Genomic DNA, 47,500 nt, shown 5'->3' on the forward strand with positions numbered 1-47,500 from the left:
TTTGGCGGCGTCAACGGGTTTGTTGTTTGTTTTTGTTAACAGTGACCGAAGGTGCAGCAAACGCTGAAGGTTTGGCTTTTGAGTGGACACGGTGGACCCAATGGACAAGGTGGACAAAAGTGGACCGGGCAAGAGAGATAAAGAAAAAGGGCGATGCTTGCGCATCGCCCTTCTGGTTTTTACAAGTGCCGCTGAGTTAGGCTTGGGCGGCGTTGAGCGCTTGCTCTATGTCGGCGATGATGTCCTTCACGTCTTCTATGCCAACAGACAACCTGATGAAGTCAGGGCTGACACCGGTCTCCAATTGCTCTGCCGCACTCAACTGCTGGTGGGTAGTGGACGCCGGATGAATAACGAGACTCTTGGCGTCACCGATGTTGGCCAGGTGCGATAACAGCTTCACGCTGTCGATGAACTTTTTGCCGGCCTCGAGTCCCCCCTTGATACCGAAACCGATGATGGCTCCGGCACCGTTAAGATACTTCTTGGCGTTGCCGTGATCCTTGTGGCTCGGCAGACCCGGGTAGTTCACCCAGGTTACCAGCGGGTTCTGCTCCAACCACTCCGCAACCTTCTGCGCATTCTCGACGTGACGCTGCATCCTGACATGCAGGGTCTCAATGCCCTGCAGGATCTGGAACGCGTTGAACGGCGAGATGCAGGCGCCCATGTCGCGCAACAACTCCACCCTCATCTTGATGATGTAGGAAATGTTGCCCAGAGCATCCCAGAACTTGAGGCCATGGTAGGACGGATCGGGCTCGGTGAACTCCGGGAACTTGCCGTTGTTCCACGGGAAGGTACCGCCGTCGACCACGCATCCACCGATACTGGTGCCATGCCCGCCGAGGAACTTGGTCAGAGAGTACACGACTATGTCGGCACCGTGCTTGAGCGGCTGGAACACGAACGGTGTGGCCGCGGTGTTGTCCACGATGTACGGGATGCCTGCATCATGCGCGACCTTGGCAATCGCCTCGAAGTCATCAACATTGTTCTTGGGATTGCCGATGGCCTCGCTATATACCAGGCGGGTGTTCTCGTCAATGGCTTTGCGGATATTCTCCGGGTCAGAGGAATCGACGAACTTCACGGTAATGCCAAGCTTCGGCAGGGTGTAGTGGAACAGGTTGTAGGTACCGCCGTACAGATAGCTCGTGGAGATGATGTTCTGGCCGGCACTGGCGATATTGAGAACCGCATAGGTCGTGGCAGCCTGCCCGGAAGCGACGGCAAGGGCGGCGACACCACCGTCCAACTCGGCCACCCTCTTCTCGAGCACGTCTGTGGTGGGGTTCATCAAGCGGGTGTAGATGTTGCCGAACTCCTTCAGGCCAAAGAGATTGGCTGCATGTTCCGAACTTTTGAAGACATAGGACGAGGTCTGATAGATAGGGACGGCACGGGACAGAGTGGTGGGATCTACAGTCTGGCCGGCATGAAGTGCAAGGGTGTCAAATCCAAACGATTTTTCTGACATAGTTCTCTCCCGTCCTTTTTCCGAAGCTTTTTTATAAAGAATACACGATGTATCCTCTATACAAAAACCGTAGCCAACGTGTCAACAAATTTGCCATTAAAAACTCTACCGATTTAGTCCGGCAGCCTTCCGTAAAGTTCGGTTGCCCGCGCGAGTTTTGCGGCCAGCCTTCCAGAGAAAGCATCCGGAGGGCAGCGCCAACTCCAGTTGCCTCCCGCGACGCCCGGCACGTTCATCCTGCCACTACTGGGCAGCTCCAGAAGATCCTGCATCGGGATGATGGCATAATCCGCCACCGAGGCGAGCGCACATTTAACCATCTGCCACACGATGTCGTTGCCGTCCCGGTCGAAGTAGGCCAGCACGTTCTTCTGCTCTTTCGCCTTCAGCGAACTGAACCAACCGACGGTTGTGTCGTTGTCGTGAGTCCCCGTATAGACTACGCACGACCTGACGTGGTTGTGCGGCAGGTACGGGTTGTCCGGTCCTGAACCGAAGGCGAACTGGAGAATCTTCATGCCCGGGAATTTGAACTGATCCCTCAGCGCTTCCACCTCAGGCGTTATGATTCCCAGGTCCTCGGCGATGATCGGCAGGTTCCCCAAGGCGTTACGCAGGGCGTGGAAGAGCGCCTCACCCGGTCCCTTGACCCAGCGACCGTTGATGGCCGTCTTCTCCCACATCGGCACCTCCCAAAAGGCCTCGAATCCTCGGAAGTGGTCGATACGAACCATATCGTAGAGGGAGAGATCGTTGCGCAGCCGGGCAATCCACCAGCCGTACCCTTCCTGGGCCATCTTGTCCCAGTTGTAAAGCGGATTGCCCCACAACTGTCCCGTCTTGCTGAAGTAGTCCGGAGGAACGCCGGCAACGACGATGGGGACGCCCTTCTCGTCCAAGTGGAACAGATGCGGGTTTGCCCAGACGTCGGCGGAATCGTAGGCGACGAAAATAGGCAGGTCCCCCACGATGGAAATGCCAAGTACGTTGGCGTAGGTTTTCAGTTGCTTCCACTGGCGGGAGAATTGCCACTGCATGTACTTCTGCTCGCCAATCGCCGTCCCCAGCTTTTCGCTCCAGGAGGAGAGAGCCTCCGGCTCCCGGTTCGCCAGGGCATCCGGCCACTCCTTCCAACTGACCTCCTTGAACTGTTCCTTGAGCGCCATGAAAAGCGCGTAGTCGTGCAGCCAAAAGGTGGTGTCGCAGAAATGCCAGAACTCCTCCTTGCGCTTTTGCGGCGATTCCATGAAGAAGCGGGCGGCGGCTTCCTTCAGCCTGGCCATCTTATAGATCTCGGCGGCGCCGTAGTCGACACGTTCCGGCTCGAGCTCCGGCTTGGCCTCATCAGGCAGCAGGTCGCCCTCGTCCTGCAGCATCTCCAGGTTGATCAACAACGGATTGCCGGCAAAAGCCGAGTAACAGGAGTATGGCGAATTGCCGTAGGCTGTCGGGCCAAGGGGAAGGATCTGCCACAGGGACTGTCCTGACTTGTGCAGAAAATCTACGAATCTCTTTGCTTCTTCACCGAAGGAACCGATCCCTCCCGGGCCAGGCAAAGAGGTAGGATGCAACAGTATCCCACTCTTTCTCTTTCTCAGCATGTAGACCTCGATAACATAGAAATGGACGACAATAAGGTGGGGCCGAAAATGAGCAGACATCACTATGACATAAAACAGTTGTAATGCAATAACGCAAAGCCTTTACGCCCCGGGCCGCAGATGGTATAGTGCGCTCCATGGAAACCATAAAGACTGCATCTTTCGAATCTCTGATCGAGCTCGCGGTACCTGATGAAGATGGGTACATTTTCACCCTGGATGGTGAGACTTTCCGTATCAAGGACACGCTTGAAATAACGGGGATCGCCAGCAGGAAAGGGTACATTATCATCTACTAGCCACGATGGACTTGTGTCGGACGTTTGTGACGGTCTGGCTGGTCTGACCTGGAGGACTTCTCTGAACGGTCGGCTTTTCCGGCTCTCAGACGGTGACCCGGCGGAGCCGTTTTTGTGGATGACTCACGCGGCGGCCAGGATCTCGTCCACGCGCACGCCATCCAGGGTTTCCTCCTCGAGCAGGGCTACCGCTAGCGCGTCCAGTTTGCTGCGGTTGCCACTGACCAACTCCATCGCCTTCCCCTCCGCAGAACGAATCAGTGTGGCTATCTCCTGATCTATCAGCCACGCCATCTCTTCCGAGAAGGTCTTTTCCTCAGCAAGCTTCATCCCCAAAAACGGGTGTTCCTCTCCGCGCGGAAAGGTCATGGGGCCTATCTTCTCGCTCATCCCCCATTGGCAGACCATCTTCTCGGCCAACTCCGTCACATGCTTCAGATCGCTCTGCGCGCCTGAAGAAACGTCGTTGAAAATGACCCTCTCTGCAACCCGCCCCCCCAAGGCAACGCAGAGGCGATTGACCAGGTAGGCACGCGGATAATGGTAGCGGTCGTCCTCGGGCAACTGCTGGGTCACGCCCAAGGCACGCCCCCTGGGGAGGATGGTCACCTTGTGCACCGGGTCGGTGCTGGGCAGCAGTCGCGCCACCAGCGCGTGGCCGGCCTCGTGATATGCGGTGATCCGCTTCTCCTCGTCCGAGATCACCATGTGCCGCTCCCCCCCCATGAGGATCTTGTCCTTCGCCCGTTCCAGTTCCTCCAGCCCTACGACAACCTTGTTGTCGCGAGCTGCCAGAATGGCACCCTCGTTGACCAGCCCTTCCAGGTCGGCCCCGGTCATCCCGGGGGTCCCTTTGGCGATGACGGCGAGATCAACTTCCGGTGCAAGGGGAATCCTCCTGGTGTGCACCTTGAGGATCTTCTCGCGATCGCGCCAGTCGGGGCGCTCGATGACGACGTTGCGATCAAAGCGGCCGGGGCGTAGCAGGGCCGGGTCGAGCACGTCGGGGCGGTTGGTCGCCGCGATGACTACCACTTCGGTATGCGGATCGAAGCCGTCCATTTCGGAAAGCAGCTGGTTAAGGGTCTGCTCCCGCTCGTCATGGCCGCCGCCGAAACCGGCACCGCGGCTGCGCCCGACGGCATCCAACTCGTCGATGAAGATGATGCTGGGGAGCACCTTGCGGGCACTGGCGAACAGGTCGCGCACCCGGCTGGCGCCGACGCCGACGAACATCTCGATGAAGGCCGAGGCGGAAATGGAGAAAAAGGGAACGCCGGACTCGCCGGCCACCGCCCTTGCCAGCAGTGTCTTGCCGGTTCCCGGAGGACCGACCAGAAGCACCCCCTTCGGCACCTTCCCCCCGATCTGCTGGAACTTCCTCGGCTCCTTCAGGTATTCCACCACCTCGCGCAGTTCCTGTTTGGCCTCTTCCATCCCGGCCACGTCCGCGAAGGTGACGTCTATCCGTTCCGAGGTGTAGGCCTTGGCCCCGGAGCGTGCGAAGCCTCCCATCATGCCGCTTGGTCCCTGCTTGCGCATCCCTCTCATCACGAAAAACCAGACACCGATGATGATAAGCCACGGCAGCAGGTACAAAAAGATGGAACCCATCGGGGAACCTTCGGTGGAAACGACGTTGACGTCGACACGCCGGGCGGTCAACTCCGGCAACAGGCTAGGATCTTCCAGCGCGGGGAGGGTGGTGCTGAAGTTGGTGACGTCGATGTTCTGCCCTTTTTGTTTGACGGTCGCCGCCGGCACCTTGATGGCATTCCGGAACTGCCCTTTGACGCTTTTTCCCCTGAGGGTGACTTTGGTGATGTTATCAGCGGCAAGTTCGGCGCGGAAACGGCTGTAGGTTATTTCAGCCCCACGCTCCGCCGTCTGCTTCACCATCGTCCCGTAGAAGAGGTCGAGCAGCAAAACGAACAAGGCGGTGATCAGCAACGGCCTCCAAAAGGTGTGCGCCATGACCCTGCTCCTTCAACTCGGGCTGAAAAAGACACTTCGGTATTCTAACCAAGTTGAAAGGTATTACAAGATTCTAATTATTTTGAAAAAGAGGGGACGCTTATCCTTCTACCCGGTAGGAACCGAAGCCGAACGAAGCGCTTTTGCCGAGATGGGTCGCTTGCCCCAACTGCAGCAACAGGTGGAACGGCTCCAGGTCACCGGCAAAACGTGCAACACCGAGGATACCGGCCGGGCGACCGTTCCAGGAAACGAAGCGACAGTCCGACTCCGCAGTACGCACCGACTCGCTGTGCTGGGACAGCCAGCGGTAATCCAGGGCGGGTTCGGCGCCTTCATAATGGTAGGCAAGCGAGGATACCCTGCGCATCAGGGTGCGGGCGAAGTTGGCAAAGGTGAAGGTCTTGAGCAGGCGGCCGTCTTGCACCAGCTTCAGGGGGGTAAACAGACGGATCGCCACGTTCCCCGTCGGCAGCGGTCCCGTGTGCGCCGGATCCAGGGATCCCAGCAGCGGCAGGGGATGCGAGCCGTCGCCGGCGTACGCGGTACGCGCTCCCCCGGGGGATTCGGCTGCCACGCCGACAACGGCACCCCCCTTGCTCTCAATGAGGATTCCGACTGCGGCGAGGTACGCCGGGAGGAGCTGAACGGCGCTGCCAACGATGGTAAGGGCGAGCTCGCAGAGCAAGCCGCGGTTGGGGGACGAAGGGAGCACCGGGAAATCGAAGATGAAAGGAAGCGGTGGCTTCTGGTGGCGTCGGACGGCTTCCGGGTCCCCCGCTATCTGCTGGCCGAAGGTTGCCGGAAAAGCGCATGCCGCATTACGGCAGCCGGCGCAGTCGCCCCTTTTACAGGAGAGGGCCGCGCGGAATGCCGATTCGAATTCCGCACGGGTGGCATAGAAGGCATAGGGGTCGCTGAGTTCCTGCTTGAGGGTGAAGCTGAACCACAGCCTCGCGTAATGCAGTTCCACGGGTATTTCCTTTTGCTGCGGGGATCAGTGTGCCGACTGTTCGAGCCTGCCATCGAGGTACCTGCCCACCTGCGCGAGGACGTCCGGGACCTCGCCATCCCGGGGAAGCATGGCCTGGAAGCGCTCCAGCACCGACCGTTCCCGGATCAAGCGCAGGGTGGCGGCGTAGTTGATGTCGTAGATCCAGGAAACCTGCAGCAGCTTGAAATCGTTGAGGCTCTTCAGGGTGGAGAGTTGAACCATCTTCCCGGCGGTCACTGCGGCGAGGGGTCCTGCGGAGCACCCGGGGAGATCGGGGAAACCAAGCCCCGCACCGGAGGCGCGCTGCTCTTCCGGCGTGTTGAAATACTCGATGAAGACACGCCAGATGTCGAGCTTGTCGGCATCGCGCAGCAGTCGGAGCAAATCGGTGGTAACCGTGGCAAGTCCTTCTGGCACCTGGAAGGCGTTATGCATCCGCACCGCGATTTCGATGCAGGCGCGCTCATCCTCGGGCAGAAAATCGAGCAGGTGGTGCTGTTTCATGACGTGCGCGGAGAGGTGGGCGTGGTTCAGCGAATCGCTGTCCTTGAAGGTGTGGTAGTCCCTGAATTGCGGAAAGCGGCCGAGGTCGTGGCACAGCGCGGCGATCTCGGCCAGCATCTCGAAGCGCGCCCCCATCCCCTGTGCTATGAGCAGGGCGTCGCGGCAGACGTTGCGGGTATGTTCTTCCTTCAGGTCGAAGTTGCGTTGCACGTCCCGATCCGAAGTGCGGAAGGAACTGCAGTAGGAGGTGAACCAGTCACGCAGCGGCGCCAGGTCCGGCAGAGATGCCGCATCACTCATCGTGCATCTTCTTGACCACGTACTCCGAAAACTCCGCCATCACCTTGGACTCGTCGCCCCCCTGGTAGGAGATGATGCTGCGCAGGTGAGCGAAGGACTCGACGTCCATCTTGTCGAAGGCGCAGCCGAGGCCGCCCTCGACCAGACGCGCCACCGTCCCCTTCACGTTGATGACGATCGGATCGGGAGCCGCGGAGAGGTAGATGGTCACTTCGACCGGGGTTCCGACCGGAATCTGCTCGGCAGTTTCCATGTAGAGGCCGTGCAGGCTGACGTCCGTCACCTCTCCCTTGATGGCCACGCCCTCCGCCTGCAACAGCGCGGAGACCCTGAAATCGACGCGTGAAAAGTTACGTCTTTCTGTCGTCATCGTGTTCCCCCTTCAAAAAGCCAGCTACAAAAGGGGGCACGGGGCCCCCTCTTGATGTTTCTCAGCTTGATGGTGATGCTAGTCCTCGAAGTTGCCTTCGGGCCCCTTGTCACGGGAAAGTCCCTGGGCCTGCTTGGGGAGCTGCTCCTTGGTCCACTCCGCCGGGTTCTCGATCCGCTTACCTTTGGGGCCGAGGTCGTAGGAACCGGCCTTGAGGATGGCCTCAATGGCAAGCGGCGCGGTGTCGGCGGCGTTGAAGACGTTGGCGATGAGGTTGTAGGCAAATTCCTCGACCCTCTTGCTCATGCGCTCGCGCACTTCCTTGGTCTGTGCCAGCAGCTTGTTCTCGAACGGGAGATTGAGGTTCTTGTAGTCCCCCTTCTTCCACCCCTTGGAGTCGGCGAAGGCCACCATCTCGGCCCAGAGCTCCTCGCTCATCCCCTCGCCCTTCACCTTGATGAAGTTGCCATTCTCGTCGAGCTTGGCGTTGCCGTAGTCGTTGACCTCGAGCCCCCAGGAGACGAACTGCAGCGCGGTCGCTACGTTGGCCTTGGTGGTACGGGTGTTCTGGGCGATCTGGCGCAGCCTGTCGTAGCTGTTGCCGGAAGTGCCGTGCTGTGCGCCGTTGACGCCGTATTGCTTGATCGCCTCGTGAATCTCGGCGGTCAGCTCTACCTGGATGCCGGCGTCGGAAGCCTCGATGCCGTGGGTGGTGCCGTTGTTCAGGGCGATCCAGTCCGGGAAGATGTCGTGGGCGTTGAGGCCGCGGATCAGGAAGAGCGCCTCGGGAACGGTGGAAAGCCCCTCCTTCCCTTTGATCTCGCCCACCTCGGTCTCGAGACCGGCCCAGGCCGGGATGATGCTGTTGAGCTCGATATTGGCGAGGAGGTTTTCCTCGTCGGGAAGGTGGGAGGCGTCGATGGCGATGGAGGTGATACCGGCATCGAACATGCTCGGGATCTCGATCTTGGCCGACTTGACGTCCGCGTCACCCTTGATGCCGTAGTGGTCGGCGTGGATGGCAACCGGTATGGTGATGCCGAGCTCGTTGGCGACGGCGTCCACCTGGCGGGCCATGTTCCAGTAGTTGACCGGGCAGTACGCCTTCTGCCCCCCCTCGCTCTTGGCGATCTCGATGATGACGGCGGCGTTGGCCCTCTGGGCAGCGGCGAGCACCCCGCGGATGACGAAGTGGTTGCGGCCGTTGGCGGCCAGGGCCAGTGCATGTCCCTTGGCGTTCATGGCGCGGTCGATGACCTTGCCGCTGACCAGCAGTGCTTTGGAATTGGGGAAGAGTTTCGCTACGTTGGGGGGACGCCCTACTTCAAGCGCTTTGACGAAATCTGAAGATGTTGCTGTCATATCTCCTCCTTTGGGTGGGAATATCAAATCACATGGGAAAAGCCGCTTCCTTATAACATCTTAATCATACAAAGGCAAGGGCCTTCGCTACTGTCCCAGGGTGAACCCGGTGCTGCCTCCCCCGGAGAACGGGGCGCTGCCGAGGTATTCTCCCTTCCAGTAGAGCGCGGCGTCCCCGGGGGGAAGACCGGCCTCTACCGGGGCGAATGCGAATCGTTCGGGAGGATCGGCGCCGGCGGCCCGGGTGGCGGTGAGCGGATAACGGGCGAGTACGGGAAAATCGTCCCGCACCGGCTCGGCCGTTGCCTGCTTTGCCGTCGTCCCCCGCGCCACCTGGTACTGCACACCCTTCTCGCGCTGCGGCAGCTTCGCGTGCAGCAGCAATTCGGCGCCCCCCTCCCCCGAGAACCTCAGGTCGTAACTGGGGATCCAGCGCGCGTTCCCTACCAGGTAGGAGACGCGGGCCTTCGCGCCGCTAATCCAGATGCGCGCCGACGCGACCCCCTTGGCGGCCGCCGTCAGCTCCCGCTCCACGCTGTCGAGGGCGAGCCGGCACTTGCGCTTGCTGCGATAAACCGCCTCCATCTGGTTCAGCGCGAATTCGGTCCCCTGCTGCAACGTGACCACCGGGTCAGGATTGGCCTTGGTCTTTCTGGGGGCCTTGCCGCTTTGCGACCTGGCGGCGGCGGAGAAGATCTCCTCGCGCCGGGCCAGTGCATCCATGCGGTCCTGCAATTCGCCGCGACGTTCCCTGAGTCGGGCGATCTCCCCCGCCCGGCGCCGGTCCTGTTCAGCCGGGACCAGCTCTACCCGCAGCACGGTCCCCCCCGGTGCCTTCACCCGGAGCGAGCCGGGTGCGAAGCCGTCCGGCAAGGGGAGCTCGAGGTAGCCGCCGGAGACGGAGAGTTCCTGCTCCACCCGCGCCCCGTCCAGGTACAAGGTGACGCTTTTTTGCCCGGCGACGGCCTGCTGACAGACCAGGACCGGAAACAGAAACAAGGCCAGCGGCAACAGGCGCATGGGGCACCTCGCAACAGAAAGCCTGGGGATGAAAAGCGCAAAGGGAAACTCTACAGCACCCAGGGACCATTGCAAGCAGCCGGTATGATTACTTCTCTACGTCGAGAAGCTCCACTTCAAAGATCAGGGTAGCGTTCGGGGGGATCACCCCGCCGGCGCCGTTGGCCCCATAGCCCAACTGCGGCGGGACCACCAGCTTACGCTTGCCCCCCACCTTCATGGACATGACGCCCTCGTCCCAACCCGGGATCACCTCGCCGGCACCGATCCTGAAGATGAAAGGCTGGCCGCGATCGAGCGAGCTGTCGAACTTGGTGCCGTTTTCCAGGGTGCCGGTGTAGTGCACCTTGACCCCTTTGCCCGAGGTCGGGGAGGGGCCGGTCCCGACCACGAGGTCGGTATAGGAAAGGCCGGACGGGGTGGTCACCGCCCCTGCTGCGGCCTTGGCTGCGGTTTTCTCGGTCGCCGGCTGCTTGGTGGCATCCTTCTGGGAGCAGGCGGGTATGGCTACCGCCGCCATGAGCAGCAGCAGCACGAGGAACTTCTCTACGTTACGCATCAATTTTCCTCCGTCAGGTTTTGGTATGCGGTTAATCCAGCAAATGGATGAAAAGGCCACTTCTGAGCTTGGGCTCGAACCAGGTCGACTTGGGCGGCATGATCTTGTCCTCGTCGGCCAGCGACATCAACTCCTCGATCGAGGTCGGGAACAGCGAGAAAGCGACCATGTACTCGCCCGAGTTGACCACCCGCTCCAGTTCCTCGACACCGCGGATGCCGCCGACGAAGTGGATGCGCTGGTCGGTGCGCGGGTTGCGCACACCGAGGACCGGGCTGAGCAGGTTATCCTGCAGGATGGAGACGTCCATGGAGGCGACCGGGTCGTTCTCGGGGAAGGAATCCTCGCGCGGAGTCAGCTCGTACCACTTGCCACCCAGGTACATGCCGAACTGGTGGCGCTCCCCCGGGTTGACCGCACCGGCGACCGGGGTCACCTCGAACCGCTCGCCGACGCGCGCCATGAACTCGGCGACGCCGCGGCCGTTAAGGTCCTTGACCACCCTGTTGTAGGGCATGATGGTCATCTCGTTGTCCGGGAAGATCACCGTCAGGAAGTAGTTGTACTCCTCGCTGCCGGTGTGCTTGGGGTTGGCGTCTTTTCTCAGATCGCGCACCCGGCTCGCGGCGGCGCTGCGGTGATGCCCGTCGGCGACATAGAGGGTCGGGATGGCGGCGAAGCTCTTGGTGAGGGAGTCGATCAGCTTGGCATCGGCGATATCCCACAGCGCGTGGGAAACGCCGTCGTCGGTGGTGAAGTCGTACAGGGGCGCGCCCTGGGTCACCTGGTCGATGGTCGCCGTGATCGCGGCGTCGTGGCGGTAGGTGTAGAAAACCGGCTCGTCGTTGGCGTTGAGCGCATCGATGTGCTTGACGCGGTCCTCCTCCTTGTCCGCCCTGGTCAGCTCATGCTTCTTGATGGTGCCGGTCTGGTAGTCGTCCACGCCGGCGCAGACCACGAGGCCGGTCTGGGTGATGCTACCCATCTTCTGACGGTACACGTAGTAGCGCTCGGTCTCGTCCTGCAGCAGCACGCCCTCCGCCAGGAATTTTTCCAGGTTGTCGCGCCCCTTGACGTACACCGGATTGGAGTGCACATCGACGTCCCTGGGGAGATCGATCTCAGGACGGGAGATGTGCAGGAAACTCACCGCGTTGCCGGAAGCCATCTCGATGGCCTCATCCGTGTTCATCACGTCATAGGGAAGAGCTGCGACCTTTTCGGCCAGCTCCTTTTTGGGGCGTACCGCCTTGAACGGCTTGATAAATGCCATAACTGCTCCTGTCTCATTTTTCGTTCAACGTTCAACGTTCAAGGTTCAACGTCTATAACTCAAGTTCTACGTTCTATGTTCTACGTTCTACGTTTAAGACATAGGCCCGAGGGGACTGGCTCCGGAGGTGCCTGTCCCCCTTCACTCCGGAGATGCCTGTCCCCCTTTTGCTCTGTCACCCAGGTTCGGTACCTTTACGCCACCTTCTGCCTGGCCTGCACCTTATCGGCGCTTCGGGGACAGGTATTAAAAATAGCGCTTGGCGCCGACAAACCTCTTCTGGAAATAGGACTCGTCCATCGAGCTCACCTTGATGTCGTCACCGCGGCGCGGCGCATGGACGAAGCGACCGTTGCCGACGAAGATGCCGACGTGGTTGATCTCGTCGGAGGAGGCACCGAAGAAAACCAGATCGCCGTCTTTCAACTCTTCACGCCCAACCGCATCCCCGACCCGGTACTGCTCACGCGAGGTGCGCGGGATGTTGATGCCGCACAGGTTGTAGACCGCGCGCACGAAACCGCTGCAGTCCATGCCGTCGACCACGGTGTCCCCGCCCCAACGGTACGGGATGCCCACGAAGCGCTCGGCGGTACGGGCGGCGATGTTGCCCATGTCGCCGCGGTCACGCTTGACCGGCTCCTCTTTCTTCTTGCCCGGAACCGAGGGCTTGGTCGGCTTGGTGATCGACGGTGCCGGCGCCTTCTCGATCACGGTCTCCCGCACCAGCACGGTGCGGTCGGGCTGGGGCGGCGCGATGAAGTAGGAGCCGATGGTCTTCTCCTTCACCAGCTTCTGGGCCACCTTGCGCGCCTCTTCCCGCTTGGGGAAGTCCCCGAAACGGACGGCGTAGATGCCGTTTTCCCGTTTGAAGTAGAACGCTTCGATCCCCTGCTCCTGCAACTTCCTGGTAAGCCGCTCGGCGTTTTTCACGTCCGAGAAGGCGCCCACCTGGATGGCGAAGCCGACGCTGGAAAGCCCGGCCCGCTGCGCCGCGCATCCGGTGGCGGCAGGCGCGAGGAGGAGAAGATATATGATCAACAGTCTTACCGTTTTAAGCATCGTTGTTCCTTGTGTTGCTCCCGCCCCCGGAGGGGGAGGGCTGGGGAGGGGGAAGAGAGACCGTCCCCTCCCCGCCTAAATGTCCTTGGTCTCCCGACGCACTCCCATCAGGTACGGAACCACGAAATCATCGAGGGCGCCGTCCAGGACGTTGTCCGGATTGCCGCTTTCCACGCCGGTGCGCAGGTCCTTGACCATCTTGTAGGGATGCAGCACGTAGGAGCGGATCTGGCTACCCCAGCCGATCTCCTTCTTCTCACCGGCGATGTCGGCCGCCTTCGCCTCGCGCTCGCGAAGCTCCATCTCGTAGAGCTTGGAGCGGAGCACCTTCATGGCGGTAGCCTTGTTCATGTGCTGGCTGCGCTCGCTCTGGCAGGCGACCACGGTCCCGGTGGGGAGATGGGTGATCCTGATGGCCGAGTCGGTGGTGTTGACGTGCTGGCCGCCGGCACCGGAGGAACGGTAGGTGTCGATCCTCAGGTCGCTCTCCGGGATCTTGATCTCGATGTCGTCCTCCTCGATCACCGGGAAGATGAACACGGAGGCGAACGAGGTGTGGCGCCGCGCGCTGCTGTCGAAGGGGGAGATGCGCACCAGCCGGTGGATGCCCGCCTCGGCCTTCAGGTAGCCGTAGGCGAACTCGCCGGTGACCGCGAAGGTCACCCCCTTGATCCCGGCGCCGTCACCCTCCTGGTAGTCGGTGATATCGGTCTTCCACCCTTTCTTCTCGCAGTAGCGCAGGTACATGCGCAAAAGCATCTCGGCCCAGTCCTGGGACTCGGTGCCGCCGGCCCCGGAGTTGATGGAGACGAAGGCGCCGGAGGCGTCGTGGGGACCGGAGAGCATCCTGCGGAACTCCGCCTGGCTCACCCCGACCTCCAACTGCTCGTTCATGCCGTGAACCTCGGCGAGGGTCGCCTCGTCCTGCTCCTCGCTCCCCAGTTCGATCAGTTCCTGGATGTCGCGGGCCTGGCGCTCCAGGTTTTCCCAGGTGGTGACGTCCTTCTCCATCGCCATCCTGTCCTTGAGCACCTTCTGGGCCTTTTCGGCGTCGTTCCAGAAATCGGCGCGGGAGGTCAGCTCCTCGAGCTCCTGCATCCGCTCCTTTTTGTCATCTACGTCAAAGAGACCCCCGAAGTTTGTGGATTCGCTCGGCAAGGTCTTCGATTTTGGCAATTTCTTCTCTGAACATCTCAAAACTCCTTTATGGTCGCATCGCCTTTCCGGCGATCATCGTTTTGGTGAAAGCGTCAGTTGCGGCGCCCGCGATAGCAGGCGATCCCCATGCCGATGCTTCCGGAGAGACAAAGCAGGGCGAAGAGGTCGCCGAAACGGTTGTAGAAGGTCCGGTCCGTCCCCGGCCTCACTTCGCCGCTCAGGGTCGCCTCCTGGAACAGCGGGGTCATGCCCCGGATGTGTCCCTTGCTGTCGATCACCGAGGAGATCCCGGTGTTGGCGGCACGCACCAGGGGGACCCGGTTCTCCACGGCCCGGAACACGGTCATGGAGAGGTGCTGGTAAGGGGCGGAGGTGCGCCCGAACCAGGCGTCGTTGGTGATATTCACCAGCAACTGCGCCCCCCTTGCGACGTACGCGTTGGCCACCTCGGGGAAGATCCCTTCGAAGCAGACCAGGACGCCCAGTTTCCCGGTCGAGGCCGGCAGCACCACGGGCTCGTGGCCGGGGGAGAAGTCGCCGATCCCGGTAACCAGCTTGTTGACGAAGGGGAGCAGCGGGGCCAGCGGCACGTACTCGCCGAAGGGGACCAGGTGCAGCTTGTCGCTTCTCCCCACGATGGCGCCCTGCTCGGAGATGAGGAACGCGCTGTTCAGGTAGCGCACACGTCCCCCCTGCTGTTCGTAGGCAGGGCTTCCCACCACCAGCGGGCTCTTCAACTCCGCGGCCAGCGCCTGCACCCGCGCGGCATAGGCCGGCTCACGCTGCAGGAAAAACGGCAGGGCGCTCTCCGGCCAGACCACCAGGGTCCCCGGCTCCTTGCACGCCTCCCGGGTAAGCCGTTCGTAGGTCTTCAGCGTCGCATCCTGGTAGGCCGGGTCCCACTTCACATCCTGCGGGATGTTTCCCTGCACCAGGAGGACCTTCCGGGGGTCTCCCCTGTCGGCGCGGGTCAGCGCGGTGACGCCGTACACCATGGTGGCCGCCAGGAGCACCACCAGCAGCAACAGGGCGCGCACCGGGTAGGGCTTGCGGTAGCGCATGGAAACCCAGATCCGGTAGAAGACCACGTTCCCCATGGCGACCAGAAAACTGACGCCGTACACCCCGGTCAGGTCGCTGATCTGGATCAGCGGCAGGGTGCGGTACTGGGAATAGCCGAGGCTCGCCCAGGGGAACCCGGTCAAGAGATAGGAGCGAATCGCCTCACCCGAGACCCACAGCAGCGGAAAGGAGCAAAGCAGCGGGATCCGCCTTCCTTCGCAGCGCCGCACCAGCCAGAGCACCGCGCCGGGGTAAAGCGCCAGGTAGCCCACCAGGGTGAGGTAGAGCGTCACGCTCACCGTCCAGTGCAGCTTCCCGTAGTTCATCATCACCACGTTGAGCCAGTACAGGATCCCCGCATAGGCGACGCACCCGGCGGTGAAGCCGAGTCGGAAACCGAGTCTGGGCGAGACGCGGTCGGTCGCCAGAAAGAGCGGCACGAAAGCGCCCCAGGCCAGTGGGGATATGCCCGGCAGCGGGAAGGAGAGTGCCAGCAAAACGCCCGAGAACAGCGCCAGCAGGTAGCGTCCCGCGGTCGCCTCCCCGGCGATTGCGGTGCGCGCGGTCACGGCTCCTCAGACTCCCCGGCAGGCTCCTGTTTCTTCGCTATGTGCACCTTGGCGATGCGTCTCTCGTCCGCCTCCAGCACGGTGAGCACCAGCGAGTCGTTCTCGATGACGTCGCCCGCGGCGGGGATGCGCCCGGTCAGGTGGAAGAGAAGCCCCCCCACAGTCTCGAAGTTTTCCTTTTCGATCTCGACATCGAACTGCTCTTCCAGTTCCACGATGGGGAGCCTGCCGTCCGCGACGATGGAGCCGTCCGCCTGCACAGAGAGGCGCTCGGTCTCCAGGTCGTACTCGTCCTGGATGTCCCCGACGATCTCCTCCAGGAGATCCTCGATGGTCACCAGTCCCGCGGTGCCGCCATACTCGTCGATGACCACCGCCATGTGCACCCGGCGCTTCTTGAAGTCGTGCAGCAGCTCCTCGAGGTTCTTGGTCTCCGGGATGAAAAACGGGGGACGGATCAGCTTCCTGAGCTCGATGGCATCGTCCGGCTCGCCCCAGTAACGCAGCAGGTCCTTGGCGTAGAGGAGGCCGATGATGTTGTCGATGGTCCCCTCGTAAACCGGAAGGCGCGAGTGCCCCGAGGCGATGATGGACTTCAGCACCTCGCGCACCTCGAGCTCGATGGAAACGCACGCCATCTCCATGCGCGGCAGCATGATCTCGCGCACCATGGAGTCGCCCAGGGTCAGGATGGAACGGATCATCGCGTTCTCCTCCTGGTTGATGACCCCTTCCTCCTCGCCGGCGTCCATGATCTCCTGGATCTCCGCCCCGGTGACCTTCTTTTTGCCGTACAAGAGCCGGGTCAGGGATTCGATGAGTCCCTGGCCCTTGCGTCCGTTACCCTCTTCCAAGGATGTTTCTCCTTAATAATGCCGCGTTGTCTTTCATAGCCAGCCGTGCCAGAAGGCGCGGAACAGCAGGTGCACCGCGAAGGTGATCCCTACTCCGACGACCGCGCCGACCACCACCTCGCGGGGACGGTGGATCCTCAGCAGCAGGCGCGAATGGCTCACCATCGCGGCCAGGATGAAGCAGAAAAGCGCGATGAGCGGGTCCTGGGTGTGCAGCGCCACGGAGGTCGCGATGGAGAAGGCGACCGCCGAGTGGCCGCTGACGCCTCCCCCTTCGAGCGGTTTCCCGGTTCCACCGCGTGCCTTGAGAATCACCACGACGATCAGCACCAGTACCGCGGAGACCACCATGCCCAGTTCCGACTCGCTCCCCATCATCTCGAGGCCGAGCCTCTGCCAGGGGAGCACGTACTTCGAGAGCACCAGGTACCCCATGATGGCGGTGCCGAAGGCGGCCACCAGCACGGCGCCCGCCGCCACGTCCTTGGCGAGCTTGGCCATGGGGTGGTATTCCGGCGAGATCATGTCCACCACCACCTCGATGGCGGTGTTGAGCAGCTCGGCGAAGAGGACGAAGCTGATGGCCAGGGCCAGCAGCATGAACTCGACCGAGGAAACCCGCAGCAGCAGCGCGATGAACAGCACGGCGAGCGCGGCCAGGAAGTGGTAGCGCATGTGCTTCTGCGTGCGCGTGGTGTGGAGGATCCCCTCGATGGCGCAGTTCACGGAGTCGATGAAGCGGGTCGGCTTCATAACGACCCTCCGGCCTTCGCCAAGGCTTCGGCCGGCAAGCCCCTGCCCCGGCTAGACAAGCCCTTCCTCGACCAGCAGGGAGAAGATCTCCCGCTCTTTGGCCTCCATGCGGGCGGCTGCGGCCTCGCCGCTTCTTTCATGGTCGTAGCCGGTGATGTGCAGGATGCCGTGCAGAAGCAGGAAGTTGAAGCGCTCCAGGAAGGTCTGTCCGGACTCCTCGGCCTCGCGCGCCGCGGTGTCGACGGAGATGACCACGTCGCCCAGGACCTCCGGGTTGATGGCGCCGAACTCCCCTTCCTGCATGGCGAACGAGATCACGTTGGTGGCCTTGTCCCGTCCCAGATACTCCCGGTTGAGGACCCGGATGGCCCGGTCCCCGACGATGCTGACGGAAAGCTCCGCCTCAGGACATCCCAAGGCGTCTAAGATCCTCTGCGCCACCTTTCGCAGCTGCGTCTTCGCGACCGGTATCCGCCTTTGGCGGTTCGCTATCGATATCCTCTGGCTTCTTGGCAATCGTCTTCTCCTTGTAGGCAGGCTCGGGGTAATCGATACGCTGGTGATAGATCCCCGCCAGTATCTGGTTGAAGCTCTTGGCTATCTCGTGCAGGTTCTTGAGGGTCAGCTCGCACTCGTCCAGCTGGCCGTCGATGAAGATGTTGTTGATGATCTTCTGTACCAGCCCCTGGATCCTGGCCGGCGTCGGGTCGGTGAGGGTGCGCGAGGCGGCCTCGACGCAGTCGGCCAGGAGCACGAGCCCCGCCTCCCTGGTCTGCGGCTTGGGGCCCGGGTAGCGGAAGTCCCGCTCCTCGACCGGGGGAGAGCCCGGCGTCTCCAGCCCCTTCGCCTTCAGGTAGAAGTAGTTGATCAGCGAGGTGCCGTGGGATTGCCGGATGATCTCGATGATCGGCTGCCCGATGCGATGCTCCTTGGCGAGCTCGACCCCGTCCTTCATGTGCGAGATGAGGATGAGGGCGCTCATGCTGGGGGAGAGCTTGTCGTGGCGGTTCTCGCCGTCGCGGATGTTCTCGATGAAGTACTGCGGCTTCTTGAGCTTGCCGACGTCGTGGTAGTAGGCGGCGACGCGGGCCAGAAGCGGGTTGGCGTTGATCGCCTCGGCGCCCGCCTCGACCATGTTACCCACCAGCACGCTGTGGTGGTAGGTGCCGGGAGCCCGGATCATCAGCTCGCGCAAAAGGGGCGAGTTGAGGTTGGCCAACTCCAGGAGCTTGACGTCGGTGGTGTACTGGAACAGCGCCTCGATGAGCGGGATGGTGCCGGAGACGTACACCGCGTTGATCAGGCCGCCCAGGAAGGCGAAGATGATGCAGTACAGCGGCTGCAGCGAAAGCGGGCTGTCGTTGTAGACGTGGAAGCAGACGGCGAGGGCCATGTTCACCGCGCTCACCTTGAAGCCGGCGCTGTAGATGGTCCCCCGCTCCTTGCACTGACGCACGCCGTGGGCGCCCACGATGCCTCCCAGGAGAGCGTAGACCACCACCTGGAGCGAGTTGTTCAGCATGATCCCGGTCAGGGGCGCCGTGATGGCGCAGTAGACCAGGGCCACCTCGGAGTTCAGGATGATCCGCACGATGATGGCGGAGGCCGCGAACGGGAAGAGGTAGAAGTAGCTCGCCGTGTCGATGGAGGGGAAGAGCCCTCCCAGGGCGGTGGAAACCGCCGACACCAGCTTGAGGACCGCGAAGTTCGCGACCGTCAAAAGTGACAGGAGCAGGATGTCCTTGTTGGTCGGGTTGAACTTCCTGATGTTCTTGCGCCCGAAGCGGAACGGGGCATAGCACAGCACCAGGATCAGGCCGAAGATCCCCAGGCCGGTGAGGACGGGGGTGCTGTTCTTGGTCTTGAAGATCTTCTCCAGCTTCATCGCCTGCTCGGAGGTGACCCGCTCCCCGACCCGGACGATCATCTCGCCACGCTTCATCTTGAAGAGCACCGGGCGCACCGCGGCGCGCGCCTCGCTCTTCTTCTGGTCGGTCCCGTTGCGGTCGAAGGAGAGATTGGGGGCGATCATGCGCAGCGCCACCCCTTTCAGGATCTCGAGGTCGTGGGGCGCCGCACCCTGGGTCAGGGTGGCCTGCGAGAAGATGCGGCGGGCGGCGGGGAGGTCGATGCTCGAGCTGTAGTCGCCTCCGGCGACGTCTTGCCTGGTAGCGTCGTCCACCACCACGATGCCGTGGCGCAGGTCCGCCGCGAAGTGACCGCGGTCGGCGACGATGCGCTGCCGGTACAGGGGGGCCAACTGCCGGGCCAGGTCGGAGAGGAAGGCCCTCTGCTGCTTCACGCGGGAGAGAGCGGCGAGTTCCTGGCCCGAGACGTCGACACCGAGCACGGCGACCGCCGCCTTGCGCCTGGCCTCCCCGTGCAGGGTCGGATCGTCCACGACGTCCATCGCGTCGTCAAAACGGCGCACAAGTTCGATGTTACCGTTGGCGGCGAGAGTGTAGACGTATGGGGCGGCACCCTCAGCCTCCGCCCTTTTCTTCTCGGTCAGCAGCAGGTCCTCGATGAGGTAGTCCTGGGTGGCGCGGATGTCGGAGGTGGCGATATCGCCTTCGCGATACTGCACCGACAGGAACTGCGGACTCGGAATGATGAGCAGAGTGAGGAATAAGGCGGTGAGGAACAGCATGATAAAGCGGCTGCGCTTCTCATTCCTGTCACAGGTGAGACCCTGGGCAACCGCTTCCATCCAGCTGTCGCAGAGCCGGATCAGCGAACTCTTCTGAATTGTCTGTTTGTCGCCGCTTTCGGTGGGCATTATCTTCAATGGTTCCCGTGTCGTAAGGACAGAGACTGCAAGAATAGCAGCAAGGGGACAATATATCCCGTTTGTTTGAGTACTGTCAATCTAAACCAAATGCCTTGGGAACCGCTGTCGCTTCGCCATGTTAGCAAAAATTTACAAAACCTGCTTCCCTTTGGGGGCAGATATGTTATATAACGGAGGCTCCATTAGAACGGGCGCCGCTGCCCGTTCACAATTAAAATTTCAATCCAGGGGGGTAGAGATGAGCCAGATAACCGACGTTTACGCCAGGGAAATACTTGATTCCAGGGGAAATCCGACACTTGAGGTCGAGGTGTTCCTGGATTCCGGTGCTATGGGCAGAGCCGCGGTTCCCTCCGGGGCCTCCACCGGCGAGCGCGAAGCGCTGGAACTGCGTGACGGCGACAAAGGGCGCTACCTCGGCAAAGGCGTTGAGAAAGCCGTTGCCAACGTCAACGACATCATCGCGGACGAGATCACCGGCATGGACGCCACCGACCAGGTGGGGATCGACAAGAAGATGCTGGAGCTCGACGGCACCGAGTTCAAGAGCCGCCTGGGCGCCAACGCCATCCTCGGCGTCTCCCTCGCCGTGGCCAAGGCCGCGGCCGACGAAGTAGGCCTGCCGCTGTACCAGTACATCGGCGGCTCCAACGCCAAAGAACTGCCGTTGCCCATGATGAACATCATCAACGGCGGCGCCCACGCCGACAACAACGTCGACATCCAGGAATTCATGATCATGCCGGCCGGCGCCAAGACCTTCAAGGAAGCCCTCAGGATGGGCGCCGAGATCTTCCACGCGCTGAAATCCGTGCTCAAGGCCAAGGGTTACAACACCGCTGTCGGCGACGAGGGCGGCTTCGCACCGAACCTCAAGTCCAACGAGGAGGCCCTCGAGGTGATCATGGAGGCCATCGTCAAGGCGGGCTACAAGCCGGGCGAGGAAGTGCTCCTGGCGCTCGACGTCGCCTCTTCCGAGCTGTTCGAGAACGGGGTCTACACCCTGGAGAACGAGGCGGAGCCCAAGAAGACCGCGGACCAGATGGTCGACTTCTACGAGAACCTGGTCAACAAGTACCCGATCATCTCCATCGAGGACGGCATGGCCGAGAACGATTGGGACGGCTGGAAGAAGCTCACCGACCGCCTGGGCAAGCGCATCCAGATCGTGGGTGACGACCTGTTCGTGACCAACCCCTCCATCCTCAAGGAAGGGATCAAGAAAGGGATCGCCAACTCCATCCTGATCAAGCTGAACCAGATCGGCACCCTGACCGAGACCCTCGACGCCATCGAGATGGCCAAGCGCGCCGGTTACACCTGTGTCATCTCGCACCGTTCCGGCGAGACCGAGGACGTGACCCTGGCCGACCTGGCCGTGGCCGTCAACGCGGGCCAGATCAAGACCGGTTCGCTGTGCCGTACCGACCGCGTCGCCAAGTACAACCAGCTCCTGAGGATCGAGGACGAGCTGGACGAAGTGGCCCTGTTCAGGGGCGCCGACGTCTTCTACAACGTAAAAAGGTAGGGGCGAATAATCATTCGCCCGCCTTTGGCAGCATTAAAGGGCGCACCCTCACCGGGTGCGCCCTTTTTCTTTGCTTCCTCCTCAAGAAAACGGCCTCGCACCTCCCCCTCCCTTGACGGGAGGGGGCCGGGGGGTGGGTGACGCCGCAAGATCCGGAAGTGATGGCACCTCCCCCCCTCCCCCGCAAGGGTGGGAGCACAATGGCGCTGCTTGAAACCGGAAGCCCCCATGTCGACCTCGCCGCGGGCGGCCGGATTCCCTTGCGCCTTCCTCCTCATGAAGGTATACTCCGACCCATGTTAACCTACGAAATATCGGCCCAAGACCACCTGCGGCGCGTGGACAGTTTCATGCGCAACCTCCTTCCCAGCGCGCAGTTTTCCTACATCAAAAAGCTGATCAACTCGGGACACCTCAAGGTGAACGGCGCTCCCGCCGAACCCGGCGACCTGCTGCACTACGCCGACCAGGTGACGCTCAAGGAAAGCTCCAAGACCGCGGCCTTCCTGGCCCGGCTCACACCGGAGCTCGACATCCTGTTCGAGGACAGCTGGATCATCTGCTTCAACAAGCCGGCGGGACTCGCCGTACACCGCACCGAGGATCCGGAAGAAATCACCCTGGTCGACCTGGCCGAGACGCTTTTGAAAAAACGCGACGGCGTCGGCCGCCTGCGCCCGGTGAACCGGCTGGACAAGGGAACCTCCGGGGCCATCATCCTGGCCAAAAGTTCGGTCGCCGCCGGGATGTTCGGCAAGATGGTGCAGGAGGAAGGGCTGGGCAAGCTGTACCTCGCCATGGTGGAGGGGAAGCTGCAGAAGCAGGGAACCATCGATGCGGCGCTGGACGGAAAGGAGTCGCAGACCAGTTACGTGAGGCTGTTCCAGGGAGGGGGCGTGTCGCTTTTGGCGGTGTATCCGCTCACCGGGCGCATGCACCAGATCAGGCAGCACTTCAGGATGATCGGGCACCCGATCCTGGGGGACAAGCGCTACGGCGGCAGAAAGCTTTCCGGCTTCACCGGCCACGCCCTGCACTCCTTCCGGACCACGCTGATTCACCCCGCCACCGGTGAAGAGATCGATATCCCGGCACCGTTACCGGAGTCACTACTGCGGCTCGCCACCCGTTGCGGCGCGGTGAGCGACGAGTCCTTCCTCAAGACCCTGAACGACGTACCCGCTGCCGAGACGCTGGCGCTCTCCTAGTCCTCCCACCCCTGCGCCCCGATCAGCGGCACGAAGCGGACCCCGCAGAGGGTTTCGTGGTGCAGGTCCCCGTTTTGCTCGCGCCGCACCCGCACCAGGTCCTGCAGGTGCGGCGTCGGCCCGACGGGAATCACCAGCCGCCCTCCCGGTGCCAGTTGCAACTCGAGCTCCTCGGGGACCCCGGGCGCTCCGGCGGTCACCACGATGGCATCGTAGGGGGCATGTTCCTGCCAGCCAAGGGTGCCGTCTCCCACGTGCACCGTAACGTTGCCGTAGCCGAGCTCGCGCAGACGCTCCGCGGCCGGATGCGCCAGGGACGGGAGCCGTTCCACGGTGAAGACCTCCGCCGCGCACAGGCTCAGGACGGCTGCCGCGTAGCCGGAACCGGTCCCGATCTCCAGGACCTTCTCCGTCCCCTGCAGTTCCAACGCCTCGATCATGTACGCGACGATGTAGGGCTGGGAGATGGTCTGCCCGTTCTGGATCGGCAGCGGCCCGTCCTCGTAGGCGAAAAGCTCCAGCCCGGGGGGAAGAAACGCCTCCCTGGGCACCTCGCGCATCGCCCTCAAAACCGCCGCGTCCCGGATGCCGCGCCCCACGAGGTGCAGGCTCAGCATCCGCTCCTTCCTCGCTTCGACTTCCCTTTTCGCATCGCTGGTCATGGCTCCTCCAGAAAGCTCAATGGTAGCACAGGGGTTCGCGCTCACAAGGACTGGCGGGCCGCCGTATGCCCCTTTCACCCTATCCCATCCCGCCCGGCACAGTAACAGCGGCGAACGAAGCAGCATTAGACCGAACCAACATAAGCATAAAACGCCGCCCATCCAAGCTGTTGACTCTTATGTACCGTGGGCGTACACTAAAATCGTAGCAAAGAGATGTTCTTTGAAAACAGCTCTGGGGTACAGGTAAAGGTGGCGTGAGGTACCCTGATTATTCCACACTAAAAATTTCCCAGGTTTCAGACGTGGTGTGCAATCCCGATGCTTCTAAAGGAATTGCCTGAAGCGTTTCCCGGGGAGATGCTTTACAAAAGAGCGTGGTCTCACATAAACCTTTACGGCACTTTGGAGCTAGTAGCTGGCGCTTAAGGAGATCAAGCCGATTGGCCTATAATAATCTCATCCGTCATGCGCGTAACAACCGCTTCAAAAAGGGGAAGAAACCGCGAGATACGGGTGACATGGTCCCGCCGGAGCATGTCTCTACGCCCGTTGGGAAAAACTTCCACCGGCGGATAGGGGTAAAGGATCTCAAGATTTAAGCGCCAGTTACATTTTCAAGAAAAGGCCCACTGCATCAGCAGCGGGCCTTTTCATATTTCTATCCGTCCGCACTTACACCCGCCTCCTCCCCCATCCCCCTTTCAGGCCAACTCGTGAAGGTCACCCTGTAGCCTCCCCTTACCGGAGTGCTATACTTAGCCGGTGCTAATCCTGACAATTCAAACAACGGAGGTAGCCATGCCACGCGGAGCCAGAATAACCATGGAAGAGAAGGGGCAGATGGCGGCCCGAAGCCTTGAGCCTTACCTGCCCAAGAAAGGACTCTCGGAAGGAACCGTCTGCAAGGGGTGCGGTATCGTCTACCGCAACAAGCGCTGGCAGATTGAAAGCGGTGCGTCCGCCTCGCCCAGCGGCGATGTCCTCTGCCCGGCCTGCCAACGCATCGTAGGCCAAGACCCGGCCGGTGTCGTGACTCTGTCGGGGCCGTACCTCTCCCAACACCGGGAGGAGATCCTGAACACGGTGAGGCAGCAGGAGACCAGGCACAGGGAAAAGAATCCGCTGGGACGCATCATGGAGATCAAGGAGGAGGATGGCGGCATCGTCGTTACCACGACGGAGGACAAGCTGGCCCAGAAGATCGGACGCGAGCTTTACAAGTCGCAGCGCGGCGAGTTGCACTACAAGTGGAGCCACGACCAGCGCATGGTTCGCGTGGAGTGGAGTCGCTGACTCCGTCGCGGCGCCAATGAAAAAGCCCCCCTTGCCTTGCGGCAAGAGGGGCTTTTTTCGTTTTGAACAGGTTGCCGATCAGCGGTGCAGCAGCGGATCGAACAGGTACTCCAGGCCGTTGGCCTTCACCTCGTACATGCATTCGAGCATGGCCCCCAGTTCCCCTTCGGGGAACCCCTTCTGTCGCATCCAGACCAGGTAAGGCTCCGGGAGGTCCACCAGCAGCGAGCCGGCGTACTTGCCGTAAGGCATCCGGGTGCGGGCCAGCTTCAGCAGTTGGGCAGGGTCGGGGAAAAGATCCTCCAACGGTTACCCCTTCAGCTTAGCCTTGAGCAGATCGCCCAGGGTGCCCATCCCCTTGGGGGCTTCGGCCACGGTCTTCTTGTAGGCGTCCATGCTCTGGGCCTGTTCTTCTGCGGCGCGGCTCACCGAAGCCAGGGCCAGCGAGATCTTTTTCGCCTCGCGGTCCACCGCCTCGACCTTCACCTCGACCTCCTGACCTTCGGTCAGAACCTCTTTCGGGTGCTGGATGCGCTTGCCGGCCCCGAGCTTGGAGATGTGGATCAGGCCGTCCACGCCGCTTGCCAGGGTAACGAAGGCGCCAAAGGGGGTAAGCCTTGCCACCTTGCCGTTCTGGTAGGACCCTTCCGGGAAGGCGCTCGCCGCCTCTTCCCAGGGATCGGCCAGGGTATCTTTAAGCGAGAAGGAGATGCGGTTCTTCTCCCAGTCGATTCCTTTCACCACGACCTCTACTTCCTGGCCGACCGAGAGTACCTCGCTCACGTGGTTCACGCGCGCCCAGGCCACCTCGGAAACCGGCAGGAGCCCTTCGACGGCGCCGATGGAAACGAAAGCGCCGAAATCGCGCAGCGAGGTGACGGTACCCTTCACGCGGTCGCCGACCTTCAGCGTCTCTTTAAGCGCGTCTTTCTGCTGCTGCAGCTCTTCCTCGAGCAGCGCGCGGTGGGACAGGACGATGTTGCGCCCTTTCTCGGAGTACTCGGTGATCTTGAAGGACATCTGCTTGCCCACCAGGGCCGCGGTGTCCTCCACCCTTCTCAGGGCGATCTGGGAGAACGGGCAGAAGGCGCGGGAACCGGCGACCTTGACCTCGAAACCTCCCTTTACTTCCTTTTCGACCACGCCCTGGACCGGAATGCCGGCGGCGTAAGCCTCTTCGAGCTGCGCGTTCCCGGCGGAGTGGCTGCTGCCGGCGCCGAGCTTGGTGGTGAAACGCATCTCGTTGTTGCGCGAAGAGACGAACCAGGCGGTGACCTTGTCACCGACCTTGACGGTCAGGTTGCCCTCGGCGTCAAGGAGTTCCTTGATATCGAGGACCCCTTCGCCTTTGCGACCGGTGTCCAGAAAGACCCAGTCCTTGGCGATCTGCAGCACGGTCGCCTCGACCTTGGCGCCCGGCTCCAGCCGGCCCGCATCCTTCTGGCTCCGCTCGAACAGATCGGCAAAGCTCTCCTCTTCGGTTTCCATCTCTTCCCTGTGATCGTTATCCATTTAAGTACCTCTTCAGCGTAATTGTTGCGCTTTAGCACCCATGGAGCATACAGGGGACCCCGTACCCTTGTCAACTACTTGAGCCGCCGACAGACGATGTTTATGACAGAATTTGGAACGCAAAACACGGTGAACGTGGCCGACACGGGGACATCACTTCGCACGGCAGATAAAACTTTCTTTAAGTCGTGCGGCAAAGCTCCGATAGGTATTGCATTGGAACTAGATGCACCACAGGAGGACGCAACAATGGGCGTGCTGGTCTGCTACGACGACTTTACCTATGACGTGATCAACGATTATTTCCTGGACCACCTGCTGTCGACCGGCTGCATCATCGGTTTTGACCGCTCCGAGCACTGGGTGAAGAAAGAGGAAACCACCGCTGCCACCGCTTTGCAGCGCCGACATGCCTCGCCTTAGCTTGTAGTTATCACCACCGCCAGCGCTCCCAGCGCTCCCAGCGCTCCCTGCATCCCTGCATCCTGTCTCCCGAGCCCTGCGGCCACCAGCGCCCCGACCACGTCCCACATGTACCCCGCTCCCCTCACCTCTTCCCAAAAACCAGCCTGCCGTCCCACCTAAGCAATTCCAGTTGTGGTAACATCTCCGGGTGCTTTGCCATCTAAAGGGAACGGAGGCCCTATGAACGTACCAGCTGCACTGAAGCGGATCAGCGACACATTATGGGAACTGCCGATGAGCTACAAGGAAGGGATGCTGGTTCCCGCCAGGATCGTCGCCAGCGAGAAGCTGATCAACGAAATGGACGCCGGCGTGTTCGAGCAGGTAAGCAACGTCGCCACGCTCCCCGGCATCCAGCGCTACGCCTACTGCATGCCCGACGGGCACTGGGGCTACGGCTTCCCCATAGGCGGGGTCGCCGCCATGGATCCCCGCTCCGGCGTGATCTCTCCGGGCGGCATAGGTTTCGACATCAACTGCGGCATGCGGCTCGTGCTCACCAACCTGACCGCCGAGCAGGTCCAGCCCAAGCTGCACCAACTGGTCGATCGTCTCTTCGCCCGCATCCCCACCGGGGTCGGCTGCCACGGCTTCGTCAAGCTCAAGCAGGACGATTTCCGCACCGTGGTGCAGCAAGGGTCGCGCTGGTGCCTGAAAAACGGCTTCGCCACGCAGGAAGACCTGGACATGACCGAGGAAGGAGGCTGCTTCCCTGGGGCGGATGCCACCCACATCAGCGAGAAAGCGGTGGAGCGCGGCTACAACCAGTTGGGAACACTGGGGAGCGGCAACCACTACTGCGAGATCCAGGTGGTGCAGCCACAGAACATAATGGACCGCGAGCTCGCCGATGCCTTCGGCCTGACCACCGTCCCCAACCAGGTGGTGATCATGTTCCACTGCGGCAGCAGGGGGTTCGGACATCAGGTGGCCACGGACTATCTGAAGCTTTTCCTCTCAGTCATGGAGCGCAAGTACGGCATCAAGATCGTCGACAGGGAACTTGCCTGCGCTCCCTTCCACTCCCCCGAGGGGCAGGCCTACTTCAGCGCCATGAAGTGCGCCGTCAACATGGCCTTCGCCAACCGGCAGGTGATCCTGCACCGGATCCGCGAGGTATTCTCGGACGTCTTCCATGCCGCGCCGGATGAACTGGGCCTGCGTATGGTCTACGACGTCGCCCACAACACCGCCAAGCTGGAAAGGCACCTTATCAACGGCAGCCGGAAGGAACTGCTGGTCCACCGCAAGGGTTCCACCCGCGCCTTCGGCCCGGGGCTCCCCGGACTGCCGGAGTGCTACCGGAAGACGGGACAGCCGGTGATCATCGGGGGTAGCATGGAGACCGGCTCATACCTGCTGGCAGGCATGTCTACCGGGGGGGACGCCTGGTTTACCACGGCGCACGGCAGCGGCAGGACCATGAGCCGCCACGAGGCCAAGAAGAACTTTCGCGGCGACAAGCTGCAGCGCGAGATGGAACAGCGCGGCATCTACGTGCGCACCGACTCCTTCGGCGGCCTCGCGGAGGAGGCGGGTGCGGCCTACAAGAACATCGACGAGGTGGTGGAGGCGACCGAACTGGCCGGGCTGAGCAAGCGGGTGGCGCGCCTGGTGCCGATCGGGAATATAAAGGGGTAAGGAGGGGACGTCATGCCGTTTGAGTACCGCAGCGACATCGCCCATGCCGACGTCGCCTTCGACGCCTGGGCGCCGACATTGGAAGAGTTGTTCCGCGACGCGGCACGGGCCACCATGGAGGTGATGGTGGAGAACCTGGACCAGGTGCGCCCGGCGCAGACACTGGAGCTGAAGCTGGAGCAGGAAAACGAAGAGATGCTTCTGTTCGATTTTCTAAACGAGCTGATTTTCTACAAGGATGCCCGCAGGCTGATCCTGCTCCCGGCCGATATCGAGATCTCGCCCAGCGACGGCGGGCTCACCGTGCGGGCGACGCTGTCGGGAGAGGAGATCGCCCCGACACGCCACGAAATGAGGACCGATGTGAAGGCGGTTACCTTCCTGCGCTACAAGGTGGAGCAGGTGCCGCAAGGATGGCGGGCGACGGTGGTGCTGGACGTGTAGGTCGCCCGCCTCTCCTCGCCCGCCTCTCCTTTCACCCGGTCACCACCAGGTTGTTCACCACCTCGTTCACCCCCAGCACGTACCAGACATCGGATTCGGCGGCGCGCTTGTTGTTGGGGGTGGGCACAGCCCCCTCCAGGGTCACCACGCCCGCGTTGCTGCGAACCGTGATCTGCGCCGCGTTCACCAGCGGGTCCTTCTCCAGGACGATCCTGATCAGGTCCACCAGTTCATCCTCGTTCTCATCGGGGTCGGACCACACCTCGATGCCGTTGACCACGTCCCTGCTTCCCGGCACCCACCATGCCAGAACGCCGGCCAGCCGCTTGTGCGAGATACTCTCGACCCTGCCGTTGAGGATCACCACGCCATCGTCGACCTCGACCTCGAGGACCCGCTCCAGTCCCCGTTGCGCCGTGCCGCGCACCTCTTCCAGGTCCTGCTTCACAATCGCCTGGACGGCGTACTGCATGAAGGCCGGCTCGCTGACGAGTGCGTTGCAGACATGGTCGCGGATGGCGCCGTCCGCCATCTGCTCCGACGGCTCGACGCGCAGCCGGTCCACGATCCCGGTGACCGGCTGCGGCCTGGCGGCGATGTTAAGGGCAAGCTTCTTGGCAGCGATCCCCCCCACTTCGCCCGCAATGGTGATGACGCCGTCGGCGAAGCTCAACTCGATGGGATGGTCATGGAGGTTTACCCGCGCCTCCCGCTCGAGACCTGCCCGAATGGTTCCGATGACCTCTTCAGCTCTGATCATGGCACTCCCCCTTTTCCCATGTGAATAACGGCCACGCTGGATTAATAAACACCGAAACAACAAGGCTACATTGTAGCACGGGCAAGAGGGTTGTCGACGGCGCGGCGATGGCGAGTGGAGCTTTGGGCGTGAGTGGCGGGAGGTACAAGAGCGGCGGCAGGGGTGCTGCCGCCGCTCTTGTTACAGGATGCGGTTCAGGAAGGACTTTATGCGGTCGTGCTCCATCTGGTTGGCGAAGAAGTCCTCCGGGGTCCCCTGGGCCACGAAGGAGCCCTTCTCCATGAAGATGACCCGGTCCGCCATTTCCTTGGCAAAGCCCATCTGGTGGGTGACGATGATCATGGTCATCCCTTCCTTGCCGAGATCGCGGATGGTGTCGAAGACTTCGCCGATGAGTTCAGGATCCAGAGCCGAGGTGGGCTCGTCGAAGAGCATCAGCTTGGGGCGCATGGCAAGCGCCCGCGCGATGGCGACGCGCTGCTTCTGGCCGCCGGAGAGGGTGGCGGGGTAGACGTCGCGCTTGTCGGAGAGTCCGACCTTGGCCAGCATGTCCAACGCGATGTCGCGCGCCTCCTCAGAGCCCTTCTTCTGCACGGTGAGCGGCCCTTCCATCACGTTGCCGAGCACAGTCATATGAGGGAACAGGTTGAAGTGCTGGAACACCATGCCGATCTCGGAGCGCAGCGCGCAGATCTTGTGCGGCGCGTCCAGGTGCCGGCGCCCGTGCTTGTTGGCCACGTAGCCGATCTCGTTCCCCTCGAAGACGATGGTCCCCTCCTCGATCTCCTCGAGGAAGTTGATGGAGCGCAACAGCGTCGACTTCCCGGACCCCGACGGCCCGATGATGACCACGATCTCGCCGGGGCAGACATCGAGGTCCACTCCGTTCACGGCGGTGAGCGAGCCAAAGTGCTTGGTGATCCCCTTGAGGCTTAACAACGGTTGGTTAGCGGTTTTCATAGATGCCGGCCCGAACCTCGATCTTTTCGAAGACGAAGGTAAAGATGGTGGTGAACAGCAGGTAGATGAGCGCCGCCAGGATCAGCGCCGTCACGTTGAAGTAGGCGTTGAACATCTGGTCCGCGGAGCGCATCAGCTCGACCATGGCGATGGTGGAAACGAGCGCGGTGTCCTTGATGAGGGCGATAAACTCGTTGCCGATGGGGGGCATGAGCCGCTTGTAGGTCTGCGGGATGATCACCCGGCGCATCGCCTGCCAATAGCTCATGCCGATGGCCTTGGCCGCCTCCATCTGACCGTGCTCGATACTCTGGATGCCGCCGCGGATGATTTCGCCGAGGTAAGCGGAGTAGTTGAGCCCGAGGCCGAGGATGGCGGCGGTGAAGGGCTTGAAGGTGACCCCCAGGGACGGGAGGCCGTAGTAGATGAAGAAGAGCTGCAATAGCAGCGGCGTGCCGCGGAAGAGCCAGATGAAGAACCAGCACAGGCCCGACACCGGCTTGAAGGTGCTGATGCGCCCGAGCGCGATGAGGAGTCCGCCGATGGGCGAAATGAGGATGATGCACACCACCAGCGTGATGGTCATCACCGCGCCCTTCAACAGCTGCGGCAGGAAGCGGAGGCAGTCCTGGATGAAGACCTGGTAGCGCGGCGTTTGCTCCTGCTTGACCGAGGCGAGGAAGTTCAAGGCCTCGCTGTTGTCGGGGTAGACGGCCAGCACTTCCTTGGCGGCGGAGCTTGCCTGCTCCATGTCCTTCAGGGCGAATTGCAGCCTCGCGATCTGCATCCTGCTCCTGACGAAGGCGCCGCTTTCGTCACCCTTCTCGAACTCCACCTTCTTCAGCAGGGCGATGGCGGCGGGGAGATCCCCCTGCGCCATGGCGTCGTTGGCATCGGTGAAGAGCTGATCGTAATCCTTGGCGAAGCAGGCCGAAGCCAGGAGTAACAGCACGCAAGAAAAAAGCAGGATCGACCGTTTGGCGACCCTGCCGGTAAAAAATTTCATCGGCACACCTGATTGACTGTGGCAGTCCCCCTCCCCGCAAACGGGGAGGGGAAAGCGTTAACTATTTCCATTTCTTGGGGTTGGTGATGTCCTCGCCGAACCACTTCTTGGAGATCTTGGCCATGGTGCCGTCTTTGACCATCTTGTCGAGGGTCTTCTGGACGGCCTCGCGCAGCTCCACGTCTTCTTTGCGGAAGGCGACTCCGAACGGCTCCTTGGTGATGTTGCCCGGGAGGATGCGGAACTTGCCGGGGCGCTTGGCGATGAAATCGCGGCCGGTGGCGTCGTCGATGATGACGGTGTCGAGACGGTTGGACTCGAGGTCCAGCAGCGCCTTCGGGTTGTCCTCGTACTCACGCACCTCGGCGGGGGCTGCCGGGAGTTTCTTGACTGCCTCGACGGCGGAGGAACCTTTCTGCACGCCTACCTTGGCCCCTTTCAGGTCGGTAAGCTTTTTGAGCTTCTTATCGGCGAAACGGACCACCGCGACCTGACCGTCCATCTTGTACGGCTTGGTGAAGGCGACTTCCTTCTTGCGCTCTTCGGTGATGGTCATGCCGTTCCAGATGCAGTCGAACTTCTTGGAGTTCAGAGCGTGGATGACGCCGTCCCATGCGGTCGGCTGCCAGTTGATCTTGATGCCCAGACGCTTGCCCACTTCTTCGGCGGCATCGATGTCGAAGCCTACCAGCTGCCCCTTGTCGTTGCGGTAACCCATCGGGGGAAAGGCGTCATCGAGGCCGATGGTGAGAGCACCCTGGCTTTTGACCCTTTTGAAGGAACCGTCGCCGGCGAAGGCAGAGACGGCACAGGCAAGGACGAGCAGAGACGACAGGATAACCCAAATCTTTTTCACGTTTACGCTCCTTTTCTACGCTATGGTCGGTGATGGTGAAGCTTAGAAAGATTTGATGTAAACAAACAGGCGTTTGGACCGGCGGATTATTGCAGAATATCGTGGAAGCGTCAAGAAGATAACGGGACTGCGGCAACTTACAAAGGGAGTGAAACGAGGGGATCAAGTGGAGGCTGCGAGACACCTTGGGAGGACCCGGCAGCGGTACCGTATACCATGTTGCCGCAATTTTTCCAAATCAGTATAATCCGAGTGATTAGGCAACTTGTCTGAAAGAGAAGGCGACGAGGCTAAGCAACATGTGTAAAAAGATATTCATAGCTGCCACCGGCCAGCACTGCGGCAAGACCACCATCAGCCTGTCGCTGCTGCACCTTGCCAAGCAGAGATACGCCCGTGTGGGCTTCATAAAACCGATCGGCCCCAAGGTCTTCAAGCTCGATGGCGTCGAGATGGACATGGACGCGGCCCTCATCGCGTCCATCTACGGCATGGAGGCGGACCGCAAACTGATGTCCCCGGTTGTGGTCGGGAAGGGGTACACCAAGAGGTACCTCTCCGGCGAGATTGCACCGGAGGCCCCGCTGGAGGCCATCAAACAGGCATGCAGCGAACTGGAAGCCAAGAACGATTTCCTCATCATCGAGGGGTCCGGTCATGGCGGGGTCGGCTCGGTGGTCGGCATCAACAACGCCCAGATCGCGCGTACCCTGGATGCACCGGTTCTCATGGTCGCCGCAGGGGGCATCGGCTGCGTCATCGACTCGGTCCAGTTGAACCTTTCCCTGTTCCAGCAACAGGGTGCCGAGGTGAAGCTGATCCTGGTCAACAAGCTCCTCGCCGAGAAGCGTGAAGAGACCCTGGGCTATCTCAAGACGTTCTTCGAAAGCCGCCAGCAGAAGGTGGCGGGCGCCTTCGATTACTCCCCTACCCTGGCCAACCCCACCCTGCTCGACCTCTCCAAGCTCTTGAAGCTGCCGCTGCAGGGAGACCAGGAAGGCAAGGACCGGATCATCAATCACATCCAGCTCGGGGCCGCATCTTCCCAGCGGGTCATCGACACCCTGCAGGACTCCACACTGTTGATCACTACGAGTTCCAGGGACGAGCTCATCGTTACCGCATCGGCCCTGTACAACATCCCGGCCTACCGGCGCAAGCTGGCCGGCGTGGTGATACCCGGGTCGGCGCCGGTCTCCGCGATCACGCAGAGGATACTGGACGACAGCAACATCCCCTACCTGCGCACCTCGCAGAACACCGCCGAGACCTTCATCACCCTCACCGAGCATGTCTCGAAGATCACGGCTGATGACAAGGAAAAGATCGACCTGATCAAATCCACGGCCGAGAGCGTCTTCGACTTCGACGTCATCGATGCCATGAGCCGCTGAAACTGGCCACGAAGAGCTGCCCTCCCTTTCTGCACACGGGGGCTTTAGCCAACCTAGCCACAGCATCAGAAAACACTTTTAAACAGAAAGAGCCGGAGAGGACGCATCCTCTCCGGCTCATTTGCTTTTCTTTTTGCCTTCCGGCTTTATCCCAGCCGCTGCACCAGTGCGTCATAGATCCCGTAGGGAGTCGACTCCACTACCTGCACCTCCGCCCCAAGCTGTTGTCCCACGTCATCCAGGGTCAGGTTGTCCAGGAACACCCCCTCCCCCTCTTTCAACATCACGTCAGGCACGAGCACCAGTTCTCCCAGCTCAATCCCCTGCAGGGCGGCAACGACGTCGGCTCCGCAGACCAGGCCGGTAACGGTGACAGTGGGACCGAACAACCTGTTGCGCACCGCCACCGGTTGCATGGCGACCCCGGTCGCCCCGGAGAGCCGTTCTAGGAACTCAGCGAGGTAACGGTAGGGAGATTCGCCGGTAACGACGGTCAGTTTGCCCGGCTTCAATGCCTCGGCCTCCTCGAGCACTTGTTCCGCCTCGGAGAGAAACAGCGGAATCATCCCGACACCGTTCTCCAACTGGGGCAGGTCGCCGTAATCGTCAAGTTCGGGAAACGGCAGATCCCCCTTGATGTAGAACTCGTCCGCCAGAAACAGGAAGGGTGCGCCCAGGCGCTCTTCCAGCAGCCGGGACTCCGGGTACCACTTCTCGACGAATGCCACGGCGAACTCCTTGGTCACCGGGGCAAGTGCCGGGAGATTCTGCCTGTGCTCGGTCAACCCCACCGGAACCACCGCCAGGGAGGCCACCCACGGGTACAGGGCTGCCAAGTCCTGCACCGTCCTGGCGAAGGCGTCCCCGTCGTTCCAGCCCGGGCAGAGCACGACCTGGGTGTGCATGGTGATGCGCGCCTCGGCCAGTTCCCGCATCACGTCCAGAATCGGGAGGATGCCGTTTTTGCCCAAAAGCTTTTCGCGCAGCCCCGCGTCGGTCGCGTGCACGGAGATGTAGAGCGGGGAGAGCCGCTGCTCCTTGATGCGGTCCAGCTCGGCGCGGCCGATATTGGCCATGGTTACGTAGTTGCCGTAGAGAAAGGAGAGGCGGTAATCCTCGTCCTTGACGTAAAGGGGACCGCGCAGTCCTCGGGGCAGCTGGTGCACGAAGCAGAACACGCAGTTGTTGCCGCAGCGAGCCGGCGCCGGCGCCTGGAAGGAGATACCCAGCGGCTCCCCCTCTTCGCGCTCCACCTCGAGGCCCCAGAGCTCCCCGTCGGCCTTTTCGACTTCCAGCTCCAGTTCATCGTCGGATGCAAAATAGTTGTAATCGATGACGTCGCGCAAAGGGTGCCCGTTCACCGACAGCAGCCGGTCCCCCGGCTCGAGTTCCAGTTCGTCGGCGATGCTTCCGGGCATCACCTTATCGATAGTCAGACCTGACATGAAATCCCTCCTGGTGCGCGCGCCCAGCAGCGGTAGGTGGAAATTTTCCGGCTGCGGGATCAGCAGTCGCAGGATGCCCCGAGAGGCAGCCGGCGTGAGAGCGGCGGCGCGCAGACTTTAATGATAGGTGGAGAAGGAGGAATTTGGCAACAGATAAAAAAACGAGCCGGCCCTTTGAGCCGGCTGGGAGGAGTTACTGTCGTGACGATGCGGTTTCACCGGATAGCGTCAGCTGGTCCGGACGACTGCGACTGCACAAGCGGTGAAGCTACTGGTGCAGTCGGAAAACGCCATCCACGGAAGTGATGCTGCAGATCGCGTGCTTATAGATGAGGATATCGCCGTGAACTTCCATCAGTACCGAGAAGTTATCGAACGATTTGATATGCCCTTCCAGTTTTTCACCGGACATGAGCTGCACCAAGACCTTCACACGTTCCTTGCGAGACTGGTTGAGGTACTGGTCCTGGATGTTAAAAGGCGTTTTAGGCATGATTCCGCTCCTTTACCCAAAAAATTCAATCACATGACCAAGGATACTAGCAAATGCTGCGGGATATTCAAGCCAATAAATATCATTTTCCCTGCCAAACCATGTCATCTGTCGCTTGGCATAACGGCGGCTGTCGCGCTTGATCAGCGTAACTGCCTCATCCAGCGTCATTTCGCCAGCCAGATAGGCCGTCATTTCCTTGTACCCGATGGAACGCATTGACTTCAATTCGCGGCTGTAACCCTGGTCCAGGAGTCCCAGCACCTCTTCCTCCAGCCCTTCTGCCAGCATCCGTTCCACCCGTGCATCGATGCGCCGGTAAAGTTCAGCCCGCTCCACACTGATCGCCAGCTTCAAGGCACGGTAGTGATCGCCTGAAAATCCGTGCTCGGCCCGGAAGGCGGAGATGGGGCGGCCGGTCTGGGTGTAGACCTCGAGGGCGCGTACCAGGCGCACGCGATCGTTTGGGTGCAGTCTCGCCGCGGTCTCGGGGTCGACGTCCGCCAGACGCCGCAGCAATTCCTCTCCGGGGACATCGTCGAACTGGCGGCGCAGTTCCGGGTCCCCTGTCGGGGAGTCGAGCAGCCCCTCCAAAAGGGCGCGCAGGTACAGCCCGGTACCGCCGACGACGATCGCCTTTTTCCCGCGCCGGTCGATGTCCTCGATGGCAGCTGCGGCCTCCCGCCTGAAATCCGAGGCGGTAAAATCCTGCTCCGGCGACACGATATCGATCAGGTGGTGCGGCACGCGGGCCAGTTCTTCCGGTGAGGGCTTGGCAGTTCCGATGTCGAGACCGCGATAGATCTGCATCGAGTCCGCGTTGACGATCTCCCCGTCGATCCGCTCTGCCAACCTCAAGGCAAGATCACTCTTTCCGGACCCGGTCGGTCCGCCAACCACCAGCAGCTTTGTCTTCTCTTGCGTCATGAGTTCCCGTCTAACTGTGGCAGTGTGATCGGCTGCCGTACCTGGTTCTACACCCGCTTGAACATCTTCTCCACCTCGGCCAGGGTGAGGGTCTGCATCACCGGCCTGCCGTGCGGGCAGTTGCTGGAGAAATCCGTTACGTCCATCTGTTTGAACAGAGCCGAAATCTCCGGGGCCGTCAGCGTCCGTCGCCCGCGGACAACGCTGTGGCAGGCAATGCGCGCGAGAAGATCCTCCTGGATATCGGTGAAGGTCCGGCTGCGGCTCAAGCTGGAGAGTTCCTCGAGGATGTCGCGGATGGTGCGCAGGTAATCAGTGCCGGACAGAAGCTGCGGTACACCGTTCAGAAGCCAAGTGTTGCCTCCGAACTCCTCGAAGGAGAAGCCCAGGCGGCGCAGCTCCTCGAGGTTCTCCCTGAGCACCGCCGACTCCCGGAAGGAGAGTTCCAGCGTTTCCGGGAAAAGCAGCCCCTGGCTATCCACCTCTTTACCGGCGAACTCCGCTTTCAGCTTTTCGAAAGCCACCCGCTCGTGCGCCGCGTGCTGATCGATCAGCACCAGGTCCGTGCCCCGCTGGCACAGGATGTAAGAGGCGTTGAACTGGCCGATCACCGCCAGCGACGAGAAATAACCAGGCGTCGCGCTCTCCTTGTGACAAACGGGCACGGGCTCTTCGGTGCAAAGGTGGGCGGCAGGCTCCTGGCTACGAGGCGGGGATGCAGGCTCCTCGGCCTCCCGCGTCGGCGCCTCGAAGTGGTAATGGGGGCGCAGCGCCGGCTGGGGCTTAGGCTGATATCCCACCAGCAGTTCGCGGATCTCGGCCACTTTCGCCTCGCTCACCGACGGGAGAGCCGGCTCTGCGGCAAGCACCGGTTCCTGCACGGCTTTAGCCGCCGCGGCAGAAAGTGACATCACCTGAGGCGTGCCCTCCATGGGTGCACCAGCCGGAGAGGGAACGGGACGCTCAGGCGGGGTGACGGTGCCGGTAGCAACTCCAGTTACGCCGCCGGCATGCACCACCGATGCAGTCGAAGCAGTTGGAGCTGGCACCGTTGGCCGCTTCAGCCAGGGGGTCTGCTTCAACACGCTTTCCACCGCGTACTGGATGGCGTCGTGCACCTTCCCTTGTTCGCGGAACCTCACCTCGTGCTTGGTTGGATGCACGTTCACATCTACTTCGCCCGGGGCGATGTCGATGAACACCGCGACCACGGGATAACGGCCACGCTCCAGGAAGTTCCGGTAGGCCTGTAGGATGGCGTGCTGCACCACCTTGTCCTTGATGAAGCGGCCATTTATGTAGGTGTACAGGTGGCTCGCGGCGCTGCGGCTGCATTCAGGCGCCGCCACCAGGCCGGTCACCAGTACGCCTCCCGGCACCTCGTACGACACCGGATAGAGGAAGGAAGCGATCGACCGCCCCAACAGGGTCGCCACCCGCTCCTTCAGGTCCGCATCGAGGGCGCGGAACACCGTCTTCCCATCATTTTTGTAGGTGAAACGGACATCGGGGCGGGAAATGGCAAGCCGGGTCAGCAGTTCTCCCACATGCCCCCCCTCGGTCTCCGCGCTTTTCATGAACTTAAGCCGCGCCGGCGTGTTGAAGAAGAGGTTGCGCACGGCGATCACCGTCCCGGGAGCCATACCGCATTCCTTGACCTCCTTTATGCGCCCCCCCTCGACATAGATCTCCGTCCCCTCCAGGCTGTCGCTGGTGCGGGTGGAGATGGTGAGGCGGGAAACGGAAGCCACCGAGGGCAACGCCTCGCCGCGAAAGCCCAAGGTGGAGAGGGCGAAGAGGTCCTCGTCGCTGGCGATCTTGCTGGTGGCGTGACGCTCGAGAGCCAGGAGCGCGTCCTCGCGTGACATCCCGCTGCCGGAATCGGTGACCTTGATGAGCCGCCTGCCGCCGGACTCGATCTCGACCACGACCTCTTTCGAGCCCGCATCGAGTGCGTTCTCCACCAGTTCCTTGGCAACGGAGGCCGGTCGCTCCACCACCTCGCCGGCGGCGATCTTGTTGGTCAGGTTCTCGGGAAGTATTCGTATCTTGGTAGCCAATGTCATCCTCACGCTGCGGTAATCGAAGTCAGCAAGATACCTTAAGCGGCGCCCGTTTGTAAATCCAAGATTGGGAGCCACAGGCCGTCCCGCACACAAGCCCCTGCGCACATTGCGGGAGCGGGAAACGATGCTATAACGTGCAGAATGAAAATTTTCTCATTTTTAAAAAAATCCCTCTCTATCGCGGCAGTCATCTCCGGCTTGGCCATCACTGAACCAGCCGAGGCCCGCTCCTACCACCCAGCCACGACCTACCTCGTGAAGATAAACGGCCGGTTGTTCCGCCAACAAAACGCCGCCATCCGCCGGGCACCGGCCAGCCTCACCAAGATGATGACTGCCTTGGTGGTCCTGGAAAGGTGCGACCTTGACGATGTGGTCGTGGTCAGCCGCAGCGCGGCGCGGGAAACCGGCAGCAGAATCGGGCTGCGACGCGGAGAGAAGTTCCGGGTGCGCGACCTGCTGGCGGCGACGTTGATCGCGTCCGCCAACGACGCCTGCCGGGCCCTCGCCGAGCACGCCTGTGGCAATCAACGCGATTTCGTGATACAGATGAACGCGCGAGCCCGGGCCCTGGGTCTTGAGAACACCCATTTCGCCAATGCCTGCGGCCATGACAGCAAGGGGCTCTATTCCAGCGCTCAGGACTTGGCGCGCCTTGCCGAGAGGGCGATGCAACAACCTCACTTCGCGAAGATAGTGGGCCGCCCCAACATGCGCATAACTACACTCGACGGCAGGCGCAGTTATTATCTGAGGAACAAGAACAGGTTGATTGGAAAGTATCCCGGGGCGATCGGAGTAAAAACCGGGACCACACCCAACGCCGGACAATGTCTCGTCGCTCTGGCCGAGCGGGAGGACACAAGGGTCCTGCTGGTTATCATGCACTCGAGAAACAGGTGGGCGGCCGCACCGGCTCTGCTCGACGCCGCCTTCGCCGCCTCATCACCACGCAACACATTACCGAGAATCATAGAATCAGCGACACCAGCAAGGAGAGCGGATGAAGCATCACCGGAAGGAACTGTGGTTCCAGATCAAGAGTAGGCGCGGCTTTGTCAACATCACCCGTGATCTTCAAGCAGCACTGGACGAAAGCGGCATACGCGAGGGGCTGTTATTGTGCAACGCCATGCACATCACCGCCAGCGTCTTCATAAACGATGACGAGTCGGGGCTGCACCAGGACTTCGAAGAATGGCTGGAAGGACTGGCGCCCGAAAAACCTCACAACCGGTACCGCCACAACCATGGCGAGGACAACGGTGATGCGCACCTGAAAAGAACCATCATGGGCCGGGAAGTGGTCGTCGCGGTGACGGGTGGGAAGCTCGATCTGGGGCCTTGGGAGCAGGTGTTTTACGGTGAGTTCGACGGCATGCGCAGAAAGAGGGCTCTGGTAAAAATCATCGGTGAATAGTCACACAGGAATCAGGTCCGGGCGGCAGGAGAAGCACCGGATGAGCGACATAGTCAGACTGCCCGCAGCACTAAAACCGTGATATCGTCAGGCTGGGGATCGGGTTTGCCGGTCAGCGCCACAAGGGTGTCAGCCATCTCCTGGGCGCTTTTCTTTCCTGCAAGGTGGGACGCCAGTTTTTCGTGAGTGAGCTCCAGTTCCGGCCTGGCATCGACCAAACCATCACTGTACAGAACCATCACATCACCCTTCCTGAAGTGCACGTTCCCTTCCAGGTAGACCTCATCCCCTTGCACCCCCAAAGGGAGCCCCCGCGGGTTGAGGGTTTCTACTGCCCCGTTACCGCGCCTGACAAAGACATAGCCATGACCGCAGTCAACGAAGGAAAGAGTCCGCGCCGCGGAGTCCAACTGGGCGTGGAACAGGGTGACAAAGCTTTCCGAGTTCTCGAGGTCCTCGTTGAGCGCCTTTTCGGCCAAATGCACCGCCTGGGCCGGCCGGTTGTAAAGCGTCACCGCATGCAGCGCCGCCCTGACCGTTGCCATCAACATGGCAGCGGCCATCCCCTTTCCCATGACATCGCCGAGGGTCAGGTTGAAGAGCGTGGGCGACACTTGCTGCCAGTCATAGAAGTCGCCGCCAACCTGTTTGGCGGGAAGGCAGCGTGCTGCTATTTCGAAGCCTTCGATTTGCGGGTAAACCCGCGGCAGGAGCTTGGCCTGGATTTCCGCAGCATATACCAGTTCAAGTTGCAGCTGCATGCGGCGCAGCTCGCTCTCCCGTAAATCAGCCTCCGCCTTTTTTCGTTCGCTGGTGTCCCTGAAGATCGAGATGTTGCCGGTGACGTTGCCGAAGCGGTCCAGACGCTTCATCGCATAAAGCTCGCCGATGAAGACTTCGCCGCTTTTCCTGCGGAAGTGCAGTTCGACGAGTTTTCCCTTCACCCTGGTTTTGGCGTCGAACACCTCTTTGCCAGTGCTGTCGTAATCTTCATTCTTGGCATAGAGAATTCTGCTGCTCTTGCCGATCACTTCCTGCGACTCGTAGCCGAAAATGTCGTGTAAGGCAGGCTGGTTCACGTGGAGTATGGTTCGGTTGTGGTCGGCGACGACGATGACGTCTCGTATGCTGTTGAACAGGTTTCTGTAATCTTCGGCCCGCTTCTCGATTTCTGCGTGAGCCACTTCCAGGTCCCGCTCGGTTTGCCGCTGTTTCGCCCGCTCCTGCGCCTCGGTAAGCGCGCGCTGCACCGCGGGAACCAGTCGAGACAGGCGGCTCTTCAGGACGTAGTCCGTTGCACCACTTTTCAACGACTCGATGGCCGCTTCTTCGCCCAGTTTTCCCGAAACGAAAACGAAGGGCAGATCGGGCAGCTTCTGGCGCACCATCGACAAGGCCGTCATGCCATCAAAAGCAGGAAGCGCAAAATCAGCCAGGATCAGGTCCATCCCGCCGCGCTCAAGAGCGACACTGAACTCGTCCCGCCTCGACACCACCTGGACTTCGCAGTCGAGCCCCTCTGAGGTGAGTGTCAGCAGAACCAGCTCCGCATCCATTGGATCATCTTCAAGGTGCAGTATTCGCAGACGCTCCTGTTTCATTGGTTATGGCCCTTATGAGGTAACGGAGGCGGCTCGTTGATGATGGCCCAGAAGGCGCCGACCTCCTTCACTGCTGTGATGAACTCCGAAAAGTTCACCGGCTTTACCACGTATGCGTTGACTCCCAAACGGTAGCTGTCCACGACATCCCTCTCCTCCCGTGACGAGGTCAGAACCACTACCGGTATGCATTTGAGCTTATCATCCCCTTTAAGGATGCTGAGCACCTCCAGACCGTCCACTTTCGGCAGTTTCAGGTCCAAAAGAATGACCGCCAGGTTGAGCGGCGCCTCACCGGCATATGACCCACGCCTGTAAAGATAATCGAGGGCTTCTGCACCGTCTCTGACAACATCGACCCCGTTGGCCAGATTATGCTCAGCCAGGGCCTCCAAGGTGAGTTCCGCATCATTGGCGTTGTCCTCAACCAACAGTATCCGCTTTAGTTTTAACATCGCCATATCCCCTTACGCCCTCCAGGACAAATCACAGTAAAAGGACCGTTGGACACACAGATTTTACCACGTCTTTATCGCGATACACCAACAGCGTTAACCTGCCAGATGAACTGTGGGGCACCGCATTCAACTACCAACACTGGCCCGAATTCAGCTGCACGGATACTCTTGTAGAGCATAGCCACTCCCCCACAGGCAGTTGGACCAAGACTTCTCCCACCGTGAATGGCGAAAACAGACGCTTTCGAAGCAAGGTTCAGTTTTTCTGCTATATATCTTAACAGTAAGGTTACATCACATTATGACTTAAAGGAGAAGCAATGAAAGCTGCCATAGTTGTCGCATTAGCAGTGACCGCACTTTCCATCGGGGTGCTCCAGGCTGCACAGGAAGCGCCTAAACCTGCGCCCACATCCGGGACCAATCTTGGCAGTGTTACAGGTGGCATGTTTAAGGAAGCGCACCTGGTTATCGACAACAAATGTGTAACGTGCCATAGCGCTGAGCGCATCGAAAGCGCCATCGCCGCCGGCAAGGACATGCAAAAAATCCAGCACCGGATGGAACTCAAGGGAGTAAAGCTGACAGCGGACGAACAGTCCGTTTTGGGCATCTTCTACAAGCAAAGCCCGCTGAAACCCAAGAAGTAGTCGATGGCAACCTGGTCCGGGGGCTTACCAGCCCCCTTTGCTATCGATTGGTCCAGGTTATTTCTACCGGGTACCCCTTATTCTCGTAATAGGCACGGATGACCTTCCCCATATCGATTTCTTGCAGCAGTCCCAGGTCTGCCAACATGTGTAATACCTCTCCCACTGTCACAGGTTCTCTCCCGTGACAGTGGAACTCAATGAATACCCTCCCCTCCTTGATACCCACCTTCACAGGCTCATCAATAATCCGTACCTGCATGCCTTTGTGAGCTTTGACGAATAGCGAGGCAATGTCCTTCGGATACAGGCGCAAGCAACCATGACTCGATCGTCTGCCAATCCCCCAGGGGCGGTTCGTTCCATGTATGAGCATGTCTTGGCGAGACAGACGCAGGGCATGTCGCCCAAGGGGGTTGCGTACTCCAGGTGCGACCACAGCAGAAAGCTCGGGTCGCTGTCGACGTATCGATGCTGGGACATGCCAGCTAGGGTCGAGAATTTTTTCTACGATGACAAAGTTGCCCACCGGAGTTTCGGCCCCTTCATCGCCTATGCCTATGGGATAGGACTCGATGGCGGAGGAATTGGACTGGGGGAAATAGAAAAGACGTAACTCAGCCAAGTTCACCACAATCGAAGGTCGATCTGAAACTGCAGGGGGAATCCAAGCCGAAGGTATGGTAACAACGGTACCGGGTTTAGGGAGAACTGGATCGACCCCAGGGTTGGCATCTCGTATCTCGTTGTAGCCGAGATCGAATCTCCGGGCGATTTCGATGAGAGATTCCCTTTGCAGTACCACGTACCGACGCAGTTCTCCAATATACCCGCCGGGGTAGAGGGATCGACCCGGGGCAGCCGACTGATCTGCAAACGCGGGAGAAGTTAGCAGTACAAAGGTCGCTGCTAGAGCGCAGTGGACGAGAGCCCGGTTGCCTCGAGTGCAGTCGATGACCATTGGGGAGCTATTTTTTCTGTCCCAGCTCGAACATCTTTTCAGCTCTTTCCGCAGCCTGCGCGGCGGATGTCGCAGCGGCCTCAGCTCTTTGCGCGCTGTCGGCGGCCTTGGCAGTAGCGTCATCCAACATAGCCTTGTTGGCTAGTTGTGCCTGAGAGACTTGACTCTCCAGGGTTGCCAGCCTGCTCTCAAAAGAGTTCACCCGCTGTTCGAGTGCGGCGTTCTTCGATTCCAAGACATCGACTCTACAGGAGACAGGGGCGATCTGCTTGTTGACGTAGCCTTTGGTGGCACAACCAGACACCAGGAAGGGGAGAGAACAAACGACAAGGAAGGAGAATCTCAAGATGAACCTCCACGTCTAAATGTTAACACCGACCAATTTTATCCAGCTTGTCGAGATTTGCAACGTAATGGGCAGGACGAGCGAAGGAAAAAGAGAAACGCGGCGAAGCTATCGCAGCATCAGTCTCTGAACGCGAAAAAGCCCCGTCTGGAATCAGACGGGGCTTTCTCTATTAAATTCCCTGCGGCGACCTACTCTCCCACATCGTTTCCAATGCAGTACCATCGGCCCAGAGAGGCTTAACTTCCGTGTTCGGGATGGGAACGGGTGTGACCCTCTCGGCATTGCCACAGAGAAACTCTCCGCTTGGGCCTGAGCCCGCGCAATATGTTTCTCACAATCGCATTTCGTGTCTGTAGGATTTTTGGCAGTATATGATCGGGGGGTGGAGGTCCACCCCCCTCTCTAAGAATTTTTTATGGTCAAGCCTCACGGCCGATTAGTACCGGTAAGCTGAACGCATTACTGCGCTTACACACCCGGCCTATCAACGTTGTGGTCTACAACGGGCCTTCAGGGGATTGCTCCCGGGGATACCTAATCTTGAAGGAGGCTTCCCGCTTAGATGCTTTCAGCGGTTATCCTTTCCGTACATAGCTACCCAGCGACTGCTCCTGGCGGAACAACTGGAACACCAGAGGTACGTTCAACCCGGTCCTCTCGTACTAAGGTCAACTCTTCTCAAGTATCCTACGCCCACGGTAGATAGGGACCAAACTGTCTCACGACGTTTTAAACCCAGCTCGCGTACCGCTTTAATTGGCGAACAGCCAAACCCTTGGGACCTACTTCAGCCCCAGGATGCGATGAGCCGACATCGAGGTGCCAAACCTCCCCGTCGATGTGAACTCTTGGGGGAGATCAGCCTGTTATCCCCGGCGTACCTTTTATCCGTTGAGCGACGGCCCTTCCATACAGAACCGCCGGATCACTAAGACCTACTTTCGTACCTGCTCGACTTGTTGGTCTCGCAGTCAAGCTCCCTTATGCCTTTACACTCTACGGCTGGTTTCCAATCAGCCTGAGGGAACCTTCGCGCGCCTCCGTTACTCTTTGGGAGGCGACCGCCCCAGTCAAACTACCCATCAGACAGTGTCCCCGATCCGGATGACGGACCTGGGTTAGACATCCAAACAAACCAGGGTGGTATTTCAAGGATGGCTCCACCGAGACTGGCGTCCCAGCTTCAAAGCCTCCCACCTATCCTACACAAGCTTATTCGAATGTCACTGTCAAACTGTAGTAAAGGTGCACGGGGTCTTTCCGTCTTACCGCGGGTACTCGGCATCTTCACCGAGAATTCAATTTCGCTGAGCCACTGGTTGAGACAGCGCGGAAATCGTTACGCCATTCGTGCAGGTCGGAACTTACCCGACAAGGAATTTCGCTACCTTAGGACCGTTATAGTTACGGCCGCCGTTTACCGGGGCTTCGGTTCAAAGCTTCACCTTGCGGCTAACAAATCCCCTTAACCTTCCGGCACCGGGCAGGCGTCAGACCCTATACGTCGTCTTGCGACTTTGCAGAGTCCTATGTTTTTAGTAAACAGTCGCTACCGCCATTTCTCTGCGACCCTCTTCAGCTGTGCGAGCGAATCGCCTTCACCAAAAAGGGCATACCTTCTCCCGAAGTTACGGTATCATTTTGCCGAGTTCCTTAACCAGTGTTCTCTCAAGCACCTTAGGACATTTATCCTCACCCACCTGAGTCGGTTTACGGTACGGTCACCTGCTGTCTGAAGCTTAGAGGCTTTTCTTGGAAGCATGGGATCGACGACTTTGCGGGGATACCCCCTCGTCATCAGTTCTCAGCGTTGAATGGAAGAAGGGATTTGCCTCCTCTTCCCGCCTACAACCTTAAACCTGGACAACCAGCGCCAGGATCGTCTACCCTTCTCCGTCCCCCCATCGCAACAACAGGTGGTACAGGAATATTAACCTGTTTCCCATCAACTACGCCTTTCGGCCTCGCCTTAGGGACCGACTAACCCTACGCAGATTACCTTTACGTAGGAAACCTTGGGTTTTCGGTGACAAGGTTTCTCACCTTGTTTTTCGCTACTCATGTCAGCATAATCTCTTGTGATACCTCCAGCCGTCCTCACGGTCGACCTTCGCAGGCTTACACAATGCTCCCCTACCACTTGATCCTTAAGGATCAAATCCGCAGCTTCGGTACTATGCTTAGCCCCGTTACATTTTCCGCGCAGACCCACTCGACCAGTGAGCTATTACGCTTTCTTTAAAGGGTGGCTGCTTCTAAGCCAACCTCCTGGTTGTCTGGGCATTTCCACATCGTTTTCCACTTAGCATAGATTTTGGGACCTTAGCTGGCGGTCTGGGCTCTTTCCCTTTTGACTACGGATCTTATCACCCGCAGTCTGACTCCCACAATAACAGTTAGCGGTATTCGGAGTTTGGTTAGGTTTGGTAACCTGGTGAGGCCCCTAGCCCATCCAGTGCTCTACCCCCGCTACTTACTTTGTGAGGCTATACCTAAATATATTTCGGGGAGAACCAGCTATCTCCGAGTTTGATTAGCCTTTCACTCCTATCCACACCTCATCCCCTGGCTTTTCAACGCCAGTGGGTTCGGGCCTCCACGAAGTGTTACCTTCCTTTCACCCTGGACATGGATAGATCACCCGGTTTCGGGTCTACCCCCAGCAACTAATTCGCCCTATTAAGACTCGCTTTCGCTGCGGCTCCGTTCTATGAACTTAACCTCGCTGCTGAGGGTAACTCGCTGACTCATTATGCAAAAGGCACGCGGTCACACTGGATTGCTCCATAGTGCTCCCACTGCTTGTAGGCATACGGTTTCAGGTTCTATTTCACCCTCCTCATTGGAGTACTTTTCACCTTTCCCTCACGGTACTGGTTCACTATCGGTCAGAGAGTAGTATTTAGCCTTGGGAGATGGTCCTCCCGGATTCCCACGAGGTTTCACGTGCCTCGCAGTACTCGGGGACACCCTAGGGTGAGTCATGGTTTCGGATAAGGGGCTATCACCCACTATGGCCGGCCTTTCCAGACCGTTCTCCTACCAATCATCAATCCCACGTCGGGGCCCCACAACCCCGGATCCATCGAAATGGAGCCGGTTTGGGCTGTTCCGCTTTCGCTCGCCGCTACTGACGGAATCACTATTGTTTTCTTTTCCTGAGGGTACTTAGATGTTTCAGTTCCCCTCGTTCGCCACGTAGAGCTATGAATTCACTCTACGTTACTGGAGCATTACCTCCAGTAGGTTTCCCCATTCGGAAATCTCCGGGTCAAAGCCTGTTTAGCGGCTCACCGAAGCTTATCGCAGCTTACCACGTCCTTCATCGCCTCTCTCTGCCTAGGCATCCACCGTACGCCCTTAGTAGCTTGACCATAAAAAAACTGTAAATGATCTCACTGCCGTGCATACTA

Annotated in this window: 43 protein-coding genes and 2 rRNA genes; 10 read left to right on the plus strand and 35 right to left on the minus strand. The window is 60.4% G+C overall.

Translation table 11 applies throughout. The annotated features are described in order from the left end of the window. Positions 1–196: 196 nt before the first annotated feature. From KP004_RS15170 to KP004_RS15250, 17 genes are all read right to left on the minus strand, one after another. On the minus strand, positions 197–1,480 hold the full coding sequence (locus KP004_RS15170; protein WP_216799326.1) for a homocysteine synthase: 1,284 nt from the start codon (positions 1,478–1,480) through the stop codon (positions 197–199). Positions 1,481–1,593: 113 nt separating this feature from the next. Next, the gene (malQ, locus tag KP004_RS15175; protein ID WP_239026830.1) at positions 1,594–3,081 is read right to left on the minus strand and encodes a 4-alpha-glucanotransferase; all 1,488 of its coding nucleotides are present in this window, start codon (positions 3,079–3,081) and stop codon (positions 1,594–1,596) included. Positions 3,082–3,503: 422 nt separating this feature from the next. Further along, the gene (ftsH, locus tag KP004_RS15180; RefSeq protein ID WP_216799328.1) at positions 3,504–5,354 is read right to left on the minus strand and encodes an ATP-dependent zinc metalloprotease FtsH; all 1,851 of its coding nucleotides are present in this window, start codon (positions 5,352–5,354) and stop codon (positions 3,504–3,506) included. Positions 5,355–5,454: 100 nt separating this feature from the next. Next, positions 5,455–6,327 carry a CRISPR system precrRNA processing endoribonuclease RAMP protein Cas6 gene (gene cas6 / locus KP004_RS15185; protein WP_216799329.1) on the minus strand — a complete coding sequence of 291 codons (873 nt, stop codon included), beginning with the start codon at positions 6,325–6,327 and terminating at the stop codon, positions 5,455–5,457. 24 nt (positions 6,328–6,351) lie between these two features. Continuing rightward, positions 6,352–7,152 carry an HD domain-containing protein gene (locus KP004_RS15190; protein WP_216799330.1) on the minus strand — a complete coding sequence of 267 codons (801 nt, stop codon included), beginning with the start codon at positions 7,150–7,152 and terminating at the stop codon, positions 6,352–6,354. Continuing rightward, complete coding sequence (locus KP004_RS15195; RefSeq protein WP_216799331.1) at positions 7,145–7,522, minus strand: PilZ domain-containing protein; 378 nt, start codon at positions 7,520–7,522, stop codon at positions 7,145–7,147. Before KP004_RS15195 ends, KP004_RS15190 begins: the two co-directional genes overlap by 8 nt. Positions 7,523–7,600: 78 nt before the next feature. After that, complete coding sequence (locus KP004_RS15200; protein WP_216799332.1) at positions 7,601–8,884, minus strand: class II fructose-bisphosphate aldolase; 1,284 nt, start codon at positions 8,882–8,884, stop codon at positions 7,601–7,603. An 87-nt stretch (positions 8,885–8,971) separates the two neighbouring features. Next, positions 8,972–9,904 carry a DUF4140 domain-containing protein gene (locus KP004_RS15205; protein WP_216799333.1) on the minus strand — a complete coding sequence of 311 codons (933 nt, stop codon included), beginning with the start codon at positions 9,902–9,904 and terminating at the stop codon, positions 8,972–8,974. An 88-nt stretch (positions 9,905–9,992) separates the two neighbouring features. After that, positions 9,993–10,463, minus strand: a complete 471-nt coding sequence (locus tag KP004_RS15210; RefSeq protein WP_216799334.1) for an FKBP-type peptidyl-prolyl cis-trans isomerase — start codon at positions 10,461–10,463, stop codon at positions 9,993–9,995. Positions 10,464–10,494: 31 nt separating this feature from the next. Then, positions 10,495–11,736 carry a DUF1015 domain-containing protein gene (locus KP004_RS15215; RefSeq protein ID WP_216799335.1) on the minus strand — a complete coding sequence of 414 codons (1,242 nt, stop codon included), beginning with the start codon at positions 11,734–11,736 and terminating at the stop codon, positions 10,495–10,497. 246 nt (positions 11,737–11,982) lie between these two features. Next, positions 11,983–12,798, minus strand: a complete 816-nt coding sequence (locus KP004_RS15220; RefSeq protein ID WP_216799336.1) for a C40 family peptidase — start codon at positions 12,796–12,798, stop codon at positions 11,983–11,985. Between the two features lie 75 nt (positions 12,799–12,873). Beyond that, a protein-coding gene (gene prfB, locus KP004_RS15225; protein ID WP_216799337.1) for a peptide chain release factor 2 occupies positions 12,874–13,990 on the minus strand; the annotation gives its coding sequence in 2 pieces (ribosomal slippage) (positions 12,874–13,920 and positions 13,922–13,990; 1,116 coding nt in all). 58 nt (positions 13,991–14,048) lie between these two features. After that, positions 14,049–15,587 carry an apolipoprotein N-acyltransferase gene (lnt, locus tag KP004_RS15230; RefSeq protein ID WP_216799338.1) on the minus strand — a complete coding sequence of 513 codons (1,539 nt, stop codon included), beginning with the start codon at positions 15,585–15,587 and terminating at the stop codon, positions 14,049–14,051. Continuing rightward, entirely contained in the window at positions 15,584–16,441 is an 858-nt protein-coding gene (locus KP004_RS15235) for a hemolysin family protein (RefSeq protein ID WP_216799339.1), read from the minus strand. Before KP004_RS15235 ends, lnt begins: the two co-directional genes overlap by 4 nt. A gap of 33 nt (positions 16,442–16,474) precedes the next feature. Beyond that, entirely contained in the window at positions 16,475–17,194 is a 720-nt protein-coding gene (locus tag KP004_RS15240; RefSeq protein ID WP_216799340.1) for a diacylglycerol kinase, read from the minus strand. 51 nt (positions 17,195–17,245) lie between these two features. Continuing rightward, a complete protein-coding gene (gene ybeY / locus KP004_RS15245; RefSeq protein WP_496197168.1) occupies positions 17,246–17,644 on the minus strand; it encodes an rRNA maturation RNase YbeY in 399 nt (132 codons plus the stop codon). Further along, positions 17,598–19,973: an HD family phosphohydrolase gene (locus KP004_RS15250; RefSeq protein WP_216802646.1), complete on the minus strand. Its 2,376-nt coding sequence runs from the start codon at positions 19,971–19,973 to the stop codon at positions 17,598–17,600. Before KP004_RS15250 ends, ybeY begins: the two co-directional genes overlap by 47 nt. Positions 19,974–20,223: 250 nt before the next feature. Between KP004_RS15250 and eno the strand changes: the two genes are divergently transcribed. Together eno and KP004_RS15260 are read left to right on the plus strand one after the other, a co-directional pair. Continuing rightward, positions 20,224–21,513 (plus strand): phosphopyruvate hydratase, encoded by a 1,290-nt coding sequence (eno, locus tag KP004_RS15255; RefSeq protein ID WP_216799341.1) that lies wholly within the window; start codon positions 20,224–20,226, stop codon positions 21,511–21,513. A 296-nt stretch (positions 21,514–21,809) separates the two neighbouring features. Further along, complete coding sequence (locus KP004_RS15260) at positions 21,810–22,721, plus strand: RluA family pseudouridine synthase (protein ID WP_216799342.1); 912 nt, start codon at positions 21,810–21,812, stop codon at positions 22,719–22,721. Here the strand turns inward: KP004_RS15260 and KP004_RS15265 are convergent. Next, positions 22,718–23,383 (minus strand): protein-L-isoaspartate(D-aspartate) O-methyltransferase, encoded by a 666-nt coding sequence (locus KP004_RS15265; RefSeq protein ID WP_216799343.1) that lies wholly within the window; start codon positions 23,381–23,383, stop codon positions 22,718–22,720. The genes KP004_RS15260 and KP004_RS15265 overlap by 4 nt on opposite strands. Before the next feature lie 801 nt (positions 23,384–24,184). Here KP004_RS15265 and KP004_RS15270 point away from each other — a divergent pair. Continuing rightward, positions 24,185–24,679 carry a BCAM0308 family protein gene (locus tag KP004_RS15270; RefSeq protein WP_216799344.1) on the plus strand — a complete coding sequence of 165 codons (495 nt, stop codon included), beginning with the start codon at positions 24,185–24,187 and terminating at the stop codon, positions 24,677–24,679. Positions 24,680–24,757: 78 nt separating this feature from the next. Here the strand turns inward: KP004_RS15270 and KP004_RS15275 are convergent, their stop codons facing one another. Both KP004_RS15275 and rpsA read right to left on the minus strand, forming a co-directional pair. After that, on the minus strand, positions 24,758–24,985 hold the full coding sequence (locus tag KP004_RS15275; RefSeq protein ID WP_216799345.1) for a DUF3820 family protein: 228 nt from the start codon (positions 24,983–24,985) through the stop codon (positions 24,758–24,760). A gap of 3 nt (positions 24,986–24,988) precedes the next feature. Further along, positions 24,989–26,191 (minus strand): 30S ribosomal protein S1, encoded by a 1,203-nt coding sequence (gene rpsA, locus KP004_RS15280; protein WP_216799346.1) that lies wholly within the window; start codon positions 26,189–26,191, stop codon positions 24,989–24,991. 102 nt (positions 26,192–26,293) lie between these two features. On the opposite strand from rpsA, the gene KP004_RS15285 reads away from it, so the two are divergent. Then, a complete protein-coding gene (locus KP004_RS15285) occupies positions 26,294–26,614 on the plus strand; it encodes a GSU3473 family protein (RefSeq protein WP_216802750.1) in 321 nt (106 codons plus the stop codon). On the opposite strand, the gene KP004_RS15290 is transcribed toward KP004_RS15285, so the two are convergent. Next, on the minus strand, positions 26,611–26,772 hold the full coding sequence (locus tag KP004_RS15290; protein WP_216799347.1) for a hypothetical protein: 162 nt from the start codon (positions 26,770–26,772) through the stop codon (positions 26,611–26,613). The genes KP004_RS15285 and KP004_RS15290 overlap by 4 nt on opposite strands. A gap of 64 nt (positions 26,773–26,836) precedes the next feature. Between KP004_RS15290 and KP004_RS15295 the strand changes: the two genes are divergently transcribed. After that, positions 26,837–28,297 carry an RtcB family protein gene (locus KP004_RS15295; RefSeq protein ID WP_216799348.1) on the plus strand — a complete coding sequence of 487 codons (1,461 nt, stop codon included), beginning with the start codon at positions 26,837–26,839 and terminating at the stop codon, positions 28,295–28,297. Positions 28,298–28,309: 12 nt separating this feature from the next. Beyond that, entirely contained in the window at positions 28,310–28,741 is a 432-nt protein-coding gene (locus KP004_RS15300) for an archease (RefSeq protein ID WP_216799349.1), read from the plus strand. A gap of 31 nt (positions 28,742–28,772) precedes the next feature. Here the strand turns inward: KP004_RS15300 and KP004_RS15305 are convergent, their stop codons facing one another. The 4 genes from KP004_RS15305 to KP004_RS15320 form a co-directional block, all read right to left on the minus strand. Next, a complete protein-coding gene (locus KP004_RS15305) occupies positions 28,773–29,501 on the minus strand; it encodes a BON domain-containing protein (protein WP_216799350.1) in 729 nt (242 codons plus the stop codon). 180 nt (positions 29,502–29,681) lie between these two features. After that, complete coding sequence (locus KP004_RS15310) at positions 29,682–30,461, minus strand: amino acid ABC transporter ATP-binding protein (protein ID WP_275423140.1); 780 nt, start codon at positions 30,459–30,461, stop codon at positions 29,682–29,684. Continuing rightward, positions 30,448–31,467 carry an ABC transporter permease subunit gene (locus KP004_RS15315; RefSeq protein ID WP_216799351.1) on the minus strand — a complete coding sequence of 340 codons (1,020 nt, stop codon included), beginning with the start codon at positions 31,465–31,467 and terminating at the stop codon, positions 30,448–30,450. Before KP004_RS15315 ends, KP004_RS15310 begins: the two co-directional genes overlap by 14 nt. Positions 31,468–31,528: 61 nt before the next feature. Next, complete coding sequence (locus KP004_RS15320) at positions 31,529–32,323, minus strand: amino acid ABC transporter substrate-binding protein (protein WP_216799352.1); 795 nt, start codon at positions 32,321–32,323, stop codon at positions 31,529–31,531. A 299-nt stretch (positions 32,324–32,622) separates the two neighbouring features. Between KP004_RS15320 and KP004_RS15325 the strand changes: the two genes are divergently transcribed. After that, the gene (locus tag KP004_RS15325; protein ID WP_216799353.1) at positions 32,623–33,717 is read left to right on the plus strand and encodes an AAA family ATPase; all 1,095 of its coding nucleotides are present in this window, start codon (positions 32,623–32,625) and stop codon (positions 33,715–33,717) included. A gap of 146 nt (positions 33,718–33,863) precedes the next feature. On the opposite strand, the gene KP004_RS15330 is transcribed toward KP004_RS15325, so the two are convergent. From KP004_RS15330 to mutL, 4 genes are all read right to left on the minus strand, one after another. Further along, positions 33,864–35,162 carry a DUF512 domain-containing protein gene (locus KP004_RS15330; protein WP_216799354.1) on the minus strand — a complete coding sequence of 433 codons (1,299 nt, stop codon included), beginning with the start codon at positions 35,160–35,162 and terminating at the stop codon, positions 33,864–33,866. 268 nt (positions 35,163–35,430) lie between these two features. Beyond that, positions 35,431–35,655 (minus strand): RNA chaperone Hfq, encoded by a 225-nt coding sequence (gene hfq, locus KP004_RS15335; protein ID WP_012529414.1) that lies wholly within the window; start codon positions 35,653–35,655, stop codon positions 35,431–35,433. A gap of 12 nt (positions 35,656–35,667) precedes the next feature. Continuing rightward, a complete protein-coding gene (gene miaA / locus KP004_RS15340) occupies positions 35,668–36,582 on the minus strand; it encodes a tRNA (adenosine(37)-N6)-dimethylallyltransferase MiaA (RefSeq protein WP_216799355.1) in 915 nt (304 codons plus the stop codon). 47 nt (positions 36,583–36,629) lie between these two features. Then, the gene (gene mutL, locus KP004_RS15345) at positions 36,630–38,642 is read right to left on the minus strand and encodes a DNA mismatch repair endonuclease MutL (RefSeq protein ID WP_216802650.1); all 2,013 of its coding nucleotides are present in this window, start codon (positions 38,640–38,642) and stop codon (positions 36,630–36,632) included. 147 nt (positions 38,643–38,789) lie between these two features. Here mutL and KP004_RS15350 point away from each other — a divergent pair, with 147 nt between their 5' ends. Continuing rightward, positions 38,790–39,695: a D-alanyl-D-alanine carboxypeptidase family protein gene (locus KP004_RS15350; protein ID WP_216799356.1), complete on the plus strand. Its 906-nt coding sequence runs from the start codon at positions 38,790–38,792 to the stop codon at positions 39,693–39,695. Next, positions 39,652–40,068 carry a secondary thiamine-phosphate synthase enzyme YjbQ gene (locus tag KP004_RS15355; RefSeq protein ID WP_216799357.1) on the plus strand — a complete coding sequence of 139 codons (417 nt, stop codon included), beginning with the start codon at positions 39,652–39,654 and terminating at the stop codon, positions 40,066–40,068. Before KP004_RS15350 ends, KP004_RS15355 begins: the two co-directional genes overlap by 44 nt. A 53-nt stretch (positions 40,069–40,121) precedes the next feature. Here KP004_RS15355 and KP004_RS15360 read toward each other — a convergent pair whose 3' ends face one another. Further along, positions 40,122–41,669 (minus strand): SpoIIE family protein phosphatase, encoded by a 1,548-nt coding sequence (locus KP004_RS15360; RefSeq protein WP_216799358.1) that lies wholly within the window; start codon positions 41,667–41,669, stop codon positions 40,122–40,124. After that, positions 41,666–42,124, minus strand: coding sequence for a response regulator (locus KP004_RS15365; protein ID WP_216799359.1), 459 nt, complete (start codon positions 42,122–42,124; stop codon positions 41,666–41,668). The genes KP004_RS15360 and KP004_RS15365 overlap by 4 nt, the downstream gene beginning before the upstream one ends. A 323-nt stretch (positions 42,125–42,447) precedes the next feature. Here KP004_RS15365 and KP004_RS15370 point away from each other — a divergent pair, with 323 nt between their 5' ends. Continuing rightward, positions 42,448–42,777: a cytochrome C gene (locus KP004_RS15370; RefSeq protein WP_216799360.1), complete on the plus strand. Its 330-nt coding sequence runs from the start codon at positions 42,448–42,450 to the stop codon at positions 42,775–42,777. Between the two features lie 40 nt (positions 42,778–42,817). Here the strand turns inward: KP004_RS15370 and KP004_RS15375 are convergent, their stop codons facing one another. The 4 genes from KP004_RS15375 to KP004_RS15390 form a co-directional block, all read right to left on the minus strand. Then, positions 42,818–43,582 (minus strand): L,D-transpeptidase family protein, encoded by a 765-nt coding sequence (locus KP004_RS15375; protein WP_239026832.1) that lies wholly within the window; start codon positions 43,580–43,582, stop codon positions 42,818–42,820. 163 nt (positions 43,583–43,745) lie between these two features. After that, positions 43,746–44,084, minus strand: coding sequence for a hypothetical protein (locus tag KP004_RS15380; protein WP_216799362.1), 339 nt, complete (start codon positions 44,082–44,084; stop codon positions 43,746–43,748). A gap of 178 nt (positions 44,085–44,262) precedes the next feature. Beyond that, positions 44,263–44,379 (minus strand): 5S ribosomal RNA (gene rrf / locus KP004_RS15385). Positions 44,380–44,502: 123 nt separating this feature from the next. Beyond that, positions 44,503–47,461, minus strand: a 23S ribosomal RNA gene (locus tag KP004_RS15390). Positions 47,462–47,500 lie beyond the last annotated feature (39 nt).

The sequence above is a fragment of the Geomonas oryzisoli genome, from assembly GCF_018986915.1.
Taxonomy (GTDB): Bacteria; Desulfobacterota; Desulfuromonadia; order Geobacterales; family Geobacteraceae; genus Geomonas; species Geomonas oryzisoli.

Bases quoted from the DNA above. Each gene is read 5' to 3' on its own strand.
- KP004_RS15315 (WP_216799351.1), bottom strand. From the start codon at position 31,467: ATGAAATTTTTTACCGGCAGGGTCGCCAAACGGTCGATCCTGCTTTTT.
- KP004_RS15250 (WP_216802646.1), bottom strand. From the start codon at position 19,973: ATGCCCACCGAAAGCGGCGACAAACAGACAATTCAGAAGAGTTCGCTG.
- KP004_RS15325 (WP_216799353.1), top strand. From the start codon at position 32,623: ATGTGTAAAAAGATATTCATAGCTGCCACCGGCCAGCACTGCGGCAAG.
- KP004_RS15300 (WP_216799349.1), top strand. From the start codon at position 28,310: ATGCCGTTTGAGTACCGCAGCGACATCGCCCATGCCGACGTCGCCTTC.
- rpsA (WP_216799346.1), bottom strand. From the start codon at position 26,191: ATGGATAACGATCACAGGGAAGAGATGGAAACCGAAGAGGAGAGCTTT.
- KP004_RS15240 (WP_216799340.1), bottom strand. From the start codon at position 17,194: ATGAAGCCGACCCGCTTCATCGACTCCGTGAACTGCGCCATCGAGGGG.
- miaA (WP_216799355.1), bottom strand. From the start codon at position 36,582: ATGACGCAAGAGAAGACAAAGCTGCTGGTGGTTGGCGGACCGACCGGG.
- KP004_RS15360 (WP_216799358.1), bottom strand. From the start codon at position 41,669: ATGAAACAGGAGCGTCTGCGAATACTGCACCTTGAAGATGATCCAATG.
- KP004_RS15370 (WP_216799360.1), top strand. From the start codon at position 42,448: ATGAAAGCTGCCATAGTTGTCGCATTAGCAGTGACCGCACTTTCCATC.
- ftsH (WP_216799328.1), bottom strand. From the start codon at position 5,354: ATGGCGCACACCTTTTGGAGGCCGTTGCTGATCACCGCCTTGTTCGTT.
- KP004_RS15205 (WP_216799333.1), bottom strand. From the start codon at position 9,904: ATGCGCCTGTTGCCGCTGGCCTTGTTTCTGTTTCCGGTCCTGGTCTGT.
- KP004_RS15215 (WP_216799335.1), bottom strand. From the start codon at position 11,736: ATGGCATTTATCAAGCCGTTCAAGGCGGTACGCCCCAAAAAGGAGCTG.
- hfq (WP_012529414.1), bottom strand. From the start codon at position 35,655: ATGCCTAAAACGCCTTTTAACATCCAGGACCAGTACCTCAACCAGTCT.
- KP004_RS15305 (WP_216799350.1), bottom strand. From the start codon at position 29,501: ATGATCAGAGCTGAAGAGGTCATCGGAACCATTCGGGCAGGTCTCGAG.
- eno (WP_216799341.1), top strand. From the start codon at position 20,224: ATGAGCCAGATAACCGACGTTTACGCCAGGGAAATACTTGATTCCAGG.
- KP004_RS15310 (WP_275423140.1), bottom strand. From the start codon at position 30,461: ATGAAAACCGCTAACCAACCGTTGTTAAGCCTCAAGGGGATCACCAAG.
- KP004_RS15220 (WP_216799336.1), bottom strand. From the start codon at position 12,798: ATGCTTAAAACGGTAAGACTGTTGATCATATATCTTCTCCTCCTCGCG.
- KP004_RS15350 (WP_216799356.1), top strand. From the start codon at position 38,790: ATGAAAATTTTCTCATTTTTAAAAAAATCCCTCTCTATCGCGGCAGTC.
- malQ (WP_239026830.1), bottom strand. From the start codon at position 3,081: ATGCTGAGAAAGAGAAAGAGTGGGATACTGTTGCATCCTACCTCTTTG.
- KP004_RS15295 (WP_216799348.1), top strand. From the start codon at position 26,837: ATGAACGTACCAGCTGCACTGAAGCGGATCAGCGACACATTATGGGAA.
- KP004_RS15365 (WP_216799359.1), bottom strand. From the start codon at position 42,124: ATGTTAAAACTAAAGCGGATACTGTTGGTTGAGGACAACGCCAATGAT.
- KP004_RS15260 (WP_216799342.1), top strand. From the start codon at position 21,810: ATGTTAACCTACGAAATATCGGCCCAAGACCACCTGCGGCGCGTGGAC.
- KP004_RS15270 (WP_216799344.1), top strand. From the start codon at position 24,185: ATGCCACGCGGAGCCAGAATAACCATGGAAGAGAAGGGGCAGATGGCG.
- KP004_RS15210 (WP_216799334.1), bottom strand. From the start codon at position 10,463: ATGCGTAACGTAGAGAAGTTCCTCGTGCTGCTGCTGCTCATGGCGGCG.
- KP004_RS15190 (WP_216799330.1), bottom strand. From the start codon at position 7,152: ATGAGTGATGCGGCATCTCTGCCGGACCTGGCGCCGCTGCGTGACTGG.
- KP004_RS15355 (WP_216799357.1), top strand. From the start codon at position 39,652: ATGAAGCATCACCGGAAGGAACTGTGGTTCCAGATCAAGAGTAGGCGC.
- KP004_RS15330 (WP_216799354.1), bottom strand. From the start codon at position 35,162: ATGTCAGGTCTGACTATCGATAAGGTGATGCCCGGAAGCATCGCCGAC.
- KP004_RS15200 (WP_216799332.1), bottom strand. From the start codon at position 8,884: ATGACAGCAACATCTTCAGATTTCGTCAAAGCGCTTGAAGTAGGGCGT.
- KP004_RS15285 (WP_216802750.1), top strand. From the start codon at position 26,294: ATGACAGAATTTGGAACGCAAAACACGGTGAACGTGGCCGACACGGGG.
- KP004_RS15195 (WP_216799331.1), bottom strand. From the start codon at position 7,522: ATGACGACAGAAAGACGTAACTTTTCACGCGTCGATTTCAGGGTCTCC.
- KP004_RS15265 (WP_216799343.1), bottom strand. From the start codon at position 23,383: ATGACCAGCGATGCGAAAAGGGAAGTCGAAGCGAGGAAGGAGCGGATG.
- KP004_RS15170 (WP_216799326.1), bottom strand. From the start codon at position 1,480: ATGTCAGAAAAATCGTTTGGATTTGACACCCTTGCACTTCATGCCGGC.